Origin of the sequence: Streptosporangium sp. NPDC000239 (assembly GCF_040300765.1) — a bacterium.
Classification (GTDB): domain Bacteria; phylum Actinomycetota; class Actinomycetes; order Streptosporangiales; family Streptosporangiaceae; genus Streptosporangium.
In genome coordinates, this window is record NZ_JBEPEI010000014.1 from 1 (window position 1) to 55,399 (window position 55,399).

A 55,399-nucleotide genomic window follows, 5' to 3' on the forward strand; every position below is an offset into this window, starting at 1 on the left:
CGGCGACCGGCCTGTCCACAGGCACCGGCCCAGAAGTGCCGCCCTCCTCCACAGGACCATCCGGAACCACCGCAGACGCCCCCGGCCCGGAATCCGCAGGGCCTTCCCGTACGGCGGTCGCGGCCACTCCCGGCTCAGGAGCAGGACGACGCCGACCAGGCACCAGCCCACAATCCGGGCCGGTCTCATCCACAGGACCACCCGGTACGGCCTTCGCGGCCGGGGCCATCGCGGGCGCCTCAGGATCGGGGTCAAGCTCGGGACGCCGCTGGGCGGGCACCAACGGAACCACCTCAGCGGGCGCCACCTCAACCGGAGGCCGGGGAGCGGGAAGGAACTGCGGGCCGTACACACGACGCGCCTGGAGACGGGCGTCCATCAACACCCCGGACGGCTGCGCGTACTCGTGCCCGTCCTGCTGCGAACAGCCATGGGCGTAGGGGGAATGGCCACAGCGGGCACATCCCATGGGCAGAGGTACGGCACCGGCGAAACAGCCGCAGCCATCCCGGATCGACGTGCCCGAGTTGGAGTCCCGGGCATTACTCTTGCTCACGTCAGGAGTCACCTTCCTGATCAAGGACCTGTCCCGACGTCGCAACCGTCGGGCAGGTCCGTTTTCGATGTGGCGAGTTCGTCTTGACTGGTCAGGGCGTGTTGGGTTCTCTGCCGATCTCGGCCCATGCCAGGTGGCCAGTCCTGTTCTTGCTTGTGCCGAATGCGCGTGCGAGTCGGGATACGACTGCGACACCTTCGCTTTCGACCTGGTCGTTCTCTCCGGGATCCCGCACTTCAAGGCGCAGCCCGGTCTCCCAAAGCGTCATCTGCACGGTCACGGTCGCCGTGGGCTGATTCCGCCGAACCGCATCCTCGGTAAGAGCTGCGGCCACCTGTTGAACCGCATCAGCGAGGTCGAGATGAGCGGCTAGAGCAAGGTTGCGCGCCCAAGCTTGGATGGTTTCCACCATCTCTGGCCGGGCGGGAATCGTGGCTTCATACACCGACCCTCCTAGGTATCCTGCTTGCCTTCAGGGTACCCAGCTTGCTGAGCAAGATAGCCTGCTGTCAAGCTGGAATCGTGGATCAGTCAGGAGCCCTGTACCTCGCTATCGCGGACCAGCTCCGCCAGCAGATCGTCAATGGCGAACTGGCCCCCGGAGCCGCCCTTCCCTCACAGACGGAAATCGCCCGGCAGTTCGGGGTTTCCGATGGTGTCGCGCGGAAGGTCATCCGGACGCTGGTCGTCGAGGGGCACGCCGTCGCACGTCCAGGAGCGGGGACGTTCGTTCGGGAACGCCCCACTCTCCGAAGACTCGTCCGCTCCTGGCATCGCTCCCTGCGCGGCGGCAGCCCCTTCGCCGCCGAGATGAGAGCCCAAGGAGTCAACGGCGGCTGGCAGTACAGCAGCCACACCGAGACCGCACCGCCCGCCGTACGGCAAAGACTGCTGCTCCCAGAGACCGACAACGGCCCGGACGCGATCAGAACCGACTACGTGTTCACCGCCGACGACGAACCGGTGATGCTCTCCACAAGCTGGGAACCCTTCGCCCTGACCAAGGGAACACCCATCGTCCTGCCCGAGGACGGCCCCTACGCCGGACGTGGCGTCGTCGAACGCATGATGGCCATCGGCATACGCATCACCCACTCCGCCGAGGCCGTATCCGCCCGGATGGTGCTGACCACCGAAGCGACCCGTCTGCGGACGGCGCCGGGCTCGATCGTCCTCACCATCGAGCGCACCTACTGGGCCGACGAACAACCCGTCGAAACCGCCGACATCGTGATCCCCGTGGACCGGTACCAGGTGATCTACGGCACAGCGATCGACGAAATACCGCAGACCTGAGACACCCCCACGATCAGGCGCGTTTACCGGTTGCCCAGCCCCTGCCGCACCAGCGCGAGGTAGTGCCTCCCGTCCAAGGGTTTCTTGGGCTCCTGCGGCCTTGCCGTACGCCCACATTCACCTGTTCGCCTGTGGACAACGGTGTCGTGAGTTCTACGCTCGGGTGAGACCGGGTCCAGACGAAAGCCTTGGATGTCAACACGACGCAGGGCTACCTGTCCTCAATGGCCACCCGACTCGCATAGATGAAGATCATGGACTCCACGGTTTCGGGGGATCACCCAGGCCGCGAACCCCGAGGTGATCAAACGCCAGGGTGCGAGCGCCGAAAACCATGACCTTCAGAACCGCCTCGCCGCTGTTTCCAGACGATCCGATCCAGCGCCTCCGCCAGTTCGGCGGCAGAGGTGACCTGGACGCCTTCATGCTCTATCGACTGGTCATCCCAGTCAACGCGTGTCACGTCCAATATGCCGCCCCGGAAGACCGCGATCACACACTCAATCGAAGCCCGCTCCAACTGAAGGACGTAGACGGGATCCATGCCGAGGGCGTCGAACGGACCCTTCACGGTAAGGGCGATCCCGTCAGCGGCCAGAGCACCGGATCGATCGCGCCGCCATCGCTCCACCGCTGCGACGGTCGGCTCGTTCTCTTCACAAAAGTGCGGATCATCCACAGTCCGCGATTTTTGCAGTGTCCGGGCAACCGCCTCCGCGATGAGCGCCAAGAGCACGTCCGTCGCCACCGGTCTGTTGATGGGTAGGAGCCCGGTCGGCCCGGGGAACCGGGGACACCAATCGGCGCCTTCGGCGCCTGACCACTTTCACTCCCAAGGATCCTGGCACCATTCACAGGCCGAGGTCTTGTTCGTACGGCGGGAATCAGGTTCCCCGAGAAGGCGGGGAGCAGCCATGTCCCCTGGCCTGTCCAACGCCGAGTTCCGCAAGAGCAGCCTCAGCGGAGCCAACGGGCAATGCGTAGAGGTCGCCACCAACCTCCCCGGCCTGGTCGCCGTCCGCGACAGCAAGAACCCCTCCGGCCCCGCCCTGATGTGATCCGGGCAAGGGCCACGCCAACGAACGGGGGACGGTCACCTGCGCCTGGACGAGATGCTCGCAGGCAAAGATCTTGGGCTGTACGTCCATGACGGGCGAGCGTTAGCCTCTGCGTATGTCTGGGAGTCGGCTTGGTCGGTTGAGTCTCCGCGCTGATGCGCTCTATTGCCTGCTCGTCGGGGTGGTGATCGCTTCGACCGCGCCCCTGACCGCACCTGCGGTGAGGCTGCCGGCACTTGTCGTCGGCGGCATCGGTGTGGCCGTCGTGCTGTGGTCCGGTGTCGTGTGGCGGCTCAGTCTCCGTCCTTCGATGGGGAGCCTTCGCCTGGTGCTTCTGGCGAATCTGCTTGCGGCATGCGTGCTCGCCGTCGCGTCTGCGACGGCGGCGAGTGTGCTTGTCCTGCTCACTCTCGCAACGGTCGCGGCAGATGTCGCTGGTTTCGCAGGCAGTCAGATCGTTGCACTCAAACGACTGGCCCACGAACCGTCCTGACGAGTCGGCATGTCCGCCGCCAGGTGCTGATCGTTCCAAGGCGCTCTGCCGAACATGCCTCGCAAGCACCTGCCCTCCATCCGGCCCCTGTGCGGGGAGGCGGACGTCGCAGGGGATCGCGAATCCACAGGTCTTGGCAGTTTCTCGTTCACAACGTTCCCCAACCGAATCGGCGCCTTCGATGCCCAACCTCTCGGCCTCGTTGTGCCCGTACGGCATCGAGAGGCTGCATGGGCGGCGACCTCCTGCCCGAAGGCGAGGAACCCCATGTCCTCTGACCTGTCCAGCGCCGAGTTCCACAAGAGCAGCCTCAGCGGAGCCAACGGGCAATGCGTAGAGGTCGCCACCAACCTCCCCGGCCTCGTCGCTGTCCGCGACAGCAAAAACCCCTCCGGCCCCGCCCTGACCTTCAGCGCCTCCGAATGGAACGCCTTCATAGGCGACATAAAACTCGAAACGTTCGACTCCTGACCGGCGAGCCCGTCATCATGGACAGGGCCGCCCCCGAGGCCGTACCCAAAGATGATCAACGCTCTGACCTGCACCTCTGCACTACCGCCGGACCGCCGCAGAATCAGCTCGCCCCGCCCTTGCGCAAACCCACCTGACCTGGGGCTTTACTCTCGGGTCCCTCATCACCCTGAAGGGTTCGCAACCCCTCTGTGAGCTGGGTGACGGTGCGGACGAAGGGTCCCTCATCACCCTGAAGGGTTCGCAACGCCATCTCGGCGATGCCGCCCTGGAGCGTACGGGCCGCGTCCCTCATCACCCTGAAGGGTTCGCAACTCTCCGACGAGATCCGCATCCACGATGTCGGTTGGCGTCCCTCATCACCCTGAAGGGTTCACGACGTTCCCCGGCTGAATCGGCGGCCTCGCTGTGCCGTACGGCGCCGAGGGGTCGCGTGGGTTGTGACCGGCTCTCACGGTGAGGACCAAGGCCGCGCAGCCGAAAACGTGGAACCCCGTACAGGTGGGCGGCGTTCAACTGATCATGATGAGCGATGGGAAGTCGGCCGGTCGATTCCGGCGTCCGCCTGCGGGAAGCCTCCGACCGGCTCCTGACGGGTGACCACCGGCTCCGGCCTCGTCTGCGACGCCCGTCTGGCACCGGCTACCGGGGCGCGCACGGCACCGTGATGGCCTCCGACGCGCTGACGTCGCGCCGCGCGCTGTTGATCAGTATCGTCCGGGACGGCTGCGACCCCAGAAGGGGCAAGCACCACGAGGCCGTGAAGAAGCCGGCCGAGACCGGCGCCCAGCCTCAAACCACGAGCCTCCGGCTTGTGATCCGACTGCGAAAGAAGAGATGAAACTACCCCTCTTGTCCCTGGCCGGTATGAGCGCCGTTCTGCTTGGCGTCATGGCGACGGTCGCCGTCCCCGCCTCCGCCGCTGAGGAGACCCTGCGCACCGTGGCGGCGGCCCGGAACCTGCGCGTCGGGGCGGCCGTCAACGACCGCGCCCTGGAGACCGACAACGGTTACCGCGACAAGCTCAAATACGAGTTCAACAGCGTGACCCCCGAGAACGCCATGAAATGGGGGAACGTGGAGCCCGAACCCGGCGTGCACACCTGGGCCAAGGCGGACGCCGTCGTCTCCTTCGCCCAGGAGAACAACCAGATGGTCCGCGGTCACACCCTCGTCTGGCACGGCGGTCTGCCCACCTGGGTCAGCGACGGCTCACTCAGCGACCAGGAACTGCGCGCCGCGCTCCAGCGGCACGTCGAGACCACCGTCAAGCGTTACGCCGGACGGGTCGCCGTGTGGGACGTCGTCAACGAGGTCCTCGCGGAGGACGGCACCCTCAGGCAGTCCATCTGGCTCAGGCGACTGGGTCCCGGCTACATCGCCGACGCCTTCCGGTGGGCCAGGGCCGCCGATCCCTCCGCCAAGCTCTACATCAACGACTACAACGCCGAGTGGAACAACCCCAAGCGCGCCGGTCTCTACAACCTGGTACGCGACCTGCGGGCGCAGGGCGTGCCGATCGACGGCGTCGGTTTCCAGACCCACGCCATGATCAAGGAGTCGGCGTCGGAGCCGCTCCCGCTGACGCAGCTCAGGAGCACTCTGCAGTTGTTCGCCGGGCTGGGCGTCGACGTGGCCGTCACCGAGCTGGACGTCCGGCTCAAGCTGCCGGTGGACGACAGCAGGCTGGCCGCCCAGGGCGAGGTCTACCGCCGGGCCGCCGAGGCGTGCCTCGCCGTCGCCCGCTGTGTGTCCCTGACCATGTGGAGTCTCACCGACAGGTACTCATGGGTGCCGTCCTCGGTTCCCGGCTGGGGCGCGGCCCACCCTCTGGACGAGAAACTGGCCAAGAAACCCGCCTACCTCCGGCTACGAGCTGGACTGAAGGACCGGGACTTCACCTCGAACGCCGTCGCGAGCCATTCCGGCAGGTGCCTGTCCCTCTCCGGCACGCAGGCCGTCCAGGCGGTGTGCGGGAAGGACCAGCGGCTGCTGTTCCACCGCGTGGCGACGAAGACCTACCAGATCACCGACCCGACCGGATATTGGTGCCTCACAGCGGGGTCCCAGAACGCCCTGACCCGCACCCCGTGCCCGTCCTCCGGCGACGACCAGCGGTTCGAGGTGCGTCCTTCGGGGGACGGGCACCAGCTCGTGTCCCTGCGCAGCTCCAGGTGCGTCGTGGTCAGGGACCGGAGCACCGCCGCGGGAGCCGTACTCGAACAGGCGCCGTGCTCGGGCACCCCGGTCTGGGAGCTGACCGACATGCCGGGACACCCGTAGGCCCGAAAGAGCCCCGGTTCTCGGCGCCGGGCGCGGGTGGACCGCGCGAGTCGTCCGTGAACGAGCGACGGTGACCGGCACCGTCGCGACGGACCCTCAGACGATGTCGAACTCGTTGCCCTCGGGGTCCTGCATGGCGGCTGCGTAGAGACCCATGTCCGGCTCGTCCTTGATGCGCAGCACGGTGGCACCGGCTTCGACCAGCCGTTCCACCGTGGCCCTGACCCGCCCCGCACGGACGTCCAACGGAACGTCACGGCCCCCGCCGACCTTCAGGTCGAAGTGCCAACGGTTCTTGGCGACCTTCGGCTCCGGAACCTGCTGAAACCACACCCTCGGCCCACGTCCCTCGGGGTCGATGATCGACTCCGGAACGTCCCCGGCACCGGCCGGCAGCTCCGCCTCGGGCACCCCCATCGCCGCCCAGTAGGCACGCCAGGTGGCGTGCCCACCTGGCGGAGGCTCAGGCACGTAACCCAGGGCCTCGGCCCAGAAGGTCACCATTCTCTGCGGATCGGAGCAGTCGATCGTCAGTTGCAGTGTCATGTCCATGCGCGGGAGCGTCCCAGACAGGTCCGACAGACGATCAACGCTGACCTGACCGGCGCCGAGCCCCGCGCCCACGACAACCACGTCGAGGTCGCCACCGACCTCCCCGGCCTGGTCGCCGTCCGCGACGGCAAGAACCCCCGCCCTGACCTTCAGCGCCTCCGAATGGAAGGCGTGGAACCCCGTGAAGGTGGACGGCCCGGCCGTTGACCTATCCGCATGTCGAGCGGGTCAACGAGCGCGCGGGCACCTCGGCGACACTGCACGCGCTCGGCCATACCGCGGCCTACCCATCAGGCCGTTGCCGTGAAGCGCAGCAGCAGTTCGCCGACCTTCTCGGGCGCTTCCACCATGGGCAGGTGCCCGACGCCGGGTAGCAGCTCGACCCGTGTGTTCGGCACCGCATCGTACCGGTGTGCCGAGGACGGCTCCCAGCGGGGGTCCGCAGCGCCGAAGATCACCTGTACGGGGACCCCGAGGGCGGCCAGACGCTCGGGCACGCTCCGTTCGGCGATGTAGGCGGTGTTCTGGCGCAGCACCGTCCTCATCACGCGGTAGGTGATGCCCCGTACGTCGGCGACCACGTCGTCCGGGAGGTCCACCGGGCGAACGGCCATCGCGCTGATCCCCTTGCGGATCATCGCATCCGAACGCCTCGGCCAAATGAGCGGGCCCAACGGCGGGGCCAGCAGCACCCGAAGAATGAACGGCTGCCGAAGGAGCGCGTCCGGACTCGGGCCGCTACTGATCAACGAAAGCGAACCCACGAGGTCGGGACGTTGCTCGGCGAGCGCGGTGGCGACGTAGCCGCCGCTGGAGTGCCCGACCACGGCGACATGACGAAGCCCATGGTCGTCCAGCAACGCCGCCACCTGACCCGCCTGCGCGGGCACGTCGTACGACGGCGCGGGCGGGGACTGGCCGCAACCCGGCAGATCGACCCGGATGACATGATGGTGGCCGGCCAGCGCCGGGACCACCGGGCCCCAGAAACCGCCCGAGGCCCCCGACCCGTGGATGAGCAGCAACGGCGGTGCCTGCCGCGGGCCGTCATGGACCACGTGCATCCCATGCGAGTGCTCAATGTCGTATTGACTCATGGGGAGACTGTGCACGGGCAGCCAGCCGCCGGTCTTGGACAAATGTTCCCGCGGAGTCGAAACCCGGGCGGCCGTCACCATGACGGCTGTACCAAGGCCCCAAGGCCCCAAGGCCCCAAGGCCCCAAGGCCCCAAGGCCCCAAGGCCCCAAGGCCCCAAGGCCGGAACACGGGCCCGGCGGGGCTCATTCCCGCGCGGCGGGAGCCATGGAGATGTTCCAGAAGCCGGCGTAGCGGCCACCGCGGTCGAGCAGTTCGTCGTGGCTGCCTTCCTCCACGATCCGGCCGCCGTCCAGAAAGACGATGCGGTCGGCGCGCCGGACGGTCCGCATCCGATGCGCCACCATCACCACCGTCCGGCCCGCCATCAGGCGCTGGATGCCTTCGTGGACGGCCGCCTCGTTGACCGGGTCCAGCGCCGAGGTCACCTCGTCCAGCAGCACGATGGGTGCGTTCTTCAGCAACGCCCGCGCGATCGAGACACGCTGGCGCTCACCACCTGACAGCAGTGCGCCGCCCTCGCCGACGTTCGCCGCCCATCCGCCGTCCAGTCGCTCGATCACCTCGTCCAGCCGTGCTGCGGTCGCCGCCGCCCGCACCTCGGCGACGCTCGCGTCGGGACGGCCCAGGCGCACGTTCTCCTCGATCGTGCCGTCGAAGAGATAGACGTCCTGGAAGACAACGGCGATGCGCGCCATCAACGCCTCGGTGCTGATCTCGCGCACGTCCACGCCTCCCACGCGCACCGCGCCGGCGTCCACGTCGTAGAAGCGCGCCAGCAGCTGCAGCAACGTGCTCTTGCCCGCGCCGGACGGCCCGACGACCGCGAGCCGCTGTCCCTCGGGGACGGTGAGCGACACCTCGTCGAACACCGTGAGCTCGCCGTGCCGGAAGGCGACGGCGTCGAACTCCAGGCCGTGGTGCGTCGGCTGGATCGGCTCACGGGGTTCCCGCAGCGGCTCGGTGCGCAGCAACGCCTCAAGTCTGGCCAGCTCCGAACGCGCGCCGCGGAGTTTGCCGCCGATGTCCGACAGCGACAGCAGCGGGTCGGCGCAGCGGGCGGCCAGCACCAGGATCGCCAGGATGTCCGCCGCGCCGATGTTCCCGCCGAGCGCGAGGTAGGCGCCCAGGACCAGTAGCCCGGTGAAGATCGCCTGCACGGTGAGCGTCAGCCCCACGGCACTGGGCAGTGTCGCCAGCACGGTACGGCGGGAGGCGCGCTGGGCGTCCAGCAACGAGTCGTCGAGCAGCTGGAAGCGTTCGCCGGTCCGGCCGCCGGCCCGCAGCACCGGCTGGGCTTGGAGGAATTCGATGACGCGCCCGCCGGCCTCCTGGTCGCGTTCGTGACGCTCGGCGTCGGCGGCGGCCGTCGCGCGTGCCGTCCAGGCCTGGATCGCCGCCACGACGGGTACGGCGAGCAACGCGGCCAGCCCCATCCGCCAGTTGAAGGCGGTCATCACGGCCACGATGGTCAGGGGTGTGACCAGGGCGGAGATGAACGGCGCCAGCAGATGCGCGGCCACGCCCATGGCCTGCAGGAGGCCGCGACCCGCCAGGGCGGACACCTCACCGATTCGAGCGGCGTTGTACCAGCCGAGGGGGAGGCGGGCCAGATGCCGGCCGAGCCGGTGATACATGCCGCGCAACATGGTGGTCCCGACCCGCATGCCGGACAAGTCGCTGATGTAACGCAACACGGCGTAGAGGGCGACCGCGGCCCCGAACGCGACCAGCCAGGGCACGGCGTTCGCGGGCGTGCCGCCGAGCAGCGCCCGCAGCACCGGGACCAGCAGCGCGTAGGACAGGCCTTCGACCACCGCGGTGATCGTCATCAGGATCACGGTTCGGCTCATCGCCCGGGCGTACTCGTCTCCGAGCACGCGCAACAGCATTCGGATCATCGGGGCTCGTCTCCTCGCAGTACGCCACCGTGGGTTTCGAACTCGGCGGATTGGTGGGATCGCCAGAACGCTGCGAACCTTCCACCCCGTGCCAGCAGGTCGGCGGGTCTGCCGCGTTCGGCGATCGCTCCGTCCTCCAGCACCACGACGGTGTCGGCGTCGGCGATCGTCTCCAGCCGGTGGGCGATGACGACGATCGTCCGGTCGCCGCTCAGCGTCGCCAGGGCCCGACGGACCGCCTGTTCGGTCTGCGGGTCGGCGAAGGAGGTCGCTTCGTCCAGCACCAGAACGGGCGTGTCGGCCAGCAGCGCGCGGGCGATCGAGATTCGCTGCGCCTCGCCTCCGGACAGCTTGGTCTCTTCACCGAGCACCGTGTCGTATCCGCGCGGCAGTTGGAGGATGCGGTCATGGATGCCGGCCAGCCGGGCGGCGCGGATCACGTCGTCGCGGCCTGCCCGCGGCACCGCCAGCGCGATGTTGTCAGCGACCGAGACACGCAGCAGACGGACGTCCTGGAAAACGAAGGACACCTGCCGATACAGCTCCCGGCTGCCGATCTCACGCAGATCGACGCCGCCAAGCAGGACCGAGCCGTGAGTGGGGTCGAAGAACCGCGGCAACAGCTGAACCAGTGTGGACTTCCCGCTTCCCGACCGCCCGACGATCGCGGTGACCGTCCCCGGCTCCAGCACCAGGTCGATGCCGCGCAGCACCTCGTGACCTGCCCCACCATCGACCTCGTAGGCGAAGCGGACGTCGCGCAGTTCCACCCGGTGCCCCTGCGGCGGACGCGGGTGGACGGGCTCGGGCAGTGGCCGGACCGCGAGCACGTCTTTGATCCGGCCGACCGCACGGCCGGCGGCCTGCAGGTCGTCGAAGCCGTGCCCGAGCGCCGCCACCGGAGCGGTCAGTCCCAGCCCGAGCAGCAGGAACGGCAGCAGATCCGCTGGAGCCAGGCCGCCGGAGGTGATCAGTGCCGTGCCGCCGACCAGCACGACCAGCAGCACGAACGGCGGCGACAGCGCCAGCTGCATCCCGGCGGCGATCACGGACATGCCGCGCACCCAGCGGGAGAAGATGCTGACGAAGTCGTCGGCGGCCGTCAGGAACGCGCGGTGGGCGCGCTCGCCTCCGCCGAACGCCTTGACCACCGAGATGCCTTGCACGAACTCGACGACGGAACTGGCGATCCGCCCCATGGCCGCGTCGTAGGCCTCCTGCTCGCGCGTCCTGGCGGGCAGCATCAGCAGCGGAACCAGCGCTGTCGCCATCACCACAGGGATCAGCGTGATCAGCGTGAGCCGCCAGTCGACGGTGAACAGGTAGACCAGCGACACCAGCGGCACCACGAACGCGGCGACGAGTTCGCCGGGAGCGTGGGCGATGAACGGGTGCACGGCGCTCACGTCCTCGCCCACCACCTTGGCCAGCTCGCCGGTGCGGCGCCGGGAGAACCAGCCGATCGGGACGCGTCCCAGCGACGCGGCCAGCTGTCGGCGAAACGTCAGTTGCACCCGGCTGTCGAGAACATGTCCGATTCCCGACGATGCGGCGGTGCACAGCAGCCGGATGAGCAGGCCGGCCGCACCCGCGATCACCACGGTCCAGACGTGAACGTGGTCGATCGGGCCGGGCGACAGCAGGGTACGGCCCAGTTCGACGACCGCCAGCAGCGGGGCCAGACCCGCGAGCGCGCCGATGACCTGCAGGATCACCACGGCCGCGAAACTCCGCAAATGAGGGCGCAACAGCCGTGTCATGCTCTGTCCCGCCGCAGAATCGGCGTCCGGTTGCTCGATCGTCTGAGCGAGGTCGGTGGTGATGGTCATCGTTCTCCGGTCTTCGTCGATCTCGTCACGACCCGGTCCGTGGCCGAGCCGACGGTGAATGAAAGGGCGGGGTGCGAGCGGGCCGGCTTGGGCTTACAGGCTCCGGTCCGCATCTCCAGGCGGCTGCCTCGCGGCAGGGCGACGGCCGTTGGAAGGCCATCAGCCGCCGGCCGTCCCAGCCGGAGTCCGTGAGTCTTCTCCTCGCGTTGGTCTCGCCGACTTGGCGCAAGTGGACGGAGGACTCATCGGGGAGGACGAGTGCGGGGGCACGTGGGTGCCGTCCTGGCACACGTAGACGTCTCCGTCGTCCAGGGCCGGGATCGAACCCCCCGGGGTGCCGTCAGGAATGGCCATGGGCCCACTGTCGCCGCTGGCGCACGTCGGCGGATTGGACAAATGTTCCTCTAGCCGCGACTTGGGAGCGTCTTCGGTTGCGACATGAGGTCACAACCGAACGTGTCCCCAGTCACCACGTAACCGATCGCAGGTCCTCAGTCGTTGCCGGTCGCTCCGATTCCGGGGACGTCGTGGGGGTGGAGGTCCTTGGTTCACTCGTAGTACTCGCGGAGAACCAGCTCGCAGCCCAGCTGCTCGGCCGGCTGCCGACCGGCGTGCAGGATCAGGTCCGGGTCGAGGCGCGGGCCGGGTCGGTGACGCGTCGTCCGGCTCGCTCGTCGGGAGGTGTCCCCTCGCGAGCGGTTGCGCGACAAGCGCGTTCATGCCTTGGCACGGTGTCACGCGTTCCTCGTAAAGGCTGGTCAGAAGGCCAAATTCCGCCGGGAAAGTCAAATTTGTCTTTGACGAACTCGCCCCCCAAGATGGACGCCCGACGAGGGGAGCACCGGTGGTGGACACGGTCGCCGGCAAGGTGGGGCAGATCGCGGACGAGCAGCGTTCGATCGAGGTGATGTACGCGCGTCTTGACGCGGAGGAGGCCGAGAGCGTCGCGGCGCGGGAGAAGGTGATGGCCGCTCCGGCCGAGGGCCCGGAAGGTCATCAGGCGAGAGACGCGGAAGTCTCACGGCTGGCCGGGGTCATCGGTCGGCTCCGGTTGGCTGAGCGGTCTCTGTGCTTCGGGCGCATCGACGGTTCAGAAGGCGGCGCGTCCTTGCACGTCGGCCGCATCGGACTGCGTTCCGAGTCGGGCGAGATACTGCTGGTGGACTGGCGGGCCGAGGCCGCGCGGCCCTTCTACGCGGCCACGATGGCCTCACCGCTGGGGTTGCGTCGTCGTCGTCACCTGCGCGTCGAGGATCGCCGGGTCGTCGACGTCACCGACGAGATCCTCGACGGGACCGACCCGACCGCCGAGGACGTCGTCGGCGACGGCCCTCTCGTTTCGGCGTTGAGCGGGGCGCGGACGGGGCGTATGCGCGAGGCCGCCTCGACCCTGCAGCGGGAGCAGGACGAGATCGTCAGGTCCGAGCATCGCGGGATCACGGTCGTCGACGGCGGCCCCGGAACGGGCAAGACCATCGTCGCCCTGCATCGGGCGGCGTACGTGCTGTACGCGTTTCCCGCGATCGCGGAGCGCGGCGTGCTCGTCTTCGGCCCGAACAGACGCTTCCTGGCCTACATCTCCAACGTGCTGCCATCGCTCGGTGAGAACGACGTCGAGTTGGCCACGGCGCCTGATCTCGTGGGGGTCGAGGCGACGAGAACCGAGCCGGAGGCGATCGCCCGCGTCAAAGGACGCGCGCGCTTCGCCGAGGCGCTCGCGCGGCGGGTCCGGGCGCGAGAGCCGTACGGCGTGCCCCTGCCGCTCACCACGGCGCACGGCAGCGTCACCTTGGACTCCACGCGCGTCGACGCCGCCCGACGCGGCGCCCTGCAGGGCGGTATCGGTCACAACCGCGCGAGGGAACTGTTCCTTGAGTACATCGTCGACGAACTCGTGAACGAACTGGAGCAGCAGACCGCGAAAGAGATCGCGGACTTCGAGGACGAGCTCAGGGAACTCAGCGGAATCGACCTCGATCGCATGTTCGCGCACCGCCCGGGAGATCCAGAGCCGGAGGAGGACGGGCTCGACATCGACTGGGACCGCATCCGGGACGACCTCCTCGGTGACGCCGACGTCGACCGGATGGTCGACACGGTCTGGCCCCGCCTTCGCGCGGAGGACGTCCTGCGCGGCCTGCTCTCTGATCCCGGTGCGCTCGCCCACGCGTTCGCCGAGCTCACCGAAGAAGACATCGACTCGATCGTCGAGGGAGTAAGGGCGGGGTGGAGCGGCGCGGACCTCCCGTTGCTGGACGAGGCGCGAGCGCTCGTCGACGGGCCTCCGGAAAGGGTCTACGGGCACATCGTCGTCGATGAGGCGCAGCAGCTCTCCGAGATGCGGTGGCGGATGCTCATGCGTCGCTGCCCGAACCGTTCGATGACCATCGTGGGCGACCTCGCGCAGACGGGGTCGACGACCACCGTCACGAGCTGGGAGGACGCGCTGGAGCCGTTCGTCGCAGACCGGTACGTCCATCACACGCTCACGGTCAACTACCGCACGACCGCCGAGATCCTGGAGGCGACCGGGCCCCTGCTCGCCCGGATCGCCCCCGCGCAACGCCTCTCCCGCTCCATCCGCCACGGCGAACCCCCGGCCTCCGTCACGGTCGCCGAGGCCGACGTCGACACCGGCGTCGGCGACCTCCTCGCCCGGCTTCGGGAGGACCACCCCGAAGAACTCGTCGGCGTCGTCGTCTCGTCTCGGCGCGCGACGGAGGTCGAACCGAGATCCCTCGGAGGCGACGCCACCGTCGTGGCCGCGCCCGACGCGCGGGGCCTGGAGTTCGACACGGTGATCATCGTCGACCCGGACGAGATCGAGGGGGCGAGCGAGGCCGGCCTCCGGGACCTCTACGTGGCGCAGACCCGGGCGACCAAGCGCCTCATCACGCTCACGATCGATCGCACTGTCGCCCCCACCGGAGCGGCGGCGCCCGAAGGGTGAACCGCGAAGCATGACGTCGAACGGCCGGCGCTCGGGGCCGTCGCCCAGAAAGCCGGTCAGGGCAGGTCACGAGCCACCGGCCGCAGGCGTCTCGTCGAACGTTGCCGCACCGGGCCGGGGATCACCCGGCGTGCGAGAGGGTGATCGGACGGCTGTCGCCCTGTCCGGGGAGCGTTGGTCCACGGCCGAGAACGGCTGATCCCGAAGCGCCGCGGGATCTCATTTCGCCGATCGTATTGACACCCCGTCGGCGCCCTTGATATTAATCCACCAAGTGGTTGGTGGATTAAAGGGGACGGACATGGCGACGACGCGACGAGGCAGACCCCCGGGGGGTCCGGAGCGTTGGAACGCGCTGGTGCAGGCGGCGTACCGCTGTCTGGCCGAAGGCGGGTTCGAGCGGTTGCGGATGCGCGACGTGGCCGCCCAGGTGGGCATCGACCACTCGTCGATCCACCACCACTTCCCCACCAAGCAGGACCTGGTGATAGCGGTCGTGGACCACACCACCCGGCAGTTCTGGTCGACCACACCGCCGGAAGGAAGCGCCGTCGAGCGGCTGCGGGGCCACCTGGCCACGCTCCGTCAGAAGATCGTCGATCAGCCCGAGCTCCACATCGTCCTGCGTGAGCTGGATCTGCGGGCCCGGCGCGACCCCGAGCTACGGGAGATCATCGCCGGCAGGGAGGAGGGCTGGCGGAACTCACTGCGCACTCTGCTGACCGACGCCGCCGCTGCCGGAGCGCTGGCCCCGGGCGTCGATCCGGCGACGGGGGCGGAGTTGGTCATCGCCACCGTCAAGGGGGCGAGCCTGGCCTCCGACCGCGCCGACGACGTCCTCGAACTCCTCGAACGGTTACTGATCCGTACCTGACTCCGGTTCGCTCTCAGGAGGAGCATCCATGTCCACACGTACGCTCCGGGTCGTCATCGTCGGCGGCGGCATCGGCGGCCTGTGCCTGGCCCAGGGCCTGCACGCCGCCGGGATCGACGTGGCGGTCTTCGAACGCGACGCCGCGCCCGACGCCCGGTTACAGGGATACCGGCTCAACATCGAACCGGTCGGCAGCCGGGCGCTGCACGACTGCCTTCCTCCGCACCTCTGGCAGATCCTGGTGGCCACCGCCGGTGATCCCGGACCCGGCATGGGGGTGTTCACCGAGCGGATGCGGCTACTGATGCGGGAGGACGCCCCGCCCGCGGGGCTCGACCCGTCCGAGCGGACGCACGCGGTCAGCCGGATCACGTTGCGGCGACTGCTGCTCGCCGGTCTGGATGACATCGTCCACTTCGGCAAGGAGTTCACCGGCTACCGGCAGAACCCTGACGGCACCGTCACCGCCCTTTTCGCCGACGGCACCTCGGTCACCGGCGACCTGCTGGTCGGCGCGGACGGTGCCAACTCGCGCGTGCGGCGGCAACTGTTGCCGCACGCGCGGCGGTCCTCCGTACCCGGCGTCGGGATCGGCGGCAAACTCCGGCTCGAAGACGGGGCGGCGTGGCTGCCCGAGGAGGTGACCAGCGCCAAGAACATGTTCCTGCCGAAACGGGACTTCCTGTTCACGGCGGTGTTCCGCCGCCGGGAGACGGACGAGGCCGTCGTCGAGCGTGTCGGTGACCGGATGCGGGCCGTGGGCCTGGACCCGGATCTCCTCGTCCAGGACGCCAGGGACGACGACTACGTCATGTGGGCCTACGTCGCCCATCGGCGCGTGTCGCCCACGGACCCGTCCGGCACCCAGGAACGCGAACGCGGGCAACGGCTGCGCGAGGTGGTCGCGTCCCGCCTGACGGACTGGCACCCCGGCCTGCGCGAGCTGATCACCCGGACGCCCGCGGACACCGTCGAGCGGTTCGACTTCGCCGCCGCCGAACGGGTGAGGCCGTGGACGACCACGAACGTGACCGTGCTGGGCGACGCCGTCCACTCCATGCCGCCGGTCGGCGGTCTCGGCGGCAACGCCGCGCTGTACGACGCCAACGTGCTGCGCCGCGCGTTGGTCGCGGTCGACCGGGGCGAACTCGACCTGCTGCCCGCCCTCGCCGAGTACGAGCGCGCGATGTTGAGGAACGGCTTCGCCGCCGTGCGGGCCGCCACCATGTACCTGCGCCTGGCCACCCTGCCCAGCCGTACGGTCCGGACCGTCGCACGGACGTTCTTCCGGATGTGCGGCGTGATCCCCCCCGCTGCGCCGCGCGATCTTCTCGGACTGACCGTTCACCGGGTGTTCCAGCCGACCGATCGGTGTCCGAGCCGCGGCACCGCCCGCCGCACGTCGGTCAGGTCGTGCCGCCCCGAGGTCCCCGGTCTCGTTCCCCCTGGTCGTCGAACGGCCTACCGGAGACCTCTCCTTCCGTCCATGGCCGGCACATGCTTCTGCGGGCCGTCGGGCGACCGGCTCACAGCGCTCCTGGAACACCCGTCAGGTGGCGTCCCGCCGGCCCAGCCACTCCAGGATCACCTGGTTTGTTTCCTCCGGCTTCTCCTGCTGGATCCAGTGACCGCAATCCAGGCTGACCGTTTCCGCGTTGGGTACGAAATCCGTCAGTCTTTCGGACTTCGCGACCACGTCCCGGTCGCCGTAGATCATGAGTGTGGGCTGTTGGATGATCGGGTCCACGTCCGCCAGCAGGTGCCAGTTGCGGTCAAGGTTCCTGTACCAGTTCATACCGCCTGTGAACCCTGTCGACTCGAAGGCGGAGACGAAAACGGCCAGTTCGCCGTCGCTCATCACGGGCTCACCGAGTGGCTTCTCCGCTCTGGCGAGATCGATCAACGCCATACCCGGCCGAGGCTCCCTTGGAGGCTCGTTCTTCCGGTAGATGTTGCGGAGGAACTGAAAGGTGTTCTCTTCGAACACGGCGTCTGCGACACCCGGCCGCCGGTTGAAGTGGACGAAGTAGAAGTCGCCGCCGAACGCCTCTTCCATGGACTCGATCCAGGGCCTCTCCCCGCGCTCCAGGTAGGGCAGGCTCAGGTTGATCACCGTGTTCACCCGGTCCGGATGCAGCAGGGTCAGTCCCCAGACGACGGCCGCCCCCCAATCATGGCCGACGAAGGTGGCGTCTTCGTATCCGTAGTGATCGAGAAGAGCGATGAGATCGCCCGACAGGTGTGCGATGTCGTAGTCCGTCACCTCGGCCGGGCGGGATGAATTCCCGTAACCCCGCTGGTTCGGGACGATGACGTGGTAACCCGCCGCGGCGAGGGCGGGCATCTGATGGCGCCAGGAGAAGGCGTGCTCCGGCCAGCCGTGACAGAGCACGATGGGTTTCCCCGCATTTCGTCGGCCTGCTTCGAAGACCTCAATTTCCACACCGTTTACCGAAACAAGAGTGGGCTTGGGAAAATCGACTGGGTCGAACACTGCGTTTCCTCTTCGTCTTTTCTGATTGATCAGGGGACGAAGGTGCCCGAAGAGCACCTCCGAAAGGCCGAGGGCCGATGTCGGTGACCATCCTGCCGACCGAAACCGGTCATCTCGTGACCGGTTTCCTGTGAAAGTGTTGTCGGCGTGCGAACCGATCGGCTGGTGGCCGTCCTTCTCCTGCTGCAGCGGCGCGAGCAGGTGACGGCGGCGGAGGTCGCCCGGGAGCTGGAGGTCTCCGAGCGCACCGCCCGCCGCGACCTCGACGCCCTGGCCATGGCCGGGGTGCCGGTGTACTCCATGCAGGGCCGAGGCGGCGGCTGGCGCCTCGTGGGCGGCGCCCGCACCGACCTGTCCGGGTTGACCGCGGGTGAGGCCCGCGCCCTGTTCCTGGTCGCCGGCCAGGCCTCGGCCGCGACGCCGGCCGTGAAGGCGGCCCTGCGCAAGCTCGTCCACGCCCTGCCGGAGCCCTTCCGGGCGCAGGCCGAGGCGGCGGCGTCGTCGTTGGTCATGGACCCGCAACGATGGGGGTCGAGTCGGATCGAGCACCGACCACCTCGCTTCCTCGACGAACTCCAGGACGCGGTGATCCGCGGCGTCCAGGTACGGCTCGGCTACGTCGACGGCAAAGGCGCCGAAACCGTGAGAACCGTCCACCCGCTGGGCATCGTCGCCAAAGGCCCGTCGTGGTACCTCGTCTCCGGCACCGAGGCCGGTCGGCGGACCTTCAGGATCGACCGTGTGTCGTCCGTCGGCCCGACCGATGATCCCGTGCACCGGCCTGAGGACTTCGACCTCGCCGAGAGCTGGCGCGAGATCGCCGACAAGATCGACCACGGGCGAACGCCCTTCGAAATCCAGGCGGTGTGCGTGCCCCACGGGATAGGCCTGCTCCGGATGGCGTTCGGCGGTCGGCTCGAAGTGGGAGGTTCCACGCCGGACGGCCGCATCGAGGTCGTGATCCGCGGCTACGACGATTACACGCTCGCCGGCGAGCTTTCCGGGCTGGTCGAATGGCTGGAGGTGACCGGCCCGCCAGGTGTGCGGGGCCACCTGGCCTCGATCGGCAACGCGCTCGTCGAGCGATACGGCTGAGACCGGCACGCGCGCTGTTCGAGAATCCGCCGAACGACATCCCCTCGGTCACGATGCGCCGACGGTATGCGATCAGACCGTCATGACCTTCGCGCCACTTCCGCGTATCCGGAACATGCCTGAACCATTACGGTAAGTAGTCGAATGCATCCATGAGGTGATGATGGTAGGGATGTCGCCTAGAAAGGCCCCCCATGCGTACTTCTCCTACCCGGCTCCTCGTGGCGTTGGCCACCGCGATCACCCTGCTGACCGGCCTGACCGGGACGCTCTCCCCCGCCTCCGCGCACACCTCACCCGCGGCGGTCTATCCCAACTGCACCATCCCCGGCTGTGCCGCCGCCCGCGACGCGAACATGATCTGGGGCACCCAACTGCACTACCCCGCCGCCCGCAGGTGGTTCCCCTGGCCCACCGGCCAGTCGAACTTCAGCGGCGGCGTCTTCGGCAACCGCGAGCACCAACTCCCGGCCGGGGGTGACTACGCCGAATACGACGTCTTCCCCCGCCGCCAGGGCAGCCCCCGCGACGCCCACCGGATCGTCCTCGACCGCGACACCGGCACCGTCTGGTACTCCCCCGACCATTACAGGAACTTCTATCAGCTCTGATCACGGCTCTCCGGCGACAGCGCCACCGGCGTCACGTCGCCGGATTCCGGTCGTTCCGCCGATGAGGCCGCACCCGGACGGCCGAACACCTGTCAGCGGTCACGCCTTTCCGCACTCGTTCGACCGCTCGGGGGCTTCCCGCCACTCCACGGCAAGCCCCGCCTCGATGCCGTCAACTCTCGAATATCACGCTCGCGTACCGGACCCGCACGGCGGAACCACCCGGGACGACCCTCGCGACAGCGGTTCCACGGCAGCCCCTGCCGGTGTACAGCACCGCGACACGGTCGGTGTCGTTCTCGGCGCCGACCGCGTCACCGAGGTCGTAGCACTGACGGTCGTTCGGGTCTTTCAAGGTGTGCGAGATGCCGCGGGAGCTGTACTCGAAGGTCCCGGTCGCGGCGGAGGCGAAGCCGGGGGCGGCCACGATGAGCGCGGCCCCGACGGCCAGAGCGCCCGTGACCGTAGACATCACACGTCGCACAGCAATCACTCCTTGTATTTGATTTATAACAAAGAGTAATTCAAGGAGAGGCAGGGGCCGACCGGCGACACGGATGCCCACGAAGCATCACCGGCCAACCGCCAGACAGCAAAGAGTGTCCGAACGAACACCTTGAGTAGTGGACGGGATCGGGGACGATGCACACACCAACCGATCCACCGAAGGAGGAGTACGACATGGACAGACCAGTGCACTACGACAGGCCCATGCTCGTCGAAGTGGGCGACTTCGCCGACCTCACCCTGGGTGAGGTCAACGGGCCCTCCCCGGACGGTGGTCTCCCGCCGTTCCACCGCTACGACCCCGACTTCTGACAGCGGTAACCGTCTCGTGGGGGCCCTGCCGCCAGGGCCCCCACCCCCGGAGATCACCGTCATGGAATCCGCCGCACCGACAGCGCGGCTTCTTCGTTTCCGCCGCCTACCAGGAATGACGAACACCCGGCGCGACCCTCCTCCAAGCGACGCGTCGAAGGACCCCGGCGGCGCTGACGAGCCCTCGGCCGGAAACGGTCTCGCCGTACCAGGAAACGAGCCCCGCCGGTGAGCATCGCGGCGGGCGAACGGGATCAGCGGCCGGTGGGGACGAAGCCCTCACCATGAGCCACGGTCTAGGGGCACAGCGCGGAGGTCAGCAGGGTCATGGCCGCCTGGTGAGGGTCGCCGGAGAACGGGGTCATCGACAACGTGACCTGTCGTGAGCCGTCGGCCGAGTTGAACGCCACCGTGAGGTAACCCGGGGCGCCGCCGCCGTGGCCGAACGCGGTGCCGCAGGGAAGAGGCGCCAGCTCCAGCCCCAGCCCGTACCCCTCGGTCGTGCCGGGATCCTTCATCTCCTTCAGCAGACCGGGACGGAGCAGTTTGCCCTGGAACAGGGCGCGGTAGAACCGGTTGATGTCCTCGGTGGTGGAGACGATCTCACCCGCCGCACCGGCCATCGTGGGATTGAACCGTGTGACGTCGACGGGGACGACCTGGCCACCCCTGGTGACCGGCGCGTACGCGTGGGCGTGCGGGCCGTACACCTCCGGCGAGGCTCCCGGCACGCGGGTGTCACGCAGGCCGAGCGGTCGCAGGATCCGCTCCTTGATCTCTGTCGCGTACGGCCTGCCGGTGACCTTCTCGATCAGCATGCCGAGCACGATGTAGTTGGTGTTGGAGTACTTGTAGTCAGACCCGGGTGGGAAGTCGCGCGGGAGCTTCTCCGCTTTCTCCACCAGTTCGCGTGCCGACCAGGTGCGGTAGCGCTCCTTGGGGATGCCCGCCTCGTCCATCATGTCCGTCGAGTACTCGGGAAGGCCGCTGGTGTGCTGGAGGAGGTGCCTGATCGTGATGTCGGCGCCCTTGTCCACGAGCCCCGGCAGCCACTTCTCCACACTGTCGGACAGGCGCAGCCTTCCCTCTCCCACCAGTTGGAGCACCACGGTCGCCGTGAACGACTTGGTCACGCTCCCGGCCCGGAATCGCCCGTTCACCGGGGCCGGCTGGGCGTTGTTCATCCTCGCCTTGCCGCTTGCGGCTCGCCAGGTCCTGTCCCCGTCGCGAACCTCGGCGATCGCGGCGACCGCACCGCCTGCGACGATCTTGTCCAGCATCGCCTGCAAACCCGGCCGACCGCTCGGGCTCGCGTCCGCCGCCGCGGGGGCGGTCATGGCGGGCGTCGCCAGCAGCGACACGGTCAGGCACGCCACGACGGCCGTGCCGGTGCGTCTTCCCTTCACGGTGTTCCTCCGATTCACGGAGTCCGGCTCTCGGCCTCCGCCATATCAAGATCCGACGTGGGAGGGCGGTAGGGCATCGGAGTTGTCCCCTACGGAAACCCTGGTTCCACACGACGGTCTCCGACTTGGGAGGGACGCCGTCAGGCGGGGTCCCCCGCGGTGAGCCGGACGGACCACTCGTGTTCGGCGACGGCGAGGCCGCCCTCCAGTGTCTCGACGAGCGCCGTCCGGCTCACCGAAACCACCGTCGGCTCATGCCGGGCCTCGGTGCCCCAGGCGGGACCGCCTCCGTCACGGACCCGGCAGGCGAGGTGCACCCGGTCCCCGTCGGGGAACGCGAACGCCGTCACCTCGTCGGTGCACTCGCCCCATTCCAGGAACACACACCGTGCGAGTGCCGCCTCGGCGTCGGTACCGGCGTCGCCGTACAGCCCGTTCTCGGCGATGAGGAAGGACTCGGACGGCGAGGTGAACCCCACCGGTCGTGCGGCCGGCGTGCGGAAGCGGCCGAGTTCGTCCTTGAGCTTCTTGACCAGCAGCGGCGGGTAGAACGCGTTGTCCCACGTGTTCACGTGGAGCCCGCCGACGAAGACGTCGACGCACAGCAGCCCCGGATCCCGCTCGACGTGGAACTCCAGGCCGAACCCGGCCCGCGACCCGAGCAGCATGACGGCCTCCCCGGCTCTGTCGATCCACGGCCTGGGATGGGGGTTGGTTCTCCCGAGCTGAGCTTCGGGGTGAGTCGGGCAGCCCTCGGATGCGCTGACCGCCGTCATCGGAGCCGCGCGGAAACCTCGGGGGCGCCGGTTCTACACTCCCTCCCATAGTGGAACATACCGTGATGAAAACGAATAATCTCGCCGCGACCGTGGCGGCGGGCACCTCTGGGACCTTCGCCGGCCAGGTCGAGGGGGACGCCTGATCCGATGAGTGACGCAACGAAGTTACCGGCCGGCTTCGGACGACTGTGGACCGCGCAGACGGTGTCCTCGCTCGGCGACGGGGTGATGCACGCCGCGCTGCCGCTGCTGGCGTTGACGCTGACCCGGGATCCGATGGTGCTGGCCGTCGTCACGGCCGCCGGGACGCTGCCCTGGCTGCTGTTCGGAGTGCTCGGCGGCGCGCTGGTCGACCGCTGGGACCGTCGCCGCACGATGTGGGTCACGGACGCCGCGCGTGCGGTGCTGCTGGCCGTACCCGCCGCCGCGGCGGCGCTCGACGTGCTGAGCATCCCGCTGCTGACGGCCGTGGCGTTCCTGCTCGCCCTCGGCTCACTGTTCTTCGACACGGCCGCCACCGCGTACCTGCCGGACCTGCTCGGCCGTGACCCCGCCCAGCTTGAGCGGGCCAACGCCCGCCTGCGCGGCACCCAGACCGCGGCGTCCGGCTTCGCCGGGCCACCCGCGGGCAGTGCGCTGCTCGCCCTCGGACGTTCGGTTCCGTTGCTCGCCGACGCGGTGTCGTTCGCGTTGTCCGCGCTGCTCGTCCGGTCGCTGCCCGCCGTACCGCGCCCTGTGGCGAGCGCCCGCGAGTCACTGCTCCGGCAGGCTCGGGCCGGGGCCTCCTACGTCTTCCGGGACCGGCTGCTGCTCGGGCTCGCGCTGCGTCCGGCGGTCGGGAACATCGCCTTCCTCGCCGTGGAGACCGTCCTGCCGCTGTTCGCCCGCGAACGTCTCGGCATCGGCGCCTTCGGCTTCGGCCTGCTCCTCACCGCCGAGGCCGCGGGCGGCCTGCTCGGCGCGGGCGTCGCCTCCTTCCTCGGCCGGCGCCTGGGCACCGGCACCGCGCTGACCTGCACCGCCACCATCGAGGGCCTCGCCATCGTGGGACTCGCCGCGGCGCCGAACGCGTACGTGGCCGGGCGCGCGCGCGCCGTCTGCGGGGCGGGCATCGGCGCCACGATGGTCCTCGGCCCCTCGCTCCGGCAGGCCATCGTCCCGGCCCGTCTGATGGGCCGGGTCGCCTCCACCTCCCGCATGCTCTCCATGTGCGCCGCCCCGTTCGGCGCGTTCCTGGGCGGCGGGCTGGCCAACGCCTACGGTCTGCGCACCCCGCTGTACGTCGCCGCGGGTCTCCTGCTCACCATGACCGCCGTCACCGCGACCATGACCAGCAACCGCCGCGTCGAGGCCGCGCTGAGCGACGCGCGCCTGGACCCCGTCGCGGAGAGCGCCGTACGAACCTCGTCCACATGACCCTTGGCCACCGCAGGACCGGGCGTATGGCCCATGGTCGCCCGGCGGGTGACCATCTATTCTCCGGGTACGGCAGGCGCGAGCGCTGAGGTGCGGTGCATGGACGAAGGCGGCATGGGGCGGCGGGAGCGCAGGAAGCGCGCGACCCGGGCGGCGTTGAGCGAGGCGGCGCTACGGATGTGCGCCGAGCGCGGGGTGGCCAACGTCACCGCCGAGCAGGTCGCCGAGGAGGTCGGGGTCGCGCTGCGGACCTTCTTCAACTACTTCTCCTGCAAGGAGGAGGCGGTGGTCGCGGGTGACGCGGCCATCGCCGAGGCCATCGTCGCCGCCTTCCGGGGCCGCCCCGCCGCCGAACCGGTGCTGGCGGCGCTGCGTGCGGCCGTACTGGAGGTGGTCGACGAGGACAAGCTGCGCTTCCACGTCGAACACCTCCAGGTCCTGCGTGGTGACCCGGCGCTGCTGCCGTACCGGCTCAAGGCGTTCGCCGCGCGCGAGCGTGAACTGGCCGCCGCGGTCTCGGAGCGGACGGGGGTCGGGGACGAGGACCTGTATCCGGGCCTGGTGGCGTCGTGCATGCTGAGCGCGCTGCGGGTGGCGACCCAGCGCTGGCTGAGCGAGCCGGGCCCGCTCAGCTCGCTCATCGACACGGTGGTGGCCCAGCTCGACGCGGGGCTGGGCGCCCCGCTCGACCGGTCCCGGGCCGACGCGAACGGCCGCCCGGAACCGGTACGGGCTCAGGCCTGGGGGGCGTCCCAGGCGACGGGCAGGGAGTGCACGCCGTAGATGAACATGTCGTCGCGCATCGGCACCTCGTCCGGACGGCAGGCCAGCCGCAGGTGCGGGAAGCGGCGCACCAGGGCGGGCAGGGCGACGCTCAGCTCCGCGCGGGCCAGCTGCTGGCCGAGGCACTGGTGGATGCCGTACCCGAAGGCCACGTGCGGGTTGCGTTCGCGGGTGAGGTCGAAGGTGGTCGGGTCCTCCCAGTGGGCGGGATCCCGGTTGGTCTCCGGAGTCGAGATCATCACCGTGTCGCCCGCCGGGACCCGCACACCGCCCACCTCCACGTCGTCGGTGGCGACGCGGAACGGACCCATGTGGAGGATCGAGACGTAACGCAGCAGCTCCTCGACGGCCCTGTCGGCTATCTCGGAGTTGTCGCGCAGCAGTTCGAGCTGGTCGGGGTGTTCCAGGAGGGCGAAGGCGCCCAGGGCGATCATGTTGGCCGTGGTCTCGTGCCCGGCGGCGAGCAGCAGGTTCGCGATGCCGACCAGCTCGTCGTCGGTGAGCTCTCCGGCGTGGTCGCCGTGGATCAGCCCGGAGATCAGGCCGTCGTCGGGCTGGGCACGCTTGGCGTCGACCAGCTCGCGCATGAACTCCCGCATCTCCTCACGGACCCGCAGCACCTCCTTCACCGGTGTGTCCATGCGGATGAGGGTGGAGGTGCGGCGCTGGAAGTCCGCGCGGGCCTCGTACGGCACGCCGAGCAGCTCGCAGATCACCAGGGAGGGCACGGGCAGGGCGAACGCCCTGACCAGGTCGGCCGAGGTGCCCGCGGCCTCCATCGCGTCCAGGTGATCCTCGACGATCTCGGTGATGCGCGGGACGAGCGCGCGCATCCGGCGCAGGGTGAACTGGCCGACGACCAGCTTGCGCAGGCGGGTGTGCTGCGGTGGATCCATGGCCACGAACTGCCCGGCCATGGCGCGTGCGTCGAACAGCTTCTCGCGCATCTCCTCGGGGACGGAGATCAGGGCGTTGCGGCGGTTGAAGCGGTCGGCGCTGAAACGGGGGTCGGACATCACGAAGCGGGCCTCGTCGATGCCGGTGACCACCCACATCTTCTCTCCGGTGCCCAGCGTCACCTGGTTGACCGGCGCCCGCGCGTGCATCCTGGCCAGCGCCTGCGGCGGATCGAACGGACACTGCCTGACCTTCAGCTCGTCGGGCAACTGCACCCGCAATGTGGCCTGGTCGGCCTCGGGTGCTTTCTCGACGCGATGGATCTCGGTGGTGGAACGAGGCATCAGCGCTCCTGTGGTGGATCACAGTGGATGGTGCGTCCTGTTTTCGACCATACCCGGACTTGCACGCCATGCAACTTTGACTTTTTCCGCCCGTCGAGAACACAGTCAGCCGATGCCATACCAGCCACGCGCCACAATTCACTCCAAAACAGGACATTCCATAATCGCCACGCCGTACGACACCAAGAATGCACATCCGACACGAAAACATCGGGATTTTGGACAGGCCTTTCCGCACACGGCCATACCAAAATCGACCTGCGGAACCACCGCGATCAGGGCGGCGGGGCCGTGAGTGTTCTGATCGTGAAGTCGATGGCCGTGGCCAGTCGTTGAGGGTCGTGTCCGGCGCGTTCGCGGACGCGTAGGCCGAGCACCGTCGTGAACAACGTCTCCACCGCGGCGTCCACGTCGAGTGTGGCGGGCAGGTCGCCCTCCCTGACGCCACGGCGCAGCAGCGACGCCAGGGTCCGCCGGGTGACGTCGAAGGCGGCCTCGACCCTTTCGTGGACCTCGGGGTCGGCGGCGCCGAGTTCGGTGGCGGTGTTGACCACGAAGCAGCCCCGCCCGGCCTCGTGGCCGACCAGCCAGAGCAGCCACTCCCGCAGGATGTCGAGGCAGGAGCCGGGGGCGTTCAGCTGCTCTTCGGCCTGGGTGGACTCGGTCGCCCGGTAGTGGTCCAGCGCGCGCAGGAACAGCGTGTGCTTGTCGTTGAAGGTCCGATACAGGCTGCTCTGCCTGAGCCCGAGCTCGGTCCCCAGATCACGCACGGACGTGGCGTTGTAACCGCGACACCAGAACAGCCGGGTCGCCCTGTCGATCACGTCCTGCTCGTCGAACTCCCTGGGTCGCGCCATGCTACGAACCCTACCAACGTTGTGGAGCGATCGCTCCCGTATTAGGGTGTGCCGTCGTATGGGAGCGATCGCTCCCGAATGAGTGAGGAGAGCCCGACGTGATGGCCACCGAACGTACGCCGACCGAGCCGGACATCTCACCGGGAAGCCACTGGATCGCGGTCTTCGCCGTGGCCCTCGGCACCTTTCTCCTGGTGACGGCCGAGCAACTCCCCATCGGGCTGCTCAGTCCCGTCGGGTCGGCCCTGTCGGTGTCCGAGGGCGCCGCGGGCCTGATGGTCACCGTCCCCAGCGTCGTCGCCGCCGTCGCGGCGCCCGCAGTCCCGATCCTGGTCGGCACCATGAACCGCAGGCTTCTGCTCGTCGCCCTGATGGGGCTCATGACGCTCGCCAACCTGGCCTCCGCCCTGGCCCCCGACTACCCGCTCCTGATCGTCGCCCGAGTGCTGGCCGGAGTCGCGATCGGCGGGTTCTGGGCCGTCGCCGGTGGCCTGGCCGTACGGCTCGTCGCCCCCGCCGACGTGCCACGGGCCACGGCCGTCATCTTCGGCGGCGTCGGCGCCGCCAACGTCTTCGGCGTCCCCATCGGCACCGTCCTCGGCGGGCTGACGAACTGGCGGGTCGCGTTCGGCGCGCTGAGCGTCCTCGCGCTCGTCGTGCTGGTCGCCCTGCTGGCCGTACTGCCTCCGCTGGCCGCCGCGCGTCCCGTCGCCCTACGACGGCTGACCGGCCAGTTCCGCAACCGGGGCGTCCGGATCGGCGTCCTGGCGACCTTCCTCATCGTCACCGGCCACTTCTCGGCCTACACCTTCGTCGGCCCCGTGCTGCGGGACCTGTCCGGCGTCGACGAGGGATTCGTCGGGCCCCTGCTGTTCGGGTTCGGCGTCGCCGGCGTCACGGGCAACTTCGTCGCCGGTGCCGTCGTCGCCAGGAGGCTCCACCGCACCGTCCTGGCCATCGCCACCGCCCTGGGAGTGACCGTGCTCCTCTACCCCGTCGCGGGACTCACCGCCGGGGGCGGAGTCACCCTGCTCGTCATCTGGGGCCTGGTCTACGGCGGGGTCTCCACCAGCCTGCAGACCTGGATGATCAAGGCCGCTCCCCAGGCCGTCGAGGAGGCCTCCGCCCTGTGGGTCGCGGTGTTCAACCTCGCGATCGGCCTCGGCGCGCTGGCCGGGGGCACGGTCGTCGACGCGCTGCCGCTGCGGGGCGTCCTCTGGCTGGCCGGTGTCCTCCTCCTGGCCGCCGCGCTGGCCGTGTGGAGCGCGCGCCGTGTCCCGAGCCTGCGGTGACGTCAGGGGTCTGACGCCGCGTGCGGGCCCTGGCGTGGGTTCCGTCGTCGGAGGCGGGTCCTGTCGCCGCGTCCGTCTGGCCCGCGATGTCCGTCGCGCTCATGACGAGGACGCCGGTACGGCGGGAGGCCGATCCGATCGGGATGTAATATCCCGCCCCGCTGCTCACCAAGAAGGGGAAAGTCCCGAGTCAGCGGAAGGCGCAGTGGATGACAGACGTTCCACCGGAGGATCTCCGGCAGACGATGCGGGATCCCGAGGCGTTCGAGGTCTTCTACCGAAGACACGTCGAACGGGTGAGCCGCTTCGTGGCCCGCCGGATGACCGATCCGCACACGGTGGACGACCTCACCACCGAGGTCTTCCTGGCCGCCGTCGACGCGGCGAACACCTACCGGCCCGACCGGGGCAGCCAGGAGGCGTGGCTGTTCGGCATCGCGCGCAACGTGGTGGCGTCCGAACTGCGCAGAGCGGCCAGGGAACTGCACAAGAACGGCAGGGCCGCGGGGCGCCGTTCTCTGGACGACGACGACATCGCGCGGCTTGAGGAACGCATCGACGCCGAACGGGCCACCCGCCCGTTGCTGGCGGCCATCGCGCGGCTGCCCAAGGGCCTGCGAGCCGTGGCCGAACTGGTGGACGTCGACGGCCTGTCCGTCACCGACGCCGCCACGGCCCTGCGCATCCGTGTCGCCACCGCCCGGGTACGGCTGCACCGCGCGCACCGCCGGCTCGTGAACGAACCCGGCACCTGCCCGGAGACCATCTTGGAAGGATCGTCATGAACGGATCTCTCGCAGGCTTCGAAGAGCGCCGGCTGGCCGAGCTGAAGGAGCACGTGGCGGCGCGGGCGACGGCCGAGCGGGCCGGACGGCCACGCCGCCGGATCGTCATGGCCCTGGCGGCGGGGACGGCGGTCGCCGCCGCGGCGGGCGCGATCACCGTCTCGTCCGTCGGAGGGGCCGCCCCCGCCTACGCCGTCAGCAAGGACTCCGACGGCGTCGTGCACGTCACCGTACGCGACGTCGCACCCGGCGACTTCCCGGACGTGAAGGGGCTGACCAGGCAGCTCCAGGAGCTCGACGTGCCCGCCGTCGTGGACTACGTCCCGGCGGGCCGGAAGTGCAGGGAGCCACGCGGCGCCGTCGTGACGGACGTCCCCGGGGGGCTCTACCGCACGCCCACGAACGTCCCCGGTGATCCCGGGGCCTGGCGGATGCAGATCGACACCAAGCTGTTCAAGCCCGGCCAGACCTTCGTCTGGACCCTGTACGTCGACCCCGTCAACGGATGGAACGGCACCAGCACGATCCTCATGCGGGACCCGGTGGCGCCCTGCGATCCGGTCCCCGACGACCGGCCGCACTACCTGGCGAAGACGCCTCCCCCCTGGGTGAGGGCGACGTCGCTGGGCGGGTACCGGGTCGAGGGCAGGACCGTGGGCGAGGTCCTCCCGGAGATCGGCAGACGCGGCCTCAAGGCCACCTACCTGGTCACCGAACCCGCCCCCGACAGGCCACGCGACCCGGACATGCCCTACGTGATGTACCCCACGAGGCAGAACACCCCGGTGGGGGGTGACTGGCTCGTCTGGCAGGCGGACGAATCGACGAAGGGAACGATCCGCCTGTACGTCACACGAACCCTCGCCTTCCCCCGGCACCGCTGAACCGGTACTCGGCTACCGGTCCTATGTCGTACTCGGGAAAGGCCCTCCTCCACCCATCAGGAGGCGTTCTCCGAAGTCACGTCAGGTCGGCGAAGAAACGTGCGACCTCGTAGTTGGCGATCAATCGGGCGAGGCCGAGTGGGGTCTGACCGCTGTTGTTCGCCCTGAGCGGGTCGGCTCCCCACCGGCGCAGCAATTCGATCATTCGACCATCTCCGCGTGAGGAGAACACGGCAGTGCTCAGCGGCGTATTGCCGTAGTGGTCGGCCTGGTCAACCAACGCGTGTCGGTGCAGGAGCAGCTGGGCGACCGCCACAGAGCCTTCCTGAGCTGCGAAGTGCAGTGGCGTCAGTCCTTTTTCGTCTGATCCACTCGGATCGGCTCCGGCGTCCAGGAGCGCCTCGGCCGCGCTGACGTCGTTGGACATCGCCGCACAGTGCAACGGCGACCTGCGAGCACGATCAAGACTCATGGCACTCTCTCCTCTGCGGAGGACGTCAGCGTGGAGGTGCGACCGGTGTAGCGAAGCACCTCGGGTCGGAGGCATCACCGACCCGTACAGATCAAGATCGACAATAGTCGCATGGGAGCATCGGCCGACTTGGGCAAGCTCGCCTTCGGTGTCGGCGAGCCTGACTCGAAGCCCTTCCCGTTCGGCTCCGGCGATCCGCACGCAGGTCGTCATGTTCCAACGTCCGGTTCAGCACCGCACCCATGTGAAAAAGGCAGCTGGAAACGGACAAGCGGTCAGCCCTTCCGCTTGGCCTGTTCATACCAAGTACGCGTCGTTGGTGATGTGGACGAAGGCAGGCGTGTCCGGTGGGCTGGGGGTCGTGCCGCCGTTACGGTCGCGTCCATGACTTCGAGCACTCCACGAATGTCGCCGGATGAGTACATGGCATCGCTGGCACGTAAATGGATGGCGGCCGGGGCGTTGCTGCGGGACGCGGCAGGCCGGATTCTGCTGGTCGACCCGGCTTACAAGCCCGGCTGGGAGATCCCCGGTGGCGCGGTGGAGACCGAGGAGTCGCCTCAGGCGGCGTGTCGGCGGGAGCTGGCCGAGGAACTCGGGCTGGACCGGCCGACCGGACGGGTGCTGGCGATCGATTGGGTGGCCTCACAACCGCAGCGACCCGAAGGGCTGATCGTCATGTTCGACGGCGGGCGGCTCACGCCGCAGGAGATCGCCTCGATCCGGGTGCCGGAGGAGGAGTTGGCCGGATGGGCGTTCGTCGAGGTCGGTCAGGTGGGTGAGCGGCTCGGTCCGCTGCCGGCCCGGCGGATCGAGGCGTGTGTCCACGCGGCCGACAGCGGGACGGTGGCCTCGCTGGAGAACGGCTTTCCCACCGACTGAAATCCGGGCAGGCGACCGGGTGGCGCGGGACGCGCGTTCCCGGACCGGTCAGGCATGTCCGAGAGAAGGCGGAGCGTCACCCGGCACCGCGCCACAGGCCGTCGCCTTACGGCATCGCCCGGGGCGTGATCGGGCGGCGGCCCCGGCCATGTCGGCCGACAGGCTCAGCTCGGCGGCCGTGGCGGGGTCGCCCTGATGGTGAGCCGCGGTTCTCAGGTCAGTACGGCGTGCAGGGCCAGGTCGCCTATCCGGCGTAGTTCGTCGTGACCTCGGCCTGCGGCGGCCTGTACGGCTATGCCGTCGGTGATCGTGTGGACGAGGGCGGCCAGGGTGGCCGGGTCGTGGCGGGAGGGCAGGTCGGTGGCCTGTTCCAGCCTTCTGCGCAGCGCCGCCTCACCGGCCTTGCGCACCGCGATGGCATCCCGCCGTACGGCGTGCGCGTCGGGCCCGCAGGCGTGCACGCTGTTGACGCACAGGCAACCGTGGGGTGTGTCCTCTCCCGCGACCAGGTCCACTGCCCCGCGGACCAGCCGTTCGACGACCTCCCTGCCGGTGGGGGCGGCCAGCGCGTCGGCGGTGTAGGCGCCGGGACCGTCGAGATAGCGGGCGAGGACCTTGGCGAACAGTTCCTCCTTGTTGCCGAAGGCGGCGTAGAGGCTGGGCTTGTTGATGCCCATCGCGGTGGTCAGGTCGGTCAGCGAGGTGCCCTCGTAGCCGTGCCGCCAGAACACCTCAAGCGCGCGGTCGAGTGCGGTGTCCGCATCGAACGAGCGTGGGCGCCCGCCGGGCATGCCGTCCTCCGTGCTCTCCTCCGAGTTTTATACCTATCGGTACGTTACCCCTTGCGCGAGGATGCCGCATCATTCTAATTTCGTACCAATCGGTACGGAACTAAGGGGTGACACGCATGATCCGAGTCGGGGTTGTCGGTGCCGGCGGTTGGGCGAACAGCTCGCACCTGCCCGCGCTCGCCGCGCTTGAGGAGTTCGACGTGACCGCGGTCGCGACCACCGATCAGGCCGGCGCGGACCGGGCCGCCGCCGCCCACGGCGTACGGCACGCCTTCGCCGACGTGGGTGAACTTGTCGCGCATCCCGATGTCGACCTGGTCGTCGTCTCGGTGAAGACCCCCGGGCACGCCGCCGTGATCAGGGCCGCCCTCGCCGCCGGTAAGCACGTCGTGTCCGAGTGGCCGTTGGGCGTCGACGCCGACGAGGCGAGGGAGCTGACCGAGGCCGCCGTCGCCGCGGGTGTCGTCCACGCGGTCGTGCTCCAGGGGCACCACTCCCCGAGTGCCCGCTTCGTCGCCGACCTGCTGGCCGAGGGCCGGATCGGCACGCTCGAATCGGTCGCGCTGGTGGCGGAGGGCGCCCCCTTCGGAGGCAACCGGATCTGGCCGGACCTGGTGTTCAGTCTCGACCCCTCGGCGGGAACCAACGTCCTGACCATCATGGCCGGTCACTTCCTGGCCGCGCTCGAACGGGTCGCGGGCCCGCTGACCGAGGTCTCCGCCCGGCTGCCCCGCCTGCACGACCGCGTGCTGGTGACCGGGACGGAGCGGATCGTGCCCAACGCCACGCCCGGTCACGTGCTGCTGCACGGGCTGCTGGCGAGCGGCGCCACCGCCTCCGTCGCCGTGCACGGCGGCAACGCGTCCACCCAGGACGCCTTCCTTCTCAAACTCGTCGGCAGCGAGGGAACGCTGACCGCCACCCCGGCCCAGCCCGGGACGTTCATCCACTGGGGCGACTGGAACATCAGGATCGGAGACGACGTCCTGGCCGTGCCCGACACCTGTCGCACGGTTCCGGACAGCGTCCGGTCCGGCCCTCCGGCCAACATCGCGGCCCTCTACCAGGAGGTGGCCCGGGCCCTCGCCGAAGCCCGGCAGCCGTATCCCGGTTTCGATACCGCCCTACGCCACCACCGGCTCCTCGCCGCCGTCGAACGGTCAGCGGCCGAGGGAACCGCCCAGAGAGTCGCGTGAAGGACGCAGAACCACGAGCGGACCTTCCAGGGCCGCCACCATCGCGAAGGGGAACCGGTCGACCTCCAGGCAGAGCGCGACGTCGTCGGGATGGACTCCCTCGCGACGGACGGGGCTTCGACCAGGTCGGCGATGCCGAGGAAACGGGCGTCCGTTCCGGTCATGATCACACATACCCGACCCGGGACATCCGAGCGTGAACCGGCGACCCACGACGGCGGCGGCCCCGGTCCGTACGGCGTCCGGCCACCGAGCCACGCCTGTGACCAGGCCGGACCCGCCATCGCCTTCGCGGATGTGACGGGGGGATCCTTCCCCGGCAGGAGGGGGCGGCGGCCGGTCGGCGGGGGGTGCGCTCCTTCCTCAGCAGGAGGTACCCCATGTGAGCGTTGCTCATAGTTGACCGCATGACGCGAAGATCCTTACATCGCCCCCTGCCTCGCGCGCTCGCAGGAGCGGCCCTCGCCACGGTCCTGGTCGCGGGCGCCGGCCTCACCCCCGCGAGTGCCACCGTGGGCGGCGACGTCCCGCTGCTCAACGACTACGACGCCGAAACGCTCGCGAACCTCCCCAACACCAACGGCCTGGATTACCTGGCTCAGCGGTACGCGCCGACCGACACCTGCCCGCCGACGGGTACCGGGCCGGGTGGGCCGCTGTTCTGGGGGGACGACAAACCCACCCAGTTCCGCCAGGGTGTCCCCCTGCCGGGGCAGAAGGTCGTGAAGATCGTCATCATGGGTGACTCGTACATATCGGGAGAGGGGGCGGGAGACTACTTCAACAAGCGCGGTTTCCTGCCCGACCCCTACCTCTGGGTCGGTAACGGGAAGCCGCCCATCCCGGCGCTGGGGCACACCCAGGCCGACTACGAGGATGACTTCCGGCACCGTTCGGCCAACGCGGCGGTCCTGCAGGGCATCGACCTGCTGCGCCGCGCCAATCCCGAGGTTTTCTTCGACGTACGTTTCAACGCCTCCTCCGGCGCCGCCAGCGAGCACTTCTTCGTGGGTCAGAACGACCACGGCCGCGTCAACCCGCCGCAGAGCCAGGGGCTGGACAACGCCACCGACCTGGTGATCTCCGGCTTCGGCGGCAACGACGTCGACTTCGGACCCAGGCTGCAGGCCCTCCTCGACAAGAAAGGCAACCTGAGCGCCGTCGAGGCGGAGACCGAGCCGTTGTTCGACACCACCCGCACCTCCGAACAGGAATGGGCGGATTCGGAACCTCCGCGCCCGCCGTTCGTCCGTCCGCTGACGCAACCGTCGACCCTGTCGGCGCGACTGGTGCAGCTGGTACGGGCGACGAAGACCGCCACCGGCGGCAAGGCCAGGATCATGATGGTCAACTACCCCCAGTCTCTCGCGAACGACCGCCTTCCCGGAGGCCCGATGAGATGGTTGACGTTCATCTTGAACCGGGACGCGGACTGGGCGAGACTTCGTGCCCTGTCGCCTCGGCTGACCGCCTCCATCAAGAAGGCGCAGCAGGTCCTGGCCGACCACGGGGTCGCCGCCGACCTGCTGGACATCGAGAACGCCTTCGCCGGCCACGAACTGGGGACCAGAACCCCCTACACCCGCAACCTCGTCTGGGCACCCGCCGGGGACTCCTTCAACCAGAAACAGCAGTCAGGGCATCCCAACCAGCAGGGGCAGAAGGCGCTGGCGGGACACTACGCCCTGATGATCGCGGGCGAACTCGGGCTGCGCGTCAAGGCGCCCGACGGAGCGCGCCCACCGGCCAGAGCTGCGCAGCCGTGCGACTCCAGCCGCAACGACCGCCACAACCTGCCCGTCACCCCCACCCAGAGCGGTGGATCGACCGGCGGCACCGGCGGCGGTGGGGGAGGCGGCAGCAGCACCCCCAACGTGGGTCCGCGCTCGACCATGACCTTCGTCAACCTCGATCCGCCGCTGTTCCCCACGAACCCCGGCTCGCAGCCCAGGCCCACGCCCACCGGCTCGCAGTCCTCTCCCGGGACGGGGGGTACGGCGACCCCGCGGTGGAACATCTATCCGGTCGACACCGTCCAGCCGACCACACCGACCATCTCCTTCGACCTGACGCAGCCGTTGCCCATCCTGTGGCCCCTGAGCAGTGGTGGGACGAGCCCGTACCGGGACGTCTACGAGGTGAAGATCAACGTCGAGCAGCTCATCCGGTGAGGCCCGGCTCCGGCCGGACCGGGAGCTGAGCGGCCACGGGCGGACATCCGGACGCCCGTGGCTCGCCCACCGGTCCCGCCCCACGGGTGAGACCCGGCAACGCTTTTCCTGTCCGTGCCGTGTTCCCCGCCATCCCGCAAACGTCATTCAGGCGCTTCGCAGATAAGAGAATAAATTCGGGGGTCGCTCACGACTCGCCCTCTCCGTGACGCGTAAACCTTTTGTTCACGCTGTTCCGATCGGCGTCGTTGATGGTTTCTGTGACATCAGCACGGACGACCGGGATCGAACCTCTCCGCGATAAGACGCGGGACCATCGAGGGGAAGCGCGGCCCGTACGGCACGCAGGCCCGATCGGGCCGCTGCCGCGCAGATCTCACCATCCTAACGAATACCACGCACCGAAATTTCCCACAACATCCAGTCAAAGCGTGGAGACCGGCGCATATACGTTAAAGGGGTTCGGGATTGACGAGCGTCGCGCACCGCCCAGCCGAGACCGTCCCACACCACTGTGAAACATCCGGAAGTTCACCAAACTGGCGCCTTCGGTCCAAGCCACGAGGAAACCCTGATATGTTTCCCGGGAAACGTTGAGCCTCCTCGGCCAGGACCCCGTCCCGCGAGGAGGCTTTTCGCGTTCCACGACCTTCACCGGGGAGATCCATGTCAGAGGTTTTCGTCCAGCTCGCCCAGGAAGCCGACCTGCCCGTCGCCGAGCGGCTCTGGCTGATGTTCTGTCATGACATGTCGGAGTTTCGCGGAGCCCTGCCCGACGCGGACGGGACCTTCAGGAGCGATCGGTTGCACGCGGCGTTCACCGATCCCGGCTGGGCGCCGTATCTGGTGACGAACGGCGAGCGCCCTCTCGGCCTGGCCGTCGTCCGCGGCCTGGACGGCCCGGTCCGCGTGCTGAGCGGTTTCTTCGTCGTGCGCGGCGCACGGGGGACGGGCGTCGGGCTGCGTGCCGTACGGCAGGTCGTCGCACGGCATCCGGGCACGTGGGAGATCGCCTTCCAGGACGACAACGCCGGCGCGGCGCGTTTCTGGCGCCGGGTCGCTACCGCGATCGCCGGGGACGCCTGGACCGAGGAGCACCGGCTTGTCCCGAACCGGCCCGACCTGCCACCCGACGCCTGGATCTCGTTCACCGCCCGGGGGGCCATCGGCGAGCCGTGAGGGCCCCCGCTCTACCCCCACCGATCACCGCCATCTGGCAGAAAATGCCGACATCCAGCCACTAAAAGCAGATAAACAGGCCCCTTTTCTCGCTTAACAAATAAAGAACCCCTTCCCCACTGAACACATCATCCCGGAGCGACAAAACAGGAAATTCTTCCGAAAAAACCACCGAGGAGCCAGGGAAAGACAGCATTACCGCCAGTGATTAAAAACTCACGGTCAGTCAAATGGCCCGGCGTGGGAGAGCCTCGCCCGGCCGAGAATGAGTCACGATCGGTTACGTCAAAATCACAAACCGTGAAGGGACTCAACATGATCCGTCGTCTTCTCGCAGGTCTGGCGCTCGCAGGAGCGGTCGTCGCGACGCCGCTGGCCGCCGGGGTGCCCGCCAGCGCAGCAGCCGACCCGGCTCCCGCCGAGATCGTCACCGCCCCGACCACCGCCGACGACCCCACACCTGAGACCGGCGAGATCACCATTCGCTGGATCTCTCCGGCTCGGTGCCAGTTGGGCGGCGGCGTGCCCGTGCGCGTGATCGGGCGCTGGGGCTTCTGCCGGGGTGGCGTCTTCAACGGCTTCCCCGTCCGCTTCTTCTAAGAGAACCGGGGTGTCGGCCTTCCGGTCGGCACCCCCCGAAGTCTCGCTTCCTCCAGAAGAGACTTGAACCCCCCGTAACGGGGGGTTCTACCTTTTCAAGGGTGACCGGGAAGGACATCACCGGACGCCGGTGGAGCATCGGAGAACTGGCGCGGGCCAGCGGGACGACCGTGCGCGCGCTGTACCACTACGACGAGATCGGCCTGCTGTCGGCGAGCGAACGCACCGCCTCAGGACACCGCCGCTACACCGAGGACGACCTGCGGCGGCTGTACCGGGTTCGGGCCCTGCGCTCGCTCGGCCTGTCGCTCGACGAGATCGCGGTCGTGCTCGCGGACCCGGCGGACGACCTGGCGACGATGCGCGGACTGCTGTCCGCGCAGCTCCGCGGCCTTGACGAGCAGGCCGAGCGGATCGACCGGCTCAAGCTGCGGCTGCGCGACCTGCTGGGGCAGCTCGACGGCGGCACGATGCCCGACCCGGGGCGGTTCATGACGACCCTGGAGATGATCTCTGTGTTCGAAACCCATTTCACCCCGGAACAGCGCGAACAGCTCGCCGAGCGCAGGGCCGTACTCGGCGCCGACGCCGTCGAGGAGGCCAGGACCCGCTGGGCCGGTCTGGTCGAGGAACTCCTCGGCCACGTGCGGGCCGACACCCCCGTGGACGACCCCCGGGTCCGGGAACTCGTCGCCCGCTGGGACGAACTGGGCGCCGCCTTCCACCCCGGTGGCGGGACGACCGGCGACACCCAGGAGGCGGCCCGGCGGATGTGGCGGGACAACGGCGCCGAACTCAGCCGGAACCTCCCCTGGCCCGCCGACCTGATGGCCGCCCTCGTCCCCTACCTGGAGCGCGTCAGGAACGCGGCTGAGGGCTGACGAGGCTCTCCTTCGCCCAGAGGGCCAGCAGCCGCAGCGCGGTCTCCGAGCCGGACCCCTCCTCGACCGTGTGGGCGATCAGCGCCTGGTCGGGGTCGTCGGGCAGCCGGAGCGTCTCGTATCCGAGCTCCAGCTCACCGACCACCGGGTGCCGGTAGACGTACCGGCCGTGGGTCTTGTCGCGGACGCCGTGCTCACTCCAGAGCTCCCTGAACTCGGGACTGGCGGCCGACAACTCGTCCACCAGCACCGCCGTCTCCGGATCGTCGGGATAACGCGCGATGTCGAGCCTGAGGAAGGCGGTCACGTCCGCGGCCTTGCCGTACCAGTCGGCGTAGAGGCCGCGCGTCCCCTCGTCCAGGAACACCAGCCGGGCCAGGTTCCGCCGCCGCGGCGGCAGCGCGCCGAAGTCGGTGATCAACGCCGCCGCGAGCGGGTTCCAGGCCAGGACGTCGGTGTTGCGTCCCACGACGTACGCCGGGACCCCGGACGCCAGGTCGAGCAGCCTGCGCAGTCCTGGCCTGACCCGCTGCGGCTCGGGGGCGTTCTCCCGCCGGTCGGCCTCCGACCAGGGGCGGGCGAGCCGGTACAGGTGGTCGCGTTCGGCCGCGTCCAGCCGCAGCGCGCGGGCGACCGCGTCCAGGACCGCCTCGGAGAAGTGCAGGGTACGGCCCTGCTCAAGCCGTACGTAGTGGTCCACGCTCACCCCGGCGAGCATGGCCAGCTCCTCCCGGCGCAGCCCCGGGACACGTCTGTTGCCGCCGTAGGCGGGCAGCCCGAGCTCCTCGGGCCGCAGCCTGGCGCGACGGGATCTTAGGAATTCGCCCAGTTCCACACGTCTGTCCAGTGCCATGAATCCAGTATCCCCGCCCTCTGGAACTCCAGCCTGGTCACGCCGTGCCCAGGCACGGGCCGCCACTGGGTAAGCCGTGGAAAGAGCAGGAAAGTGGTGGACATCAACCCGGTAACTCCGAAAGGCACCGACATGACCACCGTTCCCCTTGGCAGCACCGGCATGAACGTCAGCCGTCTCGGCTTCGGCTCCTGGGCCGTCTCCGGCCCCGGCTGGCACTTCGGCTGGGGCGCCACCGACGACGCCGAGTCGATCGCCGCCATCCGGCGCGCGGTCACCTCCGGCGTCAACTGGATCGACACCGCCGCCGTTTACGGCCTCGGCCACTCCGAGGAGCTGGTCGGCAGGGCCGTGGCGGACCTGCCGGAGGCCGACCGGCCCTACCTGTTCACCAAGGTCGGCCTGGTCTGGGACCCGGACGACCCGCTGGCCGCGCCACGCCGGATCATGAAGCCCGCCAGTGTGCGCCGCGAGGTCGAGGACTCACTCAGGCGGCTCGGGGTCGAGCACATCGACCTGTACCAGGTGCACTGGCCGGACACCGGCGAGTCGCTGGAGTTCGCCGGTGACGGTAGTGGCGCCGTCTCGCCGAACGCCACACCGCTTCAGGAGTACTGGCAGGTCATGGCCGACCTCAAGGCCGAGGGCAAGGTCCGGGCGATCGGCCTGTCCAACCACTCCCCCGAGCAGCTCCAGGCGGCCGAGGAGATCGCCCACGTCGACGTCGTCCAGCCGCCGTTCTCGGCGATCAACCGTTCGGCGGCGGCGGAGGTCGCCTGGGCCAACGCCCACGGCACCGGCGTGATCGTCTACTCCCCGCTCCAGTCGGGGCTGCTCACCGGCACCTTCTCCGCCGGACGCGTCGCCTCCCTGCCCGCCGACGACTGGCGTCGCGCCAGCCGCGACTTCACCACGGGCCTGCCCGCCAACCTCCGGCTCGCCGACGCCCTGCGTCCCGTCGCCGCGCGGCACGGCGTGACGGTCGCCGAGGTGGCCATCGCCTGGACGCTGGCCTGGCCGGGCATCACCGGCGCCATCGTCGGAGCCCGTACGGCCGCGCAGGTCGACGGGTGGATCGCGGCGGACGCGGTGCGCCTCACCCCGGCCGACCTTGAGGAGATCGCCGTCGCGATCACCACCTCGGGCGCGGGCGTCGGCCCGGCCCGGCCGTGAAGCCCTTTCCGAGAACCAAGGAGGAGTGCTGACATGTCCCTGACCGTCATCGCCGAACTCCTGGCCAGGCCCGGCCAGGAGGACCGGCTCCGTACCGCCCTCGAAGCGATGATCGAACCGTCCCTGGACGAACCCGGCTGCCTGGCCTACCGGCCGTACGTCGACCCCAACGAGCCCGCCCGGATGGTCGTCGTCGAGGAGTGGACGGGCCCCGAGGCCCTGACCGAGCACTTCGCCACCCCGCACTTCCAGCACGTGCGGCAGGTCCTCGACCTGATCCTCGCCGTCCCGATGACCGTCGGCACCTTCACCCCCACGAAGTTCGACGGGTGACCGAGAACCGTGCGCGAATGCAGGATAGTTTCGCGCACGGTGCGGGATAATATCCAGCACGATGCGGGATAGAAACGGGATATCGCTCATGCTGTTCGCCACTCCTGTCCTTGACGACCGGGAGCTTGAAGTCCTCGAAGAGGTCGAGGACGCCAAGCGGAAGCTCCGCCACCAGCTCCACGAACCTCGACGATGGGTTGGCCAGCTGCGACGTCAGACGTTCGCACGCGCGGTCCAGGGGTCCAACTCCATCGAGGGCTACGTGGCCAAATTGGATGATGCCGCCGCCATCGCCGCAGGCGACGAACCCCTGGATGCCACCCAGGAGACACAGCTCGCGATCAAGGGGTACAGCGACGCGATGACCTACGTCCTTCAGATGGCTGGAGAGGACGACTTCGCCTACACCACCCAGATGCTCAAGAGCCTGCACTTCATGATGACGAGCTACAACCTCGGCAACCGCCCGGGAAGATGGCGAGCGGGCTCCATCTACGTCCGGGAGGAGGGGTCCGGGGACCTCGTCTACGAGGGACCCTCCGTGGACCAGGTGCCAACCCTGATGGAGGGGTTGGCGGAAAGGCTCACCGCGGAGAATGGGCACAGCAGCCCGGCTCCCGTACGAGCCGCCATGGCGCACCTCAACCTTGTCATGATCCATCCGTTCAAGGACGGCAACGGCCGCATGGCCAGGTGTTTGCAGAGCCTGGTTCTCTCCCGCGAAGGAGTCCTGTCCCCGATCTTCATGAGTGTGGAGGAGTATCTGGGACGTAACACTCCCGCCTACTACGCGGTATTGGCGGAGGTCGGCCAGGGTTCCTGGAATCCCGGCAACGACGCCCGACCATGGCTCCGCTTCATGTTGACCGCGCACCTGCGGCAGGCGCGCACGCACCTTGTCCGCATCCGCGAGAGCGGCCTGTTGTGGACCGCGCTGGAGCGGCTCACCGAGACACATCGCCTGCCCGAACGAGTCATGGCGGTAATGTTCGACGCGGCGATGGGATTCCGGATACGAAACCAGACCTACCGAACGGCACTGGAGCGTTCAGGCGAGGAGCCCATCACCGAATCAACCGCCAACCGGGACCTGCGTCAGCTGGTGGACACGGGACTCATCGAACCCCGCGGAGAGAAACGAGGACGTTACTACGTCGCGGGTGGAGAACTGGCCGCTATCCGAGAAGAGATCGTCCACGCCCGCGGAAAGCGCGACGACTCCGACCCCTTCTCCTCCTGACCGCTCGGTCCGAGGGTCAGACGGCGCGTTCGCCCCGGTGCCAGACCGCCGAGACGAGGGGGACGCCGGGGCGGTAGGCCAGGTGGACGTGGGAGGGGGCGTCGAGCAGGACGAGGTCCGCGCGGGCGCCGGGGCCGAGGTGGCCCACGTCCGTACGGCGCAGCGCCCGCGCCCCGCCCATCGTCGCCGCCCACACGGCCTCGTCCGGGGTCATCCCCATCTCCCGCACCGCGACGGCCACGCAGAACGGCATGCTCGTGGTGAAACTCGACCCCGGGTTGCAGTCGGTGGACAGCGCGACCGTCACCCCCGCCTCCAGCAGGCGCCGGGCGTCCGGGTAGGCGGCCCTGGTGGAGAACTCGGCGCCGGGCAGCAGCGTGGCGACCGTGTTCCCCGAGGCCAGGGCGTCGACGTCGGCGTCGTCGAGGTGGGTGCAGTGGTCGGCGGAGGCGGCGCCGAGCTCGACGGCGAGCCGTACGCCGGGGCCGTGACCGAGCTGGTTGGCGTGGACCCGGGGGGTGAGCCCGCGCTTGGCGCCCGCTTCGAGGATCGCCCGCGCCTGGTCGCCGTCGAAGGCGCCACGCTCGCAGAAGACGTCGACCCAGCGGGCGTACGGCGCGCACCGGTCGAGCATCGGCCCGGTGACGAGGTCCACGTAGGCGTCGGCGTCGGTGTCGGCCGGGACCACGTGGGCGCCGAGATAGGTCACCTCGTCGGTGTGCTCACCGGCGATCCGCAGCGAACGGGCCTCGTCCTCGACGGTGAGCCCGTAGCCGGACTTGCACTCGATGACCGTGGTCCCCTGGCGCAGCGCCTCGGCGACCAGCCTGGCGACGTTGGCCGACAGTTCGGCGTCGCTCGCCGCCCTGGTCGCCGCGACCGTCGTGCGGATCCCCCCGGCCGTGTACGGCGTGCCCGACATGCGGGCGTCGAACTCGGCCGTGCGGTCCCCGGCGAAGACCAGGTGGGCGTGGGAGTCGACGAAGCCGGGGATCGCGGCCCTGCCCCCGGCGTCGTGGACCTCGTCGGCCGCCGGAGCCGAGGAGGCGGGGCCCACCCACGCGACCGTGGGCCCGTCGAGGACGACGGCGGCGTCCTCGACCACGCCGAGCGGCCCCTGCCCCAGCGACGGATCGTTGGTGACGAGACGGGACAGACCGGTGACGAGCAGGCTCACGGTACCTCCGGACGTGCGGAAAGACAGGCGGAACAGGGACTCACCACGGCACGGCGTGAATGGGTACAGGGACCGGTCCCGGCGCTCACCACGGCATGGTGCGGGACGGGCCAGGGACCGGCCCCTGCGTTCATGATGCCGCCGTCGTGCCGGGTGACACGGCTCCGACGCGGCGAGGAGACCACGGCGCACGCCGGCTCGGAGGTCCTGCCGTACGAGACGGCACGGCTCCGGCGCGACGGGGAGAGCACCGCGTCACGACGCCCAGAGGCGGCCGACGGCCCGGCGCAGGGCGGCGGGGACGTCGGGGACGAGCCGGTGGGCGCCGTGCCGTACGACCAGCCGGCCGCCGACCACGACGTCCCGCACGTCGGCGGCCGTCGCGGCGAAGACGGCGGTCTCCGGGCGGGGCCGTGGAGTGGCGGTGCGGACCGAGTCGAGGGAGACCGTCACCAGGTCGGCGACGGCGCCGACCTCGATGCGGCCCGCCTCCGGCCAGCCGAGTGAGGCGTGTCCGTCGCCGGTGGCGGCGCGCAGCAGTTCGTCGGCGCTCCAGTGCCCCCTGCGGCGGGTGCGCAGCCGTTCGTCCAGTTCCATGCCGCGCGCCTCCTCGAACAGGTCGATGACGGCGTGGCTGTCGCTGCCCAGGGTGAGCCGCGACCCGGCGAGCTGGAGGTCCTTGGCCGGTCCGATGCCGTCGGCGAGGTCCCGTTCGGTCGTCGGGCACATGCAGACGGTCGTGGCGCTGCCGCCGAGCAGGGCGACGTCGTCGCCGGTCAGATGGGTGGCGTGTACGGCCGTCGCCCGGGGGCCGAGCACGCCGTGGTCGGCCAGCAGCCTGGTCGGCGTGACGCCGTACGCCTCGACGCAGCCCTCGTTCTCGGCGGGCTGCTCGGACAGGTGCGCGTGGATCGGCGCCAGCCTGCCCTCGGCCCAGGCCGCGACGACGGCGAGCTGGTCGGCGGGGACGGCCCGCACGGAGTGCACGGCGGCACCGGCGACGGCGTGCGGGTGCTTGTCCAGCGCGACGGCCAACGCCTCGGCGCGTTCCGCCCAGGCGTGGGCCGTACCGTCGCTGAAGCGGGCCTGCGTCGCGTCGGGCGGCGCCCCGAACCCGGACGACAGGTAACAGGTGTCGAGCAGCGTGATCCGGATGCCCGCCCGTGCCGCCGCCTCGACCAGCGCCTCCCCCATGACGTTCGGGTCGGCGTACGGCGTGCCGCCCGGCGCGTGGTGCAGGTAGTGGAACTCCCCGACGCAGGTGATCCCGGCCAGGGCCATCTCGGCGTAGACGGCCGTGGCGAGGTCGAGGTAGGTGTCGGGGTCGAGGGCCGCGGCGGCGCGGTACATCGTCTCCCGCCAGGTCCAGAAGGTGCCGCCGCCGACCTGGGTCTCGCCGCGCAGCGCCCGGTGGAAGGCGTGCGAGTGGGCGTTGGCCAGTCCGGGCAGCACCAGCCCGTCGAGGACCACGGCGTCGCCGGGCTCGCCGCCCGGCCGCAACGCCGTGATCCGGCCGTCGGTCACCTCGATGAGCAGCCCGGACTCAAGGGGGTCGGAACCCCCGGACCCGGATACCCCAGCCCCAGGGGTTCCGGGACCGGGGGCTCCTGCCTGTGCCCCTCCCGTCCAGGCGTGTCGTGCCCAGAACCTGCCGTTCACAGCAGGTCCTGAAGAACGTCGGTCAGGGCGCTCACCCCGGCCAGACAGTCGGTCTCCTCGGCGTGCTCGTGCGGAGAGTGCGAGACCCCGGTCGGGTTGCGCACGAAGAGCATCGCGGTCGGTACGGCGGAGGCGAGGATGCCCGCGTCGTGCCCGGCGCCGGTCGGCAGCACCGGGACGCCGCCGAGCACCCGGGCCAGCCGGTCCCGCAGCGGGACGTCGAAGTCGACGACCGGCGTGTAGGACTCCCGGGTGACCTCGGCTCCCTCGGCGGCCTCAGTGATGGCCTTGACCAGCGCGTCCAGCGTCGCCGAGTCGGCGGCCCGCGAGTCGAGCCAGGCCGTCACCAGGGAGGCGATGGCGTTGGTCCCGTTGGGTTCGACGCGCACCTTGCCGAAGGTCGCCAGCGCCCCGGCCTCCCGCGCCAGCTCCCTGGCCGACAGTACGGCCGCCGCGTAGGCGAGCATGGGGTCGTGACGGTCGACGAGCCGGGTGGTCCCGGCGTGGTTGGCCTCGCCGGGGAAGTCGAACCGCCAGCGGCCGTGCGGCCAGATGGCGGAGGCGACGCCGACGGCGTGCGGGGTGTCCGCGAGGTACCTGCCCTGTTCGACGTGGAGTTCGACGAACGCCCCGATCCGCGACAGCCGCTCGTCGTCGCGGCCGATCGCCTCCGGGTCCCGGCCCGCGTGCTCCATCGCGTCGGCCAGCCGTACGCCGTCGCCGTCACGCAGGTCCCTGGCATGGCCGGGCTCCAGGACACCGGCCATCAGCCGGGACCCGACGCAGGCGACGCCGAACCTGGCGCCCTCCTCGTCACCGAAGTTCACGACGGCCAGCGGCCTTGAGGGGGTGACACCCCGCTCCCGCAGCGCGTCGAGGGCGGCGAAGGAGGACACGACGCCGAGCGGGCCGTCGTAGGCGCCGCCGTCCGGCACCGAGTCCAGGTGCGAGCCGACGACGACGGCGTCCCCGGCGGCCGGGTCGCCCAGCCAGGCCCACTGGTTGCCGTTGCGGTCGATCTCGTAGCCCAGGCCCCTGGCCTCGGCCTGCTCGGCGAACCAGGCGCGGCACTCGGCGTCGGCGGAGGTCCAGGCGTGGCGCCGGTAACCGCCGCTGCCCGCGTGCCGGCCGACGGGCAGCAGCTCCCGCCACATCCGGCGGAAGCCCTCCCCCGCCGCGCCCGCCTTCTCGTACGCGTCGCTCACGCGTCGCCCTCGCGCATCGGGACGCGCACGTCGCGCTCCTCGGCGACCTCGTTGGCCCGGTCGTATCCGGCGTCCACGTGCCTGATGACGCCCATGCCGGGGTCGTTGGTCAGCACCCGGCGGATCTTCTCCCCGGCCAGGGCCGTACCGTCGGCGACCGTGACCTGGCCCGCGTGGATGGAACGGCCGATGCCGACACCGCCGCCGTGGTGGATGGAGACCCACGACGCGCCGGAGGCGACGTTCACCATGGCGTTGAGCAGCGGCCAGTCCGCGATGGCGTCCGACCCGTCGAGCATCGCCTCGGTCTCCCGGTACGGCGAGGCCACCGAGCCGCAGTCGAGGTGGTCACGGCCGATCGCGACGGGGGCGGACAGCTCGCCGGAGGCGACCATGTCGTTGAAGCGCTCACCGGCCCGGTCGCGCTCGCCGTACCCGAGCCAGCAGATGCGCGCGGGCAGGCCCTGGAAGTGGACGCGCTCCCCGGCCATCTTGATCCAGCGGGCCAGGGACTCGTTCTCGGGGAACAGGTCGAGGATGGCCCGGTCGGTCCTGGCGATGTCGGCGGGGTCGCCGGACAGCGCGGCCCAGCGGAAGGGGCCCTTGCCCTCGCAGAACAGCGGCCTGATGTAGGCGGGCACGAAGCCGGGGAAGTCGAAGGCGCGCGCGTAGCCCGCCAGCTTGGCCTCGCCGCGGATCGAGTTGCCGTAGTCGAAGACCTCGGCCCCGGCGTCCTGGAAGCCGACCATCGCCTCGACGTGCCTGGCCATGGACTCGCGGGCCCGCTGGGTGAAGCCCTCCGGGTCCTTGGCGGCCTCGTCGGCCATGTCCTCGAAGGCGACGCCGATCGGCAGGTAGGCCAGCGGGTCGTGCGCGGAGGTCTGGTCGGTGACGACGTCGATCTCGGCGCCCCTGGCGAGCAGCTCCGGTACGGCCTGCGCGGCGTTGGCCTCGACACCGATGGACAGCGGCCTGCGGGCGTCGCGCGCCTCGTAGGCCAGGCGCAGGGCCTCGTCGAGGTTGTCGGCCTTGACGTCGAGGTAGCGGTGCTCGATGCGCCGGTCGATGCTGCGCGGGTCGCAGTCGATGCAGATGACGACGCCGCCGTTCATGGTGACGGCCAGCGGCTGGGCGCCGCCCATGCCGCCGAGCCCGGCGGTGAGGGTGATCGTCCCGGCGAGGGAGCCGCCGAACCGCTTGGCGGCGACGGCGCTGAAGGTCTCGTAGGTGCCCTGGAGGATGCCCTGGGTGCCGATGTAGATCCACGACCCGGCGGTCATCTGCCCGTACATGGTCAGGCCGAGCTGTTCGAGGCGCCGGAACTCGGGCCAGGTCGCCCAGTCGCCGACCAGGTTGGAGTTGGCGATCAGGACACGCGGCGCCCACTCGTGGGTCGTCATGACCCCGACGGGACGGCCGGACTGCACGAGGAGGGTCTCGTCGCCCTTCAGCGTGCTCAGGGTGCGGGTGATGGCGTCGTAGGAGCGCCAGTCACGCGCCGCCTTGCCGGTGCCGCCGTACACGACGAGCTTGTCGGGATGCTCGGCGACCTCGGGGTCGAGGTTGTTCATGAGCATCCGTAGCGCGGCCTCCTGCTGCCAGCCGCGCGTGTTCAGCTCCGTCCCACGCGGAGCCCTGATCGGACCTCGGCCGTTCTGCTCAGCCACGCTTCCGCCCTCCAGCACGTCGGCCGTCAGCCGACATGTTCAAATAGATGTATTCACTTGTATCCCGCTTGAATAGTTTCAGTCAACAGGCTAGTCCGTGAAGATCTCCCTGGCCGCGGCCGACACCTCGAACGCCTCAAGCCGTCCCTCGGCCCCGGGGATCTCATCGCACATCGCCTCAAGAAGGACTCTGCCCAGCATCATGGGGCCGCAGGCCGTGTCGAAGACCAGACTCGTACCGACCTCGGCGGCCAGCACCACGTCCGACAGCGCCGCGGCGGGCGCGAAGGCGCTGTCGGCGACCGTCACCACGCTCAGCCCGGCGTCCCTGGCGACGGTGAGCGCCTCGGTCAGCTCCGCCGGATAGCGGGGCAGCGCGAAGCACAACAACGCGGTCGCTCCCGCCGCCGCGGCCCGCTCGATCCGGTCGGCCAGCATGGACCCGCCCTCGTCGAGCAGCCGCACATCCGGGTGGACCTTGGCGGCGAAGTAGGAGAACCCCGCGGCCTGCGCGGCGGCGGCCCGCAGTCCGAGGACCGGCAGCGGCCGGGAGACCGACAGCAGTCGCGCGGCGGCGACGACCGGCTTGGGATCGGCCAGCGTCCCGGCCAGCCGCCGCAGGTGGGCGATCTCCGCCAGTACGGCCCGCTGCAACTCGTTCGGCGCCTCCTCCTCGGCGCCCTCCCCGGCCTCGTCCTGGACGACCGTCTCCGGGGAGCCCAGCTCACGCAGCTGTCTGCGCAGCGCGGGGTAGCCGTCGAACCCGAGGGCCATCGCGAAGCGGGTCACCGACGGCTGACTGACCCCGGCCAGCTCGGCCACCTCCACGCTGGACAGGAAGGCCGCCTCCCCGGCGTGCTGCACCAGGCAGTGCGCGATCCTGCGCTGCGCGGGGGTCAGCCGGTGCCCCTCGAACAGCCGCAGCATGCGGGGTCCGGCGTCGTCGTGACTCATACTTCTCCTCGGTCGGGGGCGTCGGTCGGGGCCCAGCGCGGCCGTGACTCAGAACCCGGGTCTGGAGTGGGGCCGGGCTTCAGACTTGGGCATGGAATATATTCATTCATCATGCCTCCTGCATGGCTACATGCAGAACGGTGGAGGCTCCCTAAAGGGCTATTCGGTCACCGCCCGGTCGGCCGTCCGCCGGAGACCAGTGACAGCCGTCACCGTCGTTTGCCCGCCTTCCGTGCCAGGCCCGGGCCCTCAACGCATGATCATGCGCGGAAGTGGACATGACCCGCGCGAAAAGTGCCATGAACCGCCAGGCTGGGGCTACCGGTTGCCGGAATATGACCCCGGGGCATAAGAAAAGCGGATAACCTCCGCAGAAAATGGATCTGCTGGACGGAGAACACGGTGGCATCGTCGAAGCCGGAGAGGCCCAGGCTCGACACCACGACCCCGAACATGGGGCGGGTCGCTGACTACTTCCTGGGTGGCAAGGACAACTTCGCCGCCGACCGGGAAGCGGCCAAAGCGGCGATGGCCATCACCCCCGAACTGCCCGTGCTCTGGCGTGAGGGGCGGCGCTTCCTCGGCCGGGCCGTACGCTTCCTCGCCCAGGAGGCCGGGATCCGGCAGTTCATCGACGTCGGCTGCGGCCTGCCGACCCAGGGCAACGTGCACGAGATCGCCCACGCGGTGGCCCCGGACGCCCGGGTCGTCTACGTCGACAACGACCCCATGGTCGTGGTCCACGGCCAGGCCCTGCTGCAGGACGACCGGCTGACCGTGGTCGTCGAGGCCGACCTCCGCGACCCCGAGGCGCTGCTCGCCGACCCCGGCCTCACCAAGATGATCAACCCCGAGGAGCCGGTCGCGATCCTGCTGTTCGGCGTGCTCCAGGACATCCAGGACGACTCCCAGGTCGACCAGATCATCGACTACCTCCGCAAGACCATCTCGCCGGGCAGCTACCTGGCCATCTCCCACCCGGTCGGCGACCTGCGCCCCGAGGCCACCGCCAAGCTCGCCGCCTTCTACCAGAACGAGGGCGCCGTCACCGGCCCCCACAGGAAGGGCCTGCGCAGCAAGGCCGAGATCGAACGCTACTTCGACGGCCTCGCCCTGGTGGACCCCGGAGTCGTCTACATCCCCGAATGGCGCCCCGAGGACGACCTGATCCACCGCCCCGACTCAATCTGGGTAGTCGGCGGCATCGGCCACAAGGAATAGTCGGCTCCCCCTCAACAGGGCCTCCCTGCGCGTCCGACCACATCACACAACCGACCTGACCACCCCCGCGTGCGCGGGGAGCACCTCCTGACATCCTGCTGGCAAATCGGCCTGATCTTGAGCCGTGCGGGCTCTGAGCCGGGCGGCGGGCTCTCCGCGAGCGACCGTGCCTGTCCACCGCTGATCGCCCTCAGTGGCCCGGCGATGCCCTTCGGCCTGCCGATCTGTGAGCACGGACTTACTTTCCACCTCGACCTTCTCCTCATCGCCGGTGGTTCTCAGACCAAGGTCCCGGACGGCTTGACGAGCCGTGCCATCTTGTAGCACCAGGTAGCACATTCCTATAGGGATGAAGAGTGAACACTCCTCAGCCCGACCCCTCCCATCAGATCTCCCAGCGTGACCTGCGCAACCGGTCAGCCGAGATCATGGATGGGCTGGAACGAGGGGAACGGTACGCCGTCACCCGTAACGGCCACCACATCGGCGACCTCGTTCCCATCCGCCGCCGACGCCGAGCCGTCTCACGAGCGGAGTTCGCCGCCGTGTCTCGCGGCACGCCATGGCTGGACGACCGGAAATACCGCGAGGACATGGACCGCCACGTCAACGACGAGTTTTACGACCCCTACGACCGCGCTTACGGCAGAGGCGCGGTCACGGAGAACGAGGAATGACCCACGCCCAGGGGTTGCTCGGCACCAACACCCTTATCCTGCGCGCCAGCATCGACCCCGACGAGCTTCCCGACGAGATGCTGATCAGCGCCATCACCACCGCGGAGCTGTCAGTCGGCGTGCTGGTGGCCACCGGACCGCAGGAGCTCGCCCAGCGAATGAAGATCCTGCAGACCGTCGAGGCAGAGTTCGATCCACTTCCCTTCGACGACGCCGCCGCCCGTGAGTACGGCCAACTGTGGACGGCCGTCGTCGCCTCAGGACGTAAACCCCGCCCCCGGACAGCGGACCTGATGATCGCCTGCGTGGCCATCGCAAACCAGCTGCCCCTCTACACCTGCAACCCTAAGGATTTCAAAGGCCTGGACCACCTGCTCTCCGTGATGCCGGTCACTCGGCCGCGTTGGGACAGCGGATGAGCGCAAGCAGTCGAACTCCCGGTGGTCGGCTAGATGCGTGCCATACGGACCTTGAAGCACCCGTAGAACGACCGAAGTCCAGTCTGGGGAACCATCCCCGGCCTGGGCTTTTCGTTGGGCGGAGCCTAGGAGATTCGAACTCCTGCCCTCCTGCTTGCAAGCAGGCGCTCTGAGATCATCCCCGCGTGCGCGGGGAGCACCACTCATTACCGTCTGCTCGAACCGTGGGCCGGGGACCATCCCCGCGTGCGCGGGGAGCACCCTCGCCGACCTGCGGGTTTATCAGCGGCAAGGGCCGAAAATCATCACTTCCATCGACTTGGACATACCGGACACACCATGAAGTTCACCGAGACAGCGCCGACCACAGGCTAACGTGCGACACGACGCAAAACTCCCTGATCCACAAGCAGACCCCGACACGGGAAACCCACCACGCATCAGAAAGCCATACCGTCACCCTTGCCTTCAGACCCCGGACCCGCCAAACGCCGTGCCCGAAATGCCCGACTCAACGAAAGTAATGATTTTCAGCCCTCACCGCCGACAAACCCGCAGGTCGCCGAGGGTGCTCCCCGCGCACGCGGGGATGGTCCCGCCCCGGCGAGTGTGCAGGGCATGTGGGGCGAGTGCTCCCCGCGCACGCGGGGATGGTCCCAAGGCCGAGGGGTGAAATGCTGATCGCCAAATGTGCTCCCCGCGCACGCGGGGATGGTCCCTCCCACCAGCGGGGGTTCGTGTCGTGGAGGAGGTGCTCCCCGCGCACGCGGGGATGGTCCCCATGACGCCGGTCAAGTCGAGCCGTGCTCCCCGCGCATGTGGGGGCGATCGTCTCCCGCTTGGAGAAGCGGAAGGCGACGATCAAGGTGTGGTGTTGAGGAGGGCGTTGATGTCGGTTTCTCGGTAGCGGCGTTGGTTGCTGGGGGTTCTCACTGAGGGGATGCGACCGGTCAGCGCCCAGCGGTTGACGGTTTTGGGGTCGACGCCGAAGATGCGGGCGACCTCGCCGGGGGTGAGCAGGCGTTCGGTGGTGCCGGAACCGGTGGTGAAGGTGCCGTCCGGGGCGACGGCCTTGAGTGGGGACATGGGGGGCTCCAAAAGGGTCAATGGCGGGTGCGGTGGAGGATTTCGTCGTGGCGGGCCAAGGCGGCGGCGAGGCGGTGGAGGGTGGTTCGGCCGAGCATGTCCCGGGCCCCGGCCGCGCGCTGGTCAGGCCGTAGCGGCTTGTAGCGGATGGCCCACCATCGGGGCAGGCCGGGCAGGTGGAGGTGTTCGTAGCGCCAGGCGGGGTGGGTGCTGGTGAGCAGGTCGATCAACCGGCGTTCGTACTCGGTCATGGTCGTCCCTGATTCCGGGAGTTGTTCCAGAAGTGTTCCGGGAGCCGAAGAAGAGTCGAAGAAGTGAGGGCGGGTGCCCGGCCCCGAGCCGGGGAGCACGACGGCCGGGCACCCTGGAGGAGGACCGGCCCCACGAGTGAGACCGGTGCGCCAGACGACTCCCCTTCCCCAACACGCTCAACGTGCATGGGAGCCGCCTCGCGAAGATGTGCGGCCCAGGTCCCTCCTACCTGGACCGCACGTTCATGGGGTACGGCGGGGCGGCGGGTGGGATGACGTTCCACCGCCCGCCGTACCGGCCTCAGGAGCGCAGTAACCTGCGCAGTCCGGTGGGACGATCCAGCGCGGCGCCCTGACCAGTCCGTACGATTCGAGCGGCCTGGACCAGCCGGGATGCCCTCGCCAACTGCCCGACCCGAGCGGCCTGCAGAGCGCGGGCGACGGCGATGGCCTGAATGCTCGGCGGCACCACCGGAGACACCTGGGCTGCCAGCTTGCGATCCAGCTCCTCGGCGGACTCGGCCCGCACCAACAGCACCTTCCCGGGGTACGGCCTGCCGGACAGGGCGCTCCGGTAGGCGCTCCACAGGCCGGACCGCGAGCTGTGGAAGACGAGCCAGCCTGGATGAGCCGTCTGCACGGAGTTACAGGCTCGATCTGAAAACTCAGAAACTTGACGAGGAGCCCAGGCCGGGAGCATCATGCCGCCCTCCCACCCGGCGAACGCCGTCCCCCAGCGAACGCCGACTCCTCACCGAGCGCCCCACCCCTCCTACGGGAAGCCCCGCCACGAACCGGCGCCGGGGAAGACTTCGACGTGGAAGCTGCGAGCCGCATCGCCCGGATCATCTCCGCCTCCCGCATCCGCTCCTCCAACCCCTCACCCGTAACGTCCTCGACGATCACCGGACGCGGCCCGTCCCAGACAGCCATCGCGTAGAAGCACCGTCGTCCCAGGCTGTAGAGCACCGCCCAGTCGGCCCACACCTGATCGATCCGCTCGGCCTCAGCCCGCGCAGGCCCGTCCCACACCCGCCGATACACCGGCGCGTACGGCAGGCCGTCACGATGCCGCCCGGTCACGAAACCACCCCCGCAACAGCGTCGCGAGCCTTCTCCTCCTGCGCGGCCACGGCCTCCTGGACCTGCTCGAAGGTGTCGGCGTCCACGGTCGGCTCGGCCCCAGCGCGCAATGCCGTACGCGGGAACGCCCGATTGCGGATCGCCCAGAACCGTCCGGCGTCGCTGATGATCAACCGCCACCCCGGGATCGACTGAACGGGTCTGGCGTTCTCCATGGGTCTCACTCCTTTGTGATCAGTCATGAGCGCCGGGTGGTCGGCGCGCATCAGGAAGCGACCTCTCGAAGCACGAACATGATGCGGTCGGCTGCCTCAGCGGGATTGACGACCGGTCCGATGAGCCCGCCCCATGCCCACTGGAAGGTTCCGTCCTGGCACACGACCTCGTCGTGCATCTCCGCCTCGGCGGGGTTGTTCACGCGCAGAACCGGCTGCTTCGCGGTGCCGAGGATGTCGGCGGCCCACGAGTGGCCGATGAGTTCGGCGCGCAGTCGCTCAAGCTGGAAGGCGGCGTCAGTGACCGCGTCGATCCCCATGGACACGGACCGTAGTCGCGTGGGAACAGTCGGAGTTCACAGATGTGAACTCCGACGGGATTGGCCGGATGCGGTCAGTGAGGGAGGCCCATACGAGCGGCCATGCCCCGCACTTCCCGCCCCTGAGAAGTCGACAGCGGACGTCCGAGCAGATGAAGCACCGTCTCCTGCACGACAGGGTTGTTACGAATGATCTGCGGGGCGATGTGCTCAGCCTTCTTCAGCTCGGTGACCGCACCGGGAAGCTCACCTTTCAGATGAGCGAACGCCCGCCCACGGTCGGCGTGGAAGACCGCACGCCGCTCCATGTTCGGCATCGGCCCGAGCACCACCTCGGACGAGACCGCGACGGCCTGACCGTAGTCACCGCGCTCCATGGCGATGGCGATGTCCCACAGCGCCACATTGGTCGGACCAAACGTGCCGAACGCGTTCTGACGCTCGCCCAGCCGTACCGCCACACTCCGCGCCTCGGCCAAATGATCCGCGGCCAGGCAGGACCTGCTGATGGCCGCGGCCGACAGCGCCGCCGTCAGGTGCAGCATGCCGTACAGCTCGCCCGCGTCCCTCGACCCGATGTGCGGCTCAAGGCGGTCGGCAGCGGTCGAGGCGATCCGCAACGGCCGGCCCCAGTCGCCCTTCGGCATGGCTCTCGCCCGCAGATACGCGGCATAGGCGGTCGTCAGGGGCTCATCCAGCAGCGTCGCCGCCTCATTCGCCCGAGCCGCCGCGAGATAGGCCAGGTCCTGATGACCGAGCGACTTCAGAGTCGTCACCCCGGTCTCGTGGCACGCCTCGATCAGCAGCCGCAGTGCGCGGCGGCGGTTCGCCTCACCGCCTGTGGCCGCGTGCCAGTGCAACTCGTCGATGACGGGAGCCACGAGTTGCGCACGGCTCACGTAGTCCGCGGAATCCCGCATATCGGCTATCTCACGAAAAAGGACGGTGTGCAGGACGTCGAGAGGACGCGCCTGATCCGTGGCCGGGTCGTTGAGGGTGTTACCGGTCAGGGCCGCGCGCACGATGGGCACCACCCTGTGCGGGCCGGACTGCTCGGGGTCCCTGCCAAGATGTGGAGCGCCCACGAGTTCGGTCTCCGAGACCCGAAGGGCCGAAGCCAGTGCGGCGATATGGGACCGGCGATCGAGAATCCGCTGCCCACGCTCGGCCATCGACAGGAAACTCTTGCTCAGCCCGGCTTGTCCGGCGAGCTGTTCCAGGCTCATCCTCCGCCAACGGCGCAGCGCCCTCAGCCGGGCTCCGATGGTGGCTTGATCGTGCATACGCCCAGCACCTCCGGGAGTGTCAACACCTCCCTCAGGCTACGACGCACACCCTTCATCACGGGGCGACAACGCCTTCCCGACCAGGGGAACCGTGACACGGACTCTCAGGAGAGGTCACACCCTGGGTAACCCGTTCAGAGGGGCGACTGGCTTCAACATCCTCATCGTGGACGGTGCCACCTGCGTGGTCCAGCCGTACCTCCCACAGGCGCGCGGTGTCGACTCCCCTACGATTGTGATCAACGACAACACCGCCGCCGACGGGTTGTTCCCCGTCTTCGATCGGGTGTTCACCTCGCTGTGGGAGCGGAGCCTGCCGGTATGACCCTTGACGTCCGTACGATTCTGCCCATCGCCGAGCAGGCCGTGACCATCGCCGCCGACATCGTCAGAACTCGCCTTCCCGGGGCCGTCACTGCCAAAGGCGACCGCGACATGGCCACCGAGGTCGACTACGCCGTGGAACATGCCGTGCGTGACTTCCTCACCCGGGAAACCCCGGAGATCGCCTTCCTCGGGGAGGAAGAGGGCGGTCCAGCCGGGGAAGAGGGGCAGGTGTGGGCGCTCGATCCGGTGGACGGCACCGC

General features: G+C 69.3%; 57 protein-coding genes and 1 pseudogene (1 of these 58 cut by a window edge). 30 read left to right on the top strand and 28 right to left on the bottom strand.

Annotated features, from left to right (window positions below; all coding sequences use genetic code 11):
• The coding region (locus tag ABT340_RS28610; protein WP_352013941.1) for a hypothetical protein at window positions 1-189 on the bottom strand (189 nt) is incomplete at its 3' end.
• A 458-nt stretch (window positions 190-647) separates the two neighbouring features.
• Entirely contained in the window at window positions 648-1,001 is a 354-nt protein-coding gene (locus ABT340_RS28615; RefSeq protein WP_352013942.1) for a hypothetical protein, read from the bottom strand.
• 77 nt (window positions 1,002-1,078) lie between these two features.
• On the opposite strand from ABT340_RS28615, the gene ABT340_RS28620 reads away from it, so the two are divergent.
• Complete coding sequence (locus ABT340_RS28620) at window positions 1,079-1,852, top strand: GntR family transcriptional regulator (protein ID WP_352013943.1); 774 nt, start codon at window positions 1,079-1,081, stop codon at window positions 1,850-1,852.
• A gap of 304 nt (window positions 1,853-2,156) precedes the next feature.
• Here ABT340_RS28620 and ABT340_RS28625 read toward each other — a convergent pair whose 3' ends face one another.
• A complete protein-coding gene (locus tag ABT340_RS28625; protein ID WP_352013944.1) occupies window positions 2,157-2,600 on the bottom strand; it encodes a hypothetical protein in 444 nt (147 codons plus the stop codon).
• A gap of 166 nt (window positions 2,601-2,766) precedes the next feature.
• On the opposite strand from ABT340_RS28625, the gene ABT340_RS28630 reads away from it, so the two are divergent.
• The 4 genes from ABT340_RS28630 to ABT340_RS28645 all read left to right on the top strand — a co-directional run bounded on the left by ABT340_RS28630 (window position 2,767) and on the right by ABT340_RS28645 (window position 6,157).
• Entirely contained in the window at window positions 2,767-2,910 is a 144-nt protein-coding gene (locus tag ABT340_RS28630) for a DUF397 domain-containing protein (protein ID WP_352013945.1), read from the top strand.
• 139 nt (window positions 2,911-3,049) lie between these two features.
• Window positions 3,050-3,403 (top strand): hypothetical protein, encoded by a 354-nt coding sequence (locus ABT340_RS28635; RefSeq protein ID WP_352013946.1) that lies wholly within the window; start codon window positions 3,050-3,052, stop codon window positions 3,401-3,403.
• A gap of 267 nt (window positions 3,404-3,670) precedes the next feature.
• Window positions 3,671-3,874: a DUF397 domain-containing protein gene (locus ABT340_RS28640; RefSeq protein ID WP_352013947.1), complete on the top strand. Its 204-nt coding sequence runs from the start codon at window positions 3,671-3,673 to the stop codon at window positions 3,872-3,874.
• An 867-nt stretch (window positions 3,875-4,741) separates the two neighbouring features.
• Window positions 4,742-6,157 carry an endo-1,4-beta-xylanase gene (locus tag ABT340_RS28645; protein WP_352013948.1) on the top strand — a complete coding sequence of 472 codons (1,416 nt, stop codon included), beginning with the start codon at window positions 4,742-4,744 and terminating at the stop codon, window positions 6,155-6,157.
• A 96-nt stretch (window positions 6,158-6,253) separates the two neighbouring features.
• On the opposite strand, the gene ABT340_RS28650 is transcribed toward ABT340_RS28645, so the two are convergent.
• From ABT340_RS28650 to ABT340_RS28665, 4 genes are all read right to left on the bottom strand, one after another.
• Window positions 6,254-6,709 (bottom strand): VOC family protein, encoded by a 456-nt coding sequence (locus tag ABT340_RS28650; protein WP_352013949.1) that lies wholly within the window; start codon window positions 6,707-6,709, stop codon window positions 6,254-6,256.
• A gap of 290 nt (window positions 6,710-6,999) precedes the next feature.
• Window positions 7,000-7,806 carry an alpha/beta fold hydrolase gene (locus tag ABT340_RS28655; protein ID WP_352013950.1) on the bottom strand — a complete coding sequence of 269 codons (807 nt, stop codon included), beginning with the start codon at window positions 7,804-7,806 and terminating at the stop codon, window positions 7,000-7,002.
• 184 nt (window positions 7,807-7,990) lie between these two features.
• Complete coding sequence (locus ABT340_RS28660) at window positions 7,991-9,706, bottom strand: ABC transporter ATP-binding protein (protein WP_352013951.1); 1,716 nt, start codon at window positions 9,704-9,706, stop codon at window positions 7,991-7,993.
• On the bottom strand, window positions 9,703-11,535 hold the full coding sequence (locus tag ABT340_RS28665) for an ABC transporter ATP-binding protein (protein WP_352013952.1): 1,833 nt from the start codon (window positions 11,533-11,535) through the stop codon (window positions 9,703-9,705). The genes ABT340_RS28660 and ABT340_RS28665 overlap by 4 nt, the downstream gene beginning before the upstream one ends.
• An 847-nt stretch (window positions 11,536-12,382) precedes the next feature.
• Here ABT340_RS28665 and ABT340_RS28670 point away from each other — a divergent pair.
• The 3 genes and pseudogenes from ABT340_RS28670 to ABT340_RS28680 form a co-directional block, all read left to right on the top strand.
• On the top strand, window positions 12,383-14,485 hold the full coding sequence (locus tag ABT340_RS28670; RefSeq protein ID WP_352013953.1) for a HelD family protein: 2,103 nt from the start codon (window positions 12,383-12,385) through the stop codon (window positions 14,483-14,485).
• A gap of 301 nt (window positions 14,486-14,786) precedes the next feature.
• On the top strand, window positions 14,787-15,359 hold the full coding sequence (locus ABT340_RS28675; RefSeq protein WP_352013954.1) for a TetR/AcrR family transcriptional regulator: 573 nt from the start codon (window positions 14,787-14,789) through the stop codon (window positions 15,357-15,359).
• Window positions 15,360-15,387: 28 nt separating this feature from the next.
• Window positions 15,388-16,494: pseudogene (locus ABT340_RS28680) on the top strand (FAD-dependent oxidoreductase); the annotation flags it as partial.
• Window positions 16,495-16,908: 414 nt separating this feature from the next.
• On the opposite strand, the gene ABT340_RS28685 reads toward ABT340_RS28680, so the two are convergent.
• On the bottom strand, window positions 16,909-17,703 hold the full coding sequence (locus ABT340_RS28685) for an alpha/beta fold hydrolase (RefSeq protein ID WP_352014149.1): 795 nt from the start codon (window positions 17,701-17,703) through the stop codon (window positions 16,909-16,911).
• Window positions 17,704-18,000: 297 nt separating this feature from the next.
• Between ABT340_RS28685 and ABT340_RS28690 the strand changes: the two genes are divergently transcribed.
• Both ABT340_RS28690 and ABT340_RS28695 read left to right on the top strand, forming a co-directional pair.
• Window positions 18,001-18,948 carry a helix-turn-helix transcriptional regulator gene (locus ABT340_RS28690; RefSeq protein ID WP_352013955.1) on the top strand — a complete coding sequence of 316 codons (948 nt, stop codon included), beginning with the start codon at window positions 18,001-18,003 and terminating at the stop codon, window positions 18,946-18,948.
• A 194-nt stretch (window positions 18,949-19,142) separates the two neighbouring features.
• On the top strand, window positions 19,143-19,559 hold the full coding sequence (locus tag ABT340_RS28695) for a ribonuclease domain-containing protein (protein ID WP_352013956.1): 417 nt from the start codon (window positions 19,143-19,145) through the stop codon (window positions 19,557-19,559).
• Window positions 19,560-19,731: 172 nt separating this feature from the next.
• Here the strand turns inward: ABT340_RS28695 and ABT340_RS28700 are convergent, their stop codons facing one another.
• The gene (locus ABT340_RS28700) at window positions 19,732-20,043 is read right to left on the bottom strand and encodes a hypothetical protein (protein ID WP_352013957.1); all 312 of its coding nucleotides are present in this window, start codon (window positions 20,041-20,043) and stop codon (window positions 19,732-19,734) included.
• 197 nt (window positions 20,044-20,240) lie between these two features.
• Between ABT340_RS28700 and ABT340_RS28705 the strand changes: the two genes are divergently transcribed.
• Window positions 20,241-20,378 (top strand): lasso RiPP family leader peptide-containing protein, encoded by a 138-nt coding sequence (locus ABT340_RS28705; protein WP_352013958.1) that lies wholly within the window; start codon window positions 20,241-20,243, stop codon window positions 20,376-20,378.
• A 296-nt stretch (window positions 20,379-20,674) separates the two neighbouring features.
• Here ABT340_RS28705 and ABT340_RS28710 read toward each other — a convergent pair whose 3' ends face one another.
• Together ABT340_RS28710 and ABT340_RS28715 are read right to left on the bottom strand one after the other, a co-directional pair.
• Window positions 20,675-21,784: a serine hydrolase domain-containing protein gene (locus ABT340_RS28710; RefSeq protein WP_352013959.1), complete on the bottom strand. Its 1,110-nt coding sequence runs from the start codon at window positions 21,782-21,784 to the stop codon at window positions 20,675-20,677.
• A 140-nt stretch (window positions 21,785-21,924) separates the two neighbouring features.
• Window positions 21,925-22,452, bottom strand: a complete 528-nt coding sequence (locus ABT340_RS28715; protein ID WP_352013960.1) for a hypothetical protein — start codon at window positions 22,450-22,452, stop codon at window positions 21,925-21,927.
• 258 nt (window positions 22,453-22,710) lie between these two features.
• On the opposite strand from ABT340_RS28715, the gene ABT340_RS28720 reads away from it, so the two are divergent.
• Both ABT340_RS28720 and ABT340_RS28725 read left to right on the top strand, forming a co-directional pair.
• Complete coding sequence (locus tag ABT340_RS28720; protein WP_352013961.1) at window positions 22,711-23,979, top strand: MFS transporter; 1,269 nt, start codon at window positions 22,711-22,713, stop codon at window positions 23,977-23,979.
• A 99-nt stretch (window positions 23,980-24,078) separates the two neighbouring features.
• On the top strand, window positions 24,079-24,762 hold the full coding sequence (locus tag ABT340_RS28725; RefSeq protein ID WP_352013962.1) for an acyl-CoA-like ligand-binding transcription factor: 684 nt from the start codon (window positions 24,079-24,081) through the stop codon (window positions 24,760-24,762).
• Here ABT340_RS28725 and ABT340_RS28730 read toward each other — a convergent pair.
• Window positions 24,714-26,003 (bottom strand): cytochrome P450, encoded by a 1,290-nt coding sequence (locus tag ABT340_RS28730; protein ID WP_352013963.1) that lies wholly within the window; start codon window positions 26,001-26,003, stop codon window positions 24,714-24,716. The two genes, ABT340_RS28725 and ABT340_RS28730, sit on opposite strands and share 49 nt — an antisense overlap.
• 275 nt (window positions 26,004-26,278) lie before the next feature.
• Entirely contained in the window at window positions 26,279-26,860 is a 582-nt protein-coding gene (locus ABT340_RS28735; protein WP_352013964.1) for a TetR/AcrR family transcriptional regulator, read from the bottom strand.
• Between the two features lie 101 nt (window positions 26,861-26,961).
• Here ABT340_RS28735 and ABT340_RS28740 point away from each other — a divergent pair, with 101 nt between their 5' ends.
• The 3 genes from ABT340_RS28740 (at window position 26,962) to ABT340_RS28750 (ending at window position 29,821) form a co-directional block, all read left to right on the top strand.
• Window positions 26,962-28,152 (top strand): MFS transporter, encoded by a 1,191-nt coding sequence (locus tag ABT340_RS28740; protein ID WP_352013965.1) that lies wholly within the window; start codon window positions 26,962-26,964, stop codon window positions 28,150-28,152.
• A 209-nt stretch (window positions 28,153-28,361) separates the two neighbouring features.
• Complete coding sequence (locus ABT340_RS28745; protein ID WP_352013966.1) at window positions 28,362-28,937, top strand: RNA polymerase sigma factor; 576 nt, start codon at window positions 28,362-28,364, stop codon at window positions 28,935-28,937.
• The gene (locus tag ABT340_RS28750; protein ID WP_352013967.1) at window positions 28,934-29,821 is read left to right on the top strand and encodes a hypothetical protein; all 888 of its coding nucleotides are present in this window, start codon (window positions 28,934-28,936) and stop codon (window positions 29,819-29,821) included. Before ABT340_RS28745 ends, ABT340_RS28750 begins: the two co-directional genes overlap by 4 nt.
• Window positions 29,822-29,897: 76 nt before the next feature.
• Here ABT340_RS28750 and ABT340_RS28755 read toward each other — a convergent pair whose 3' ends face one another.
• On the bottom strand, window positions 29,898-30,506 hold the full coding sequence (locus ABT340_RS28755) for an ankyrin repeat domain-containing protein (protein ID WP_352013968.1): 609 nt from the start codon (window positions 30,504-30,506) through the stop codon (window positions 29,898-29,900).
• Window positions 30,507-30,716: 210 nt separating this feature from the next.
• On the opposite strand from ABT340_RS28755, the gene ABT340_RS28760 reads away from it, so the two are divergent.
• Window positions 30,717-31,175, top strand: coding sequence for an NUDIX domain-containing protein (locus ABT340_RS28760; protein WP_352013969.1), 459 nt, complete (start codon window positions 30,717-30,719; stop codon window positions 31,173-31,175).
• 212 nt (window positions 31,176-31,387) lie between these two features.
• Here the strand turns inward: ABT340_RS28760 and ABT340_RS28765 are convergent, their stop codons facing one another.
• Complete coding sequence (locus ABT340_RS28765; RefSeq protein ID WP_352013970.1) at window positions 31,388-31,966, bottom strand: TetR/AcrR family transcriptional regulator; 579 nt, start codon at window positions 31,964-31,966, stop codon at window positions 31,388-31,390.
• Between the two features lie 116 nt (window positions 31,967-32,082).
• On the opposite strand from ABT340_RS28765, the gene ABT340_RS28770 reads away from it, so the two are divergent.
• The 5 genes from ABT340_RS28770 to ABT340_RS28790 all read left to right on the top strand — a co-directional run bounded on the left by ABT340_RS28770 (window position 32,083) and on the right by ABT340_RS28790 (window position 37,993).
• Entirely contained in the window at window positions 32,083-33,162 is a 1,080-nt protein-coding gene (locus ABT340_RS28770) for a Gfo/Idh/MocA family protein (RefSeq protein WP_352013971.1), read from the top strand.
• A 407-nt stretch (window positions 33,163-33,569) separates the two neighbouring features.
• Window positions 33,570-35,333: an SGNH/GDSL hydrolase family protein gene (locus ABT340_RS28775; protein WP_352013972.1), complete on the top strand. Its 1,764-nt coding sequence runs from the start codon at window positions 33,570-33,572 to the stop codon at window positions 35,331-35,333.
• 666 nt (window positions 35,334-35,999) lie between these two features.
• Entirely contained in the window at window positions 36,000-36,512 is a 513-nt protein-coding gene (locus ABT340_RS28780; RefSeq protein ID WP_352013973.1) for a GNAT family N-acetyltransferase, read from the top strand.
• A 315-nt stretch (window positions 36,513-36,827) separates the two neighbouring features.
• Window positions 36,828-37,112 (top strand): hypothetical protein, encoded by a 285-nt coding sequence (locus tag ABT340_RS28785; RefSeq protein ID WP_352013974.1) that lies wholly within the window; start codon window positions 36,828-36,830, stop codon window positions 37,110-37,112.
• Window positions 37,113-37,213: 101 nt separating this feature from the next.
• Window positions 37,214-37,993, top strand: coding sequence for a MerR family transcriptional regulator (locus ABT340_RS28790; protein WP_352013975.1), 780 nt, complete (start codon window positions 37,214-37,216; stop codon window positions 37,991-37,993).
• On the opposite strand, the gene ABT340_RS28795 is transcribed toward ABT340_RS28790, so the two are convergent.
• Window positions 37,971-38,846: a helix-turn-helix transcriptional regulator gene (locus tag ABT340_RS28795; RefSeq protein ID WP_352013976.1), complete on the bottom strand. Its 876-nt coding sequence runs from the start codon at window positions 38,844-38,846 to the stop codon at window positions 37,971-37,973. The genes ABT340_RS28790 and ABT340_RS28795 overlap by 23 nt on opposite strands.
• A gap of 132 nt (window positions 38,847-38,978) precedes the next feature.
• On the opposite strand from ABT340_RS28795, the gene ABT340_RS28800 reads away from it, so the two are divergent.
• The 3 genes from ABT340_RS28800 to ABT340_RS28810 all read left to right on the top strand — a co-directional run bounded on the left by ABT340_RS28800 (window position 38,979) and on the right by ABT340_RS28810 (window position 41,592).
• Window positions 38,979-40,019: an aldo/keto reductase gene (locus ABT340_RS28800; RefSeq protein ID WP_352013977.1), complete on the top strand. Its 1,041-nt coding sequence runs from the start codon at window positions 38,979-38,981 to the stop codon at window positions 40,017-40,019.
• Between the two features lie 33 nt (window positions 40,020-40,052).
• Window positions 40,053-40,352 (top strand): putative quinol monooxygenase, encoded by a 300-nt coding sequence (locus ABT340_RS28805; RefSeq protein ID WP_352013978.1) that lies wholly within the window; start codon window positions 40,053-40,055, stop codon window positions 40,350-40,352.
• Window positions 40,353-40,440: 88 nt separating this feature from the next.
• Complete coding sequence (locus tag ABT340_RS28810) at window positions 40,441-41,592, top strand: Fic family protein (RefSeq protein WP_352013979.1); 1,152 nt, start codon at window positions 40,441-40,443, stop codon at window positions 41,590-41,592.
• 16 nt (window positions 41,593-41,608) lie between these two features.
• Here ABT340_RS28810 and hutI read toward each other — a convergent pair whose 3' ends face one another.
• The 5 genes from hutI to ABT340_RS28835 all read right to left on the bottom strand — a co-directional run bounded on the left by hutI (window position 41,609) and on the right by ABT340_RS28835 (window position 48,254).
• Complete coding sequence (hutI, locus tag ABT340_RS28815; RefSeq protein WP_352013980.1) at window positions 41,609-42,769, bottom strand: imidazolonepropionase; 1,161 nt, start codon at window positions 42,767-42,769, stop codon at window positions 41,609-41,611.
• A 255-nt stretch (window positions 42,770-43,024) separates the two neighbouring features.
• Window positions 43,025-44,428 carry a formimidoylglutamate deiminase gene (locus ABT340_RS28820; RefSeq protein WP_352013981.1) on the bottom strand — a complete coding sequence of 468 codons (1,404 nt, stop codon included), beginning with the start codon at window positions 44,426-44,428 and terminating at the stop codon, window positions 43,025-43,027.
• A complete protein-coding gene (locus tag ABT340_RS28825) occupies window positions 44,425-45,582 on the bottom strand; it encodes an allantoate amidohydrolase (RefSeq protein ID WP_352014150.1) in 1,158 nt (385 codons plus the stop codon). Before ABT340_RS28825 ends, ABT340_RS28820 begins: the two co-directional genes overlap by 4 nt.
• Before the next feature lie 47 nt (window positions 45,583-45,629).
• The gene (gene hutU / locus ABT340_RS28830; RefSeq protein ID WP_352013982.1) at window positions 45,630-47,300 is read right to left on the bottom strand and encodes a urocanate hydratase; all 1,671 of its coding nucleotides are present in this window, start codon (window positions 47,298-47,300) and stop codon (window positions 45,630-45,632) included.
• A 90-nt stretch (window positions 47,301-47,390) separates the two neighbouring features.
• A complete protein-coding gene (locus tag ABT340_RS28835) occupies window positions 47,391-48,254 on the bottom strand; it encodes a MurR/RpiR family transcriptional regulator (RefSeq protein ID WP_352013983.1) in 864 nt (287 codons plus the stop codon).
• Between the two features lie 402 nt (window positions 48,255-48,656).
• Between ABT340_RS28835 and ABT340_RS28840 the strand changes: the two genes are divergently transcribed.
• The 3 genes from ABT340_RS28840 (at window position 48,657) to ABT340_RS28850 (ending at window position 50,571) form a co-directional block, all read left to right on the top strand.
• Window positions 48,657-49,475, top strand: a complete 819-nt coding sequence (locus ABT340_RS28840; protein WP_352013984.1) for an SAM-dependent methyltransferase — start codon at window positions 48,657-48,659, stop codon at window positions 49,473-49,475.
• A 356-nt stretch (window positions 49,476-49,831) separates the two neighbouring features.
• A complete protein-coding gene (locus ABT340_RS28845; RefSeq protein WP_352013985.1) occupies window positions 49,832-50,152 on the top strand; it encodes a type II toxin-antitoxin system Phd/YefM family antitoxin in 321 nt (106 codons plus the stop codon).
• A complete protein-coding gene (locus ABT340_RS28850; RefSeq protein ID WP_352013986.1) occupies window positions 50,149-50,571 on the top strand; it encodes a type II toxin-antitoxin system VapC family toxin in 423 nt (140 codons plus the stop codon). Before ABT340_RS28845 ends, ABT340_RS28850 begins: the two co-directional genes overlap by 4 nt.
• Before the next feature lie 861 nt (window positions 50,572-51,432).
• Here the strand turns inward: ABT340_RS28850 and ABT340_RS28855 are convergent.
• The 7 genes from ABT340_RS28855 to ABT340_RS28885 form a co-directional block, all read right to left on the bottom strand.
• Window positions 51,433-51,657 (bottom strand): BldC family transcriptional regulator, encoded by a 225-nt coding sequence (locus ABT340_RS28855; protein WP_352013987.1) that lies wholly within the window; start codon window positions 51,655-51,657, stop codon window positions 51,433-51,435.
• Between the two features lie 17 nt (window positions 51,658-51,674).
• Window positions 51,675-51,908, bottom strand: coding sequence for a hypothetical protein (locus ABT340_RS28860; protein WP_352013988.1), 234 nt, complete (start codon window positions 51,906-51,908; stop codon window positions 51,675-51,677).
• Window positions 51,909-52,209: 301 nt separating this feature from the next.
• Window positions 52,210-52,548 (bottom strand): hypothetical protein, encoded by a 339-nt coding sequence (locus ABT340_RS28865; protein WP_352013989.1) that lies wholly within the window; start codon window positions 52,546-52,548, stop codon window positions 52,210-52,212.
• 59 nt (window positions 52,549-52,607) lie between these two features.
• Window positions 52,608-52,991 carry a hypothetical protein gene (locus ABT340_RS28870; RefSeq protein WP_352013990.1) on the bottom strand — a complete coding sequence of 128 codons (384 nt, stop codon included), beginning with the start codon at window positions 52,989-52,991 and terminating at the stop codon, window positions 52,608-52,610.
• Window positions 52,988-53,206: a hypothetical protein gene (locus ABT340_RS28875; RefSeq protein ID WP_352013991.1), complete on the bottom strand. Its 219-nt coding sequence runs from the start codon at window positions 53,204-53,206 to the stop codon at window positions 52,988-52,990. Before ABT340_RS28875 ends, ABT340_RS28870 begins: the two co-directional genes overlap by 4 nt.
• A 50-nt stretch (window positions 53,207-53,256) precedes the next feature.
• Window positions 53,257-53,526 carry a hypothetical protein gene (locus tag ABT340_RS28880; protein ID WP_352013992.1) on the bottom strand — a complete coding sequence of 90 codons (270 nt, stop codon included), beginning with the start codon at window positions 53,524-53,526 and terminating at the stop codon, window positions 53,257-53,259.
• 74 nt (window positions 53,527-53,600) lie between these two features.
• Window positions 53,601-54,809, bottom strand: coding sequence for a transcriptional regulator (locus tag ABT340_RS28885; protein ID WP_352013993.1), 1,209 nt, complete (start codon window positions 54,807-54,809; stop codon window positions 53,601-53,603).
• Window positions 54,810-54,978: 169 nt separating this feature from the next.
• Here ABT340_RS28885 and ABT340_RS28890 point away from each other — a divergent pair, with 169 nt between their 5' ends.
• Together ABT340_RS28890 and ABT340_RS28895 are read left to right on the top strand one after the other, a co-directional pair.
• Window positions 54,979-55,137 (top strand): DUF5919 domain-containing protein, encoded by a 159-nt coding sequence (locus tag ABT340_RS28890; RefSeq protein ID WP_352013994.1) that lies wholly within the window; start codon window positions 54,979-54,981, stop codon window positions 55,135-55,137.
• Window positions 55,134-55,399 carry the 5' end (the start) of an inositol monophosphatase family protein gene (locus ABT340_RS28895; protein ID WP_352013995.1) on the top strand. The gene runs 589 nt beyond the window's last position, so the window shows 266 of its 855 coding nt (coding positions 1-266); it begins with the start codon at window positions 55,134-55,136; the stop codon falls past the right edge of the window. The genes ABT340_RS28890 and ABT340_RS28895 overlap by 4 nt, the downstream gene beginning before the upstream one ends.

Coding starts and splice junctions, on each gene's coding strand:
- ABT340_RS28630 (WP_352013945.1), top strand. CDS start 2,767: ATGTCCCCTGGCCTGTCCAACGCCGAGTTCCGCAAGAGCAGCCTCAGC.
- ABT340_RS28640 (WP_352013947.1), top strand. CDS start 3,671: ATGTCCTCTGACCTGTCCAGCGCCGAGTTCCACAAGAGCAGCCTCAGC.
- ABT340_RS28645 (WP_352013948.1), top strand. CDS start 4,742: ATGAGCGCCGTTCTGCTTGGCGTCATGGCGACGGTCGCCGTCCCCGCC.
- ABT340_RS28650 (WP_352013949.1), bottom strand. CDS start 6,709: ATGGACATGACACTGCAACTGACGATCGACTGCTCCGATCCGCAGAGA.
- ABT340_RS28655 (WP_352013950.1), bottom strand. CDS start 7,806: ATGAGTCAATACGACATTGAGCACTCGCATGGGATGCACGTGGTCCAT.
- ABT340_RS28660 (WP_352013951.1), bottom strand. CDS start 9,706: ATGATCCGAATGCTGTTGCGCGTGCTCGGAGACGAGTACGCCCGGGCG.
- ABT340_RS28665 (WP_352013952.1), bottom strand. CDS start 11,535: ATGACCATCACCACCGACCTCGCTCAGACGATCGAGCAACCGGACGCC.
- ABT340_RS28675 (WP_352013954.1), top strand. CDS start 14,787: ATGGCGACGACGCGACGAGGCAGACCCCCGGGGGGTCCGGAGCGTTGG.
- ABT340_RS28685 (WP_352014149.1), bottom strand. CDS start 17,703: ATGCCCGCCCTCGCCGCGGCGGGTTACCACGTCATCGTCCCGAACCAG.
- ABT340_RS28695 (WP_352013956.1), top strand. CDS start 19,143: ATGCGTACTTCTCCTACCCGGCTCCTCGTGGCGTTGGCCACCGCGATC.
- ABT340_RS28705 (WP_352013958.1), top strand. CDS start 20,241: ATGGACAGACCAGTGCACTACGACAGGCCCATGCTCGTCGAAGTGGGC.
- ABT340_RS28715 (WP_352013960.1), bottom strand. CDS start 22,452: ATGCTGCTCGGGTCGCGGGCCGGGTTCGGCCTGGAGTTCCACGTCGAG.
- ABT340_RS28720 (WP_352013961.1), top strand. CDS start 22,711: ATGAGTGACGCAACGAAGTTACCGGCCGGCTTCGGACGACTGTGGACC.
- ABT340_RS28725 (WP_352013962.1), top strand. CDS start 24,079: ATGGACGAAGGCGGCATGGGGCGGCGGGAGCGCAGGAAGCGCGCGACC.
- ABT340_RS28730 (WP_352013963.1), bottom strand. CDS start 26,003: ATGCCTCGTTCCACCACCGAGATCCATCGCGTCGAGAAAGCACCCGAG.
- ABT340_RS28735 (WP_352013964.1), bottom strand. CDS start 26,860: ATGGCGCGACCCAGGGAGTTCGACGAGCAGGACGTGATCGACAGGGCG.
- ABT340_RS28740 (WP_352013965.1), top strand. CDS start 26,962: ATGGCCACCGAACGTACGCCGACCGAGCCGGACATCTCACCGGGAAGC.
- ABT340_RS28745 (WP_352013966.1), top strand. CDS start 28,362: ATGACAGACGTTCCACCGGAGGATCTCCGGCAGACGATGCGGGATCCC.
- ABT340_RS28750 (WP_352013967.1), top strand. CDS start 28,934: ATGAACGGATCTCTCGCAGGCTTCGAAGAGCGCCGGCTGGCCGAGCTG.
- ABT340_RS28755 (WP_352013968.1), bottom strand. CDS start 30,506: ATGACGACCTGCGTGCGGATCGCCGGAGCCGAACGGGAAGGGCTTCGA.
- ABT340_RS28760 (WP_352013969.1), top strand. CDS start 30,717: ATGGCATCGCTGGCACGTAAATGGATGGCGGCCGGGGCGTTGCTGCGG.
- ABT340_RS28765 (WP_352013970.1), bottom strand. CDS start 31,966: ATGCCCGGCGGGCGCCCACGCTCGTTCGATGCGGACACCGCACTCGAC.
- ABT340_RS28770 (WP_352013971.1), top strand. CDS start 32,083: ATGATCCGAGTCGGGGTTGTCGGTGCCGGCGGTTGGGCGAACAGCTCG.
- ABT340_RS28775 (WP_352013972.1), top strand. CDS start 33,570: ATGACGCGAAGATCCTTACATCGCCCCCTGCCTCGCGCGCTCGCAGGA.
- ABT340_RS28780 (WP_352013973.1), top strand. CDS start 36,000: ATGTCAGAGGTTTTCGTCCAGCTCGCCCAGGAAGCCGACCTGCCCGTC.
- ABT340_RS28785 (WP_352013974.1), top strand. CDS start 36,828: ATGATCCGTCGTCTTCTCGCAGGTCTGGCGCTCGCAGGAGCGGTCGTC.
- ABT340_RS28795 (WP_352013976.1), bottom strand. CDS start 38,846: ATGGCACTGGACAGACGTGTGGAACTGGGCGAATTCCTAAGATCCCGT.
- ABT340_RS28800 (WP_352013977.1), top strand. CDS start 38,979: ATGACCACCGTTCCCCTTGGCAGCACCGGCATGAACGTCAGCCGTCTC.
- ABT340_RS28805 (WP_352013978.1), top strand. CDS start 40,053: ATGTCCCTGACCGTCATCGCCGAACTCCTGGCCAGGCCCGGCCAGGAG.
- ABT340_RS28810 (WP_352013979.1), top strand. CDS start 40,441: ATGCTGTTCGCCACTCCTGTCCTTGACGACCGGGAGCTTGAAGTCCTC.
- ABT340_RS28825 (WP_352014150.1), bottom strand. CDS start 45,582: ATGTGGCGGGAGCTGCTGCCCGTCGGCCGGCACGCGGGCAGCGGCGGT.
- ABT340_RS28835 (WP_352013983.1), bottom strand. CDS start 48,254: ATGAGTCACGACGACGCCGGACCCCGCATGCTGCGGCTGTTCGAGGGG.
- ABT340_RS28850 (WP_352013986.1), top strand. CDS start 50,149: ATGACCCACGCCCAGGGGTTGCTCGGCACCAACACCCTTATCCTGCGC.
- ABT340_RS28855 (WP_352013987.1), bottom strand. CDS start 51,657: ATGTCCCCACTCAAGGCCGTCGCCCCGGACGGCACCTTCACCACCGGT.
- ABT340_RS28860 (WP_352013988.1), bottom strand. CDS start 51,908: ATGACCGAGTACGAACGCCGGTTGATCGACCTGCTCACCAGCACCCAC.
- ABT340_RS28875 (WP_352013991.1), bottom strand. CDS start 53,206: ATGGAGAACGCCAGACCCGTTCAGTCGATCCCGGGGTGGCGGTTGATC.
- ABT340_RS28880 (WP_352013992.1), bottom strand. CDS start 53,526: ATGGGGATCGACGCGGTCACTGACGCCGCCTTCCAGCTTGAGCGACTG.
- ABT340_RS28885 (WP_352013993.1), bottom strand. CDS start 54,809: ATGCACGATCAAGCCACCATCGGAGCCCGGCTGAGGGCGCTGCGCCGT.